Source organism: Chryseobacterium jejuense, assembly GCF_017877355.1.
Classification (GTDB): Bacteria; Bacteroidota; Bacteroidia; order Flavobacteriales; family Weeksellaceae; genus Chryseobacterium; species Chryseobacterium jejuense_A.
Genome location: NZ_JAGIPR010000009.1, coordinates 1 through 57671, shown reverse-complemented (window position 1 = coordinate 57671; position 57671 = coordinate 1). Strand labels below are relative to the sequence as shown.

Annotated in this window: 43 protein-coding genes and 2 riboswitches (1 of these 45 running past the window's edge); of the genes, 12 read left to right on the top strand and 31 right to left on the bottom strand. The window is 35.5% G+C overall.

Features of this window, described 5'->3' with window-relative positions:
* From J2772_RS17485 to J2772_RS17395, 19 genes are all read right to left on the bottom strand, one after another.
* Positions 1 to 955: the 5' portion of a cell surface protein gene (locus J2772_RS17485; RefSeq protein ID WP_209919003.1), read on the bottom strand. It extends 266 nt beyond the left edge of the window; 955 of the gene's 1221 nt are visible here — the first part of the coding sequence; its start codon is at positions 953 to 955; its stop codon lies off the left edge, out of view.
* A gap of 15 nt (positions 956 to 970) precedes the next feature.
* Positions 971 to 2107, bottom strand: a complete 1137-nt coding sequence (locus tag J2772_RS17480) for a YncE family protein (protein ID WP_209919002.1) — start codon at positions 2105 to 2107, stop codon at positions 971 to 973.
* Positions 2104 to 4227, bottom strand: coding sequence for a TonB-dependent receptor plug domain-containing protein (locus tag J2772_RS17475; RefSeq protein ID WP_317194516.1), 2124 nt, complete (start codon positions 4225 to 4227; stop codon positions 2104 to 2106). The genes J2772_RS17480 and J2772_RS17475 overlap by 4 nt, the downstream gene beginning before the upstream one ends.
* A 32-nt stretch (positions 4228 to 4259) precedes the next feature.
* Positions 4260 to 4447: riboswitch (cobalamin riboswitch) on the bottom strand.
* Positions 4448 to 4575: 128 nt separating this feature from the next.
* A complete protein-coding gene (locus J2772_RS17470; RefSeq protein ID WP_209919001.1) occupies positions 4576 to 5595 on the bottom strand; it encodes a cytochrome-c peroxidase in 1020 nt (339 codons plus the stop codon).
* Between the two features lie 16 nt (positions 5596 to 5611).
* Complete coding sequence (locus J2772_RS17465; protein WP_209919000.1) at positions 5612 to 6478, bottom strand: MbnP family protein; 867 nt, start codon at positions 6476 to 6478, stop codon at positions 5612 to 5614.
* A gap of 41 nt (positions 6479 to 6519) precedes the next feature.
* Positions 6520 to 8499 carry a TonB-dependent receptor plug domain-containing protein gene (locus J2772_RS17460; RefSeq protein ID WP_209918999.1) on the bottom strand — a complete coding sequence of 660 codons (1980 nt, stop codon included), beginning with the start codon at positions 8497 to 8499 and terminating at the stop codon, positions 6520 to 6522.
* 4 nt (positions 8500 to 8503) lie between these two features.
* Complete coding sequence (locus tag J2772_RS17455) at positions 8504 to 9403, bottom strand: FixH family protein (protein ID WP_245365257.1); 900 nt, start codon at positions 9401 to 9403, stop codon at positions 8504 to 8506.
* Positions 9404 to 9674: 271 nt separating this feature from the next.
* On the bottom strand, positions 9675 to 10046 hold the full coding sequence (locus J2772_RS17450) for a hypothetical protein (RefSeq protein ID WP_209918997.1): 372 nt from the start codon (positions 10044 to 10046) through the stop codon (positions 9675 to 9677).
* A 3-nt stretch (positions 10047 to 10049) separates the two neighbouring features.
* The gene (locus J2772_RS17445) at positions 10050 to 10724 is read right to left on the bottom strand and encodes a superoxide dismutase (RefSeq protein ID WP_209918995.1); all 675 of its coding nucleotides are present in this window, start codon (positions 10722 to 10724) and stop codon (positions 10050 to 10052) included.
* 176 nt (positions 10725 to 10900) lie between these two features.
* Entirely contained in the window at positions 10901 to 11578 is a 678-nt protein-coding gene (locus J2772_RS17440; RefSeq protein ID WP_209918993.1) for an SCO family protein, read from the bottom strand.
* Positions 11565 to 11837, bottom strand: a complete 273-nt coding sequence (locus J2772_RS17435; protein WP_209918991.1) for a YHS domain-containing protein — start codon at positions 11835 to 11837, stop codon at positions 11565 to 11567. Before J2772_RS17435 ends, J2772_RS17440 begins: the two co-directional genes overlap by 14 nt.
* Positions 11838 to 12020: 183 nt before the next feature.
* Positions 12021 to 12383, bottom strand: coding sequence for a hypothetical protein (locus J2772_RS17430; protein WP_209918990.1), 363 nt, complete (start codon positions 12381 to 12383; stop codon positions 12021 to 12023).
* A 529-nt stretch (positions 12384 to 12912) separates the two neighbouring features.
* Entirely contained in the window at positions 12913 to 14562 is a 1650-nt protein-coding gene (locus J2772_RS17425; RefSeq protein ID WP_410494437.1) for a heavy metal translocating P-type ATPase, read from the bottom strand.
* A 374-nt stretch (positions 14563 to 14936) separates the two neighbouring features.
* A complete protein-coding gene (locus J2772_RS17420) occupies positions 14937 to 15356 on the bottom strand; it encodes a Fur family transcriptional regulator (protein WP_209918986.1) in 420 nt (139 codons plus the stop codon).
* Positions 15357 to 15374: 18 nt separating this feature from the next.
* On the bottom strand, positions 15375 to 16277 hold the full coding sequence (locus tag J2772_RS17415; RefSeq protein ID WP_209918984.1) for a cation diffusion facilitator family transporter: 903 nt from the start codon (positions 16275 to 16277) through the stop codon (positions 15375 to 15377).
* A gap of 14 nt (positions 16278 to 16291) precedes the next feature.
* Entirely contained in the window at positions 16292 to 17170 is an 879-nt protein-coding gene (locus tag J2772_RS17410; protein WP_209918983.1) for a bestrophin family protein, read from the bottom strand.
* A gap of 136 nt (positions 17171 to 17306) precedes the next feature.
* Complete coding sequence (locus tag J2772_RS17405; protein ID WP_209918981.1) at positions 17307 to 18527, bottom strand: efflux RND transporter periplasmic adaptor subunit; 1221 nt, start codon at positions 18525 to 18527, stop codon at positions 17307 to 17309.
* 46 nt (positions 18528 to 18573) lie between these two features.
* Positions 18574 to 22935, bottom strand: coding sequence for a CusA/CzcA family heavy metal efflux RND transporter (locus tag J2772_RS17400; protein ID WP_209918979.1), 4362 nt, complete (start codon positions 22933 to 22935; stop codon positions 18574 to 18576).
* A 137-nt stretch (positions 22936 to 23072) separates the two neighbouring features.
* Entirely contained in the window at positions 23073 to 23396 is a 324-nt protein-coding gene (locus J2772_RS17395; RefSeq protein WP_209918977.1) for a DUF6660 family protein, read from the bottom strand.
* Positions 23397 to 23746: 350 nt separating this feature from the next.
* Between J2772_RS17395 and J2772_RS17390 the strand changes: the two genes are divergently transcribed.
* The 5 genes from J2772_RS17390 (at position 23747) to J2772_RS17370 (ending at position 32967) form a co-directional block, all read left to right on the top strand.
* Positions 23747 to 24709, top strand: coding sequence for a cell wall anchor protein (locus J2772_RS17390; protein ID WP_209918975.1), 963 nt, complete (start codon positions 23747 to 23749; stop codon positions 24707 to 24709).
* 6 nt (positions 24710 to 24715) lie between these two features.
* Positions 24716 to 25192, top strand: coding sequence for a hypothetical protein (locus J2772_RS17385; RefSeq protein WP_209918974.1), 477 nt, complete (start codon positions 24716 to 24718; stop codon positions 25190 to 25192).
* 38 nt (positions 25193 to 25230) lie between these two features.
* Complete coding sequence (locus J2772_RS17380; RefSeq protein ID WP_209918972.1) at positions 25231 to 31737, top strand: RHS repeat-associated core domain-containing protein; 6507 nt, start codon at positions 25231 to 25233, stop codon at positions 31735 to 31737.
* A complete protein-coding gene (locus tag J2772_RS17375) occupies positions 31734 to 32171 on the top strand; it encodes a hypothetical protein (protein ID WP_209918971.1) in 438 nt (145 codons plus the stop codon). Before J2772_RS17380 ends, J2772_RS17375 begins: the two co-directional genes overlap by 4 nt.
* Positions 32172 to 32373: 202 nt before the next feature.
* Entirely contained in the window at positions 32374 to 32967 is a 594-nt protein-coding gene (locus tag J2772_RS17370) for a hypothetical protein (protein ID WP_209918969.1), read from the top strand.
* A 246-nt stretch (positions 32968 to 33213) separates the two neighbouring features.
* Here the strand turns inward: J2772_RS17370 and J2772_RS24205 are convergent, their stop codons facing one another.
* Positions 33214 to 33474 carry a hypothetical protein gene (locus tag J2772_RS24205; protein ID WP_245365256.1) on the bottom strand — a complete coding sequence of 87 codons (261 nt, stop codon included), beginning with the start codon at positions 33472 to 33474 and terminating at the stop codon, positions 33214 to 33216.
* A gap of 45 nt (positions 33475 to 33519) precedes the next feature.
* Between J2772_RS24205 and J2772_RS17365 the strand changes: the two genes are divergently transcribed.
* The 3 genes from J2772_RS17365 to J2772_RS17355 are packed head-to-tail and all read left to right on the top strand — an operon-like array spanning position 33520 to position 35566.
* Complete coding sequence (locus J2772_RS17365) at positions 33520 to 34545, top strand: RHS repeat domain-containing protein (RefSeq protein WP_245365255.1); 1026 nt, start codon at positions 33520 to 33522, stop codon at positions 34543 to 34545.
* Complete coding sequence (locus tag J2772_RS17360; RefSeq protein ID WP_209918966.1) at positions 34542 to 34940, top strand: hypothetical protein; 399 nt, start codon at positions 34542 to 34544, stop codon at positions 34938 to 34940. The genes J2772_RS17365 and J2772_RS17360 overlap by 4 nt, the downstream gene beginning before the upstream one ends.
* 17 nt (positions 34941 to 34957) lie before the next feature.
* Positions 34958 to 35566 carry a hypothetical protein gene (locus tag J2772_RS17355; protein WP_209918964.1) on the top strand — a complete coding sequence of 203 codons (609 nt, stop codon included), beginning with the start codon at positions 34958 to 34960 and terminating at the stop codon, positions 35564 to 35566.
* Between the two features lie 885 nt (positions 35567 to 36451).
* Here the strand turns inward: J2772_RS17355 and J2772_RS17350 are convergent.
* A complete protein-coding gene (locus J2772_RS17350; RefSeq protein ID WP_209918963.1) occupies positions 36452 to 36652 on the bottom strand; it encodes a hypothetical protein in 201 nt (66 codons plus the stop codon).
* A 140-nt stretch (positions 36653 to 36792) separates the two neighbouring features.
* Between J2772_RS17350 and J2772_RS17345 the strand changes: the two genes are divergently transcribed.
* The 3 genes from J2772_RS17345 to J2772_RS17335 all read left to right on the top strand — a co-directional run bounded on the left by J2772_RS17345 (position 36793) and on the right by J2772_RS17335 (position 37938).
* On the top strand, positions 36793 to 37176 hold the full coding sequence (locus tag J2772_RS17345; RefSeq protein WP_209918961.1) for a hypothetical protein: 384 nt from the start codon (positions 36793 to 36795) through the stop codon (positions 37174 to 37176).
* Between the two features lie 236 nt (positions 37177 to 37412).
* Positions 37413 to 37616, top strand: a complete 204-nt coding sequence (locus tag J2772_RS17340) for a hypothetical protein (protein WP_209918959.1) — start codon at positions 37413 to 37415, stop codon at positions 37614 to 37616.
* Positions 37606 to 37938 carry a hypothetical protein gene (locus J2772_RS17335; protein WP_209918957.1) on the top strand — a complete coding sequence of 111 codons (333 nt, stop codon included), beginning with the start codon at positions 37606 to 37608 and terminating at the stop codon, positions 37936 to 37938. Before J2772_RS17340 ends, J2772_RS17335 begins: the two co-directional genes overlap by 11 nt.
* A gap of 112 nt (positions 37939 to 38050) precedes the next feature.
* Here J2772_RS17335 and J2772_RS17330 read toward each other — a convergent pair whose 3' ends face one another.
* Together J2772_RS17330 and J2772_RS17325 are read right to left on the bottom strand one after the other, a co-directional pair.
* On the bottom strand, positions 38051 to 39544 hold the full coding sequence (locus tag J2772_RS17330) for a RagB/SusD family nutrient uptake outer membrane protein (protein WP_209918955.1): 1494 nt from the start codon (positions 39542 to 39544) through the stop codon (positions 38051 to 38053).
* 17 nt (positions 39545 to 39561) lie between these two features.
* Entirely contained in the window at positions 39562 to 42498 is a 2937-nt protein-coding gene (locus tag J2772_RS17325; protein WP_209918953.1) for a SusC/RagA family TonB-linked outer membrane protein, read from the bottom strand.
* Between the two features lie 83 nt (positions 42499 to 42581).
* Positions 42582 to 42678: riboswitch (SAM riboswitch) on the bottom strand.
* A 244-nt stretch (positions 42679 to 42922) separates the two neighbouring features.
* On the opposite strand from J2772_RS17325, the gene J2772_RS17320 reads away from it, so the two are divergent.
* Complete coding sequence (locus tag J2772_RS17320) at positions 42923 to 43330, top strand: type II 3-dehydroquinate dehydratase (RefSeq protein WP_209918951.1); 408 nt, start codon at positions 42923 to 42925, stop codon at positions 43328 to 43330.
* Positions 43331 to 43521: 191 nt separating this feature from the next.
* Here J2772_RS17320 and pckA read toward each other — a convergent pair whose 3' ends face one another.
* The 8 genes from pckA to J2772_RS17280 form a co-directional block, all read right to left on the bottom strand.
* Positions 43522 to 45138: a phosphoenolpyruvate carboxykinase (ATP) gene (gene pckA, locus J2772_RS17315; protein WP_209918950.1), complete on the bottom strand. Its 1617-nt coding sequence runs from the start codon at positions 45136 to 45138 to the stop codon at positions 43522 to 43524.
* Between the two features lie 127 nt (positions 45139 to 45265).
* Positions 45266 to 46171: a GYDIA family GHMP kinase gene (locus J2772_RS17310; RefSeq protein ID WP_209918949.1), complete on the bottom strand. Its 906-nt coding sequence runs from the start codon at positions 46169 to 46171 to the stop codon at positions 45266 to 45268.
* A 12-nt stretch (positions 46172 to 46183) separates the two neighbouring features.
* Complete coding sequence (fabD, locus tag J2772_RS17305; RefSeq protein WP_209918948.1) at positions 46184 to 47059, bottom strand: ACP S-malonyltransferase; 876 nt, start codon at positions 47057 to 47059, stop codon at positions 46184 to 46186.
* 70 nt (positions 47060 to 47129) lie between these two features.
* Positions 47130 to 49073 (bottom strand): LysM peptidoglycan-binding domain-containing protein, encoded by a 1944-nt coding sequence (locus J2772_RS17300; RefSeq protein WP_245365254.1) that lies wholly within the window; start codon positions 49071 to 49073, stop codon positions 47130 to 47132.
* Positions 49074 to 49111: 38 nt separating this feature from the next.
* Positions 49112 to 50698 (bottom strand): bacillithiol biosynthesis cysteine-adding enzyme BshC, encoded by a 1587-nt coding sequence (gene bshC, locus J2772_RS17295; protein WP_209918947.1) that lies wholly within the window; start codon positions 50696 to 50698, stop codon positions 49112 to 49114.
* A gap of 12 nt (positions 50699 to 50710) precedes the next feature.
* Positions 50711 to 52648 carry a putative porin gene (locus J2772_RS17290; protein ID WP_209918946.1) on the bottom strand — a complete coding sequence of 646 codons (1938 nt, stop codon included), beginning with the start codon at positions 52646 to 52648 and terminating at the stop codon, positions 50711 to 50713.
* Between the two features lie 91 nt (positions 52649 to 52739).
* Positions 52740 to 54176: a RagB/SusD family nutrient uptake outer membrane protein gene (locus J2772_RS17285; protein ID WP_209918945.1), complete on the bottom strand. Its 1437-nt coding sequence runs from the start codon at positions 54174 to 54176 to the stop codon at positions 52740 to 52742.
* 12 nt (positions 54177 to 54188) lie between these two features.
* Positions 54189 to 57044 carry a SusC/RagA family TonB-linked outer membrane protein gene (locus J2772_RS17280; protein ID WP_209918936.1) on the bottom strand — a complete coding sequence of 952 codons (2856 nt, stop codon included), beginning with the start codon at positions 57042 to 57044 and terminating at the stop codon, positions 54189 to 54191.
* Positions 57045 to 57671: the final 627 nt, after the last annotated feature.

The window sequence follows — 57671 nt, the reverse complement described above, 5'->3', positions numbered from 1 at the left end:
GTCTGGTTCCTGTAAAACCATAGGAAGCATCTGACAGCCATAATGGATAATAGCTTTGTGCATGGAAGGCCATTTTTGTTTTAAATCCTGTATTTCCGATATTATCCTGCCATTTGATATATTCCACATCAGTTTGCCAGCTATCGTTTCCAGGAACAGGAGTTTTATTTTCATCAGGTTTGAAATAAGTAATACCGTAATTTTTCAGGGTTTCATTTTTAAAGTATTCACTACCTGCAATTTCATACCACTCATTATCATCCGGTTTGCCATTTTTGTTTTTGTCATAAGCTACCATTATAATTCCCGGCTCACAGTTTCCTGAACGGGGATCATTGGCAGAATTTCCAAAGAATGCATTTCCCAAGACCTTAAAGTCTCTTCCTTCCATATTCGGAATCGTATGGTCAAAACCAAATACAACATAACCTCCGTAACCTCCCAGACTAACCATTGATGGGTTAGAACCTACAAGATATCCATTGACTCTCTTAAGCATATCAGCCTCAGTATTGCCCAATTCATATTCAGGAATCTCATTCGTGAACTGGCCAACTGCCGGACGAAAATCAAATACTTTGGATATATATTTGCTCAGGGTTCCTGCTTCCTTGGTTACAACAATTTTGGTTTGAAATACTTTATTAGCTCCTACCTTTAATGTCAAAGGATAAGTAGCGGTCTTTGTACTGATGAATTCCAACTCGGAATTTTCTGAAATAATAGAATCTTTAATACTCCAGGTAACTTTTCCGGAAATATCAGTAGGAATACTCAATACTCTGAAACGTTCAATGGTATAAGCTGTATCTAATTTAAATGTAGGCGGTATTACTTCCGGATCGGTAGGAACCGGTGCTGCAACCTCATCATCGTTCTGACAAGAAGCTACGATACCCGCCAAAAGAAGGGATAAAAACCCGGTTGTTAAATACTTAATTGTTTTTTTATTCATGTCTATCAGTTTTGTTTAATTGTATAAAAAAGCGAAGTGGGCAGGGATATTTCCACCTTCGGTTTTCCATTTAAAATGTCCGTTTTTATCAAAGCAGTACACAAATCCCATCGACACATAGTTTCGGGCATCTGTAATATAAATATCTTCTGTAATGGGATTTACGGCAATTCCGTACGGAGTTTTAATGATGTCTTCATATTCCTTATCAATAATTCTGTTGGAAATAATCTGCTCAGTCTTTACATCTATGATTCCATATGTTTTTACGTAGGAATGAGTATTGTAATTGAATTCGTTTCCGTAGTAATACAGCTTATCATTCACGATGGTCATTTCGCTGACAGCAATATGAAAATCTTTTTTTATCGTTCCTGTTGTTGCATCTACCAGATATAAATTGGAAGGAACGCTATAATAATCTCCTCTTGAAGTTACATAGAGATCTCCGTAATTGTCCTTTTTAAGACGGTGAAGGTTGACGGCTACATCAATTTTTTTATTTTCTGTAAAAGTATTCAGATCAATTACTGAAACCGTTTTGTCGTAATTCGGAACCATGTATCCTCCAGAATTAGCTACAAATAACTGATTCCCTACGATTTCCATTTCTTCAGGCTGATACCCTACGGTTACGTTTCTTTTGATAGACAGAGATAATGTGTCTATTTCCACTACTTTTCCTTTGGGAGCTGATGGATTGATATCTACCGGACCGGCATAGCTGCTGGCATACGCATTTCCATCCTTGAATGTTAAATATCTACAGTTCTGTAAATAGATAGACTTGATATGCTTGGCTGTTTTAGCTTCCAAAACTTCGATGGTATTGGAAACATTGACCACAATGTACATCTTGCTGCCATAGATTTTAATATCATTTCCTACATCACCCAGCTCTTTTAAAACGTTCGGGTTGATTTCGGAATAAATATTCCTGAAATAGGTTCCTTTGGTATAATCAAAGAAGTCAAGGGTACATTTATTACTTCCCATGTTCCCTTCATTCAATACATAGAATCCTTTTATGGTTGTTTTCTCAACGGGATTAAGCCCTTCCACTACTTCCATGGGAATGATCGTATCATCTGTACGGCAGGAAGTAAGAAAAATGAATACAAAAAATAAAAAACACAGGTTTAGCTTTTTCATAGGGTAAAGTTTAAAGTGAGTCTGAAATTTCTTCCCGGCATGGGATAATTCAGTACGACATCATAATATTGGTTAAAGACGTTGTTCATTTCAAGGTTTATTTTAAAAGGATGCCCCGCAAGGCTCAATTTTTTCTGAACAGAAAGGTCGTGAGTATACCAAGGCTGAATATAGTTATACCGGATATTATCCAGCTGTCCGTCATATCTTTCACCAACATAGATCGTACTATAATTGAAACTCCAGTCTTTATAATCTGCCATTAGCGTAAAGGATCCGCTATGCCTTGGTGTATAAGGGATTTGCTCACCATAATAGGTTTCTTTAAACCCATTAGTGATTGTCTTATCTTTAGCACTCTGGTAAGTATAAGCCAATAATGGTTTAACTTTCACATTCCCAAATAGTAATTCCGTCTGAACATTCACATCTGCTCCCATAATTTCAACTTTTCCAAGATTGAGCATCATCCAACGAAACATGTTGGTTGTAGGGATGGCCACAATCTTATCTGTCACCCTGTTATAATAACCATCAACCTTTACATAAAGTCCTTTAAATACACGCTTATCATATTTTTTCTGATAGGTAAAGCCAGCATCATATTGATGGGTAAACTCTGGGCGTAGAAAAGTATTTCCAACACTGGTATAATACAGATCATTAAATGTTGGTAGTCTAAAGATATTTTTATAGAAAGCCCTAAGAGTAAGTTCCGGTATTGAAGCCGGCTGATAGCTCATGAAGAAAGCAGGTGTCCATTCTCTTCTGTCATCAGGTTTGATATTCATTTTGACCTTTTCCGAAGTAAATGTGCCTAAAAGGCTTCCTAAAAACTTAAATCTGTTCCACTGGTAGGTTGTGGCTAATGCAACTAAGGTTGTATACCGAGTAGGAAAAGAAAAATTTATTAAATCAGCATCCATATTATTGTACTGAAAATCTCCATTCAAACTGATATCCCAATTAGAATTTACAGAATATATATTGGAAGATGAAAGATAAACTTCCCTCTGGATATAAGTGTTTTTTGCAGGATAATGTGCCTGAGATAATACCGTATCATTAAAATAAGTATAGTCGTAAGCAAATTTTGCCTTCAGCTGTGTTTCAAGCTTAGGAAACAGTTTTTTCCTGAAATTGGCCTGAACAAAATAATTTTCATCCAGCATTCTTGCTCCTCTTGCTTTAAAGCGATTTTTCACAATAGGGGCAGGAATACCTCGGTTTGAAATATATCCGTAGCCACGGAGGTTCCAACTTCCATTATTCAAAGTTCCATTCACAGATGTTTCAAAACGTTTTGCTTTAATATCTGAATCATATCTTTTAGAAATGGTATCAGAAGCAGTTGTACCATTGGGATATTTCCTTCCATAACGAAATTTGTAAAGACCATCGCTCTGAAGAAATTCTGCACTAAAGCTCGTTGCTATCCGTTTTGAAATCTTTTGCTCCAATCGGAAAGAGGGATTAAATAAATCTATAGAAGCACTTTTGGCTCTTATAGTAAGATTGGTTTTTCTGTTTCCCGTAAATACAGGTGTCTTGGGCTGTAAATAAATTGATCCTGATGATCCGAAGTCTTTTGCCGGTTGAAAAATCTCGCTTTTCTGCCCGTTATACAAAGAAATTTCTTCCAGATCGTCCAGAGAATATCTTCCCAGGTCTACCAATCCGTTTTGGGCATTCCCCAATTGAATTCCATCATAGAATACCCCTACATGCTGGCTGCCCATACTTCGGATATTGACAGTCTTCAAACCACCCATTCCTCCGTAATCTTTAATCTGGAGTCCTGAAAAGTACCTCAACGCATCAGCTACCGAGTGGCTGTTTAGCCTTTCAAGCTCTTCCCCCTGTAAAGTCTGGGCCGGAAGGATTTCTTTAAAGTTCTTTTTGTAAATATTGACCGCCTTTATGGCTTCTTCTTTAATGCTGTCTTTTTTCTTGGTTTGTGAAAACAAGAATTGTGATGTTAACACACTTATTGTGAAAACAATTTTATGAAGTTGAGATGTAGTCAGTTTTGCCACCATTAGCTCATTCAGGGATAATGATGACGCTAATGGATATAAGAAAAGCAATGACAAAGCACAGCTGTTACTGCACAGAATCATTGTAGTCCTAAGCTTTATTCCACGAAAGCGTCAAACGTTTAATTTATTCTGGCAGGTCTTCTGACTTACTCCATTTTTGAAATCCTTCCCATTCCTAAAAACAGTGGATATATTCTTCAAAAACTTTGGTTTGGAGCTTACAGCAGCGGGTCTGTTCCGGATTTTCACCGGATTCCCTTTTAAGAGCCTGTTACGGCTCACCAAATTTCGGCAAAGATATAAAATTCCCGCCAGATACAATGTCATGCAGAATAAAATGATTATCAATGCGTAAACATGAAAAATGCCGTTAGGTTGTAACGGCATTTAAACAATCAATTTCTATTGAATTTTCTATTTTATCAATGATTATTTTTTCACAAATTCACGGTCGCTTAAAGTTTTCATAAATAAGATAAGATTATTCTTTTCCTGTTCTGTGAGAAGAATTCTGTTTCCATTGTTTTTAAAGACAGGATCAAGATTATCAGCATCCAAAACACCTTTATCAAAATAATCAAGAACAGCTCTTAAAGTTGAAAATTGCCCGAAGCTTCCATAGGGAGCCGTATATTCTACATTTCTTAATGAAGGAACTCTAAAGCTCATATAATCCCTCCGGACACCTGTAACTCTTCCACGCCCGGCTTCATTACTATCAGGGTTTAGAGGAAAACCAATATTTCTGAAGCTCTGATCGGTAAAAAGCTCTGTACTATGGCAGCTTACACATTTTTGCTGAAAAGTAAGGTAACCCTCTTTTTCGTTTTCTGTAAAAATTTCTCCTTCATTGCGTTTTACTCTATCGTATTTACTATTAGCAGAAATCAGTGTATACTCATATTGCGCAATACTTTTATAAATTCTTTCCGCAGTAACGGTTTCATCTCCAAATGCCTTTCTGAATAGATCTTTATACAAAAGATCATCTTTTATTTTCCCAATCACCTCCAAAATAGAAGAACCCATTTCTTCATGAGTGATAATAGGTACCAGCGGTTGGTTTTCCAGTTGAAGAATATTCCCGTCCCAATTATAAAACTTCATGAACATCATGTTCTGAATAGCCGGTACATTCCGTAAGCCTACTCTATTCTGAATACCTATCGCCTGAGCATTATTATCAGCAAAAGCATATCCCTGAATATGACAGCTGGAGCAGGAAATGGTATTATCAGCACTCAATCTTCTATCCTGAAATAATCTTTCTCCCAACTCTGCTCCATATTTTGTAGGCCTATTGGAATTCACCGAATTATTGAGTTCCGGAAAACCAAAAGGAATATTGAGTGATAATTGTGGATTATCAAGCGAAACTGGCTCATAATGATCGTTATTACAAGATACTATCAATATGAAAATCGCTAAAATGCTTAGTCCTTTTTTCATTGCAGCTGAGATGAAACTAATTTTCAACACTACTTACAGAAAACATTCCAGAAATATCACTGGAACTGTTTCCGCCCAGGTTATCCACAAATTTTATCATTTGGTTCGCTGTATGAATATTCGGAGTGGCATTACCATCTGATCCTGTTCCTGTAACCAATACAATGGTGTTGATTTTACCCGTCAATAATTTATCGAAATCTGCTTTAACAGTAATTTTAGGTGCTTTGTTATCTACTATTGCATTTTTAGGCAGATCTAAGGTAACGTCTCTGTATGCATCTACTCCCTGAGTGAAATTCCCTTCAGATCCTTTTATAGTACTTCCTGTATGGATAGACATCTGCTTGCTATCCGCTCCGTAGAAACCTTCAATTTTTGTAAAACGATAACCGGCTCCCCATTCCCACATCATTTGTGTATCATTAGCTCCTGCGGTTGCATAGAACTTTGGAAATCTCACCTGATCCAGTACATTCAGTTCTCTTTTTACTCCCAATCCGAATTTGATCCTTTTATACTCTCCGGCTGGTATATTACTTAAGATATAGCGAAGGGTCTCCGGTTTTGATTGATCTATTACTGTAGCGCCCTGATCCAGATTATTAATGTTATAAGGGACTTCATTACCATCTGCCTTTATCAGACGAATGTTACTGATTACATATTTAAGTTCTGAAAAATGATGAACCTGTCCTTCTGCAGAAGTATTTGTGGTCGCAGTGGCAGAAGTGGATCCTCCAAGAACAATGATAGTATTTTTAAACGTATTATTGAATTCAAGGGTTACATTATTAGCTACAGGATTATCATCGCTATTCTGGCAGGAAATTATACCCAGTGAAAAAGCTGATAATAGCAAATATTTTTTTAAGTTTTGCATTGTAAAAATTTTAGTGGTTGTTTTAATTAAAGTTGTTGTCCTTAAAAATTAAATTGTAAAGAGGTGTAGATATTACGGCCCATTCTTGGGATATTTCCCCAATCTGCATAGGTGCTGTAATATTTATTCAACAGGTTTTCTGCGCCTAGCTGAAAAACGGTTTTCAATTTTTGGATATTGAAAGTATAGTTCACGGAGAAATTCCAGACAGCATAAACCGGGGTCTTATCTTCTCCATATTCCGGACTGTAATTACGTTGGATGAAATCTCCATTTACAGAAGTCTGAACTCCCAAATTATGGTGGGTAAAATGTAAGGATGTCAGATAGCTTAAAGGTCGGATGAAGGGTAGATTCTTTCCATTATCATCTCTTCCACGGGCATAAGTTAAAGTTCCCTTCCAATGGAGTTCCGGTAAAATGCTATAACTGGCATTCAGAGCCATATTAAAAAGTGTTGCATGATCCAGTGAAGTATATGCCTTCACTCCTACCGATTGATAATTCATAGGACTTCCCAGACTTACAATTTTTCCAATGATATAATTCTGAATATAGAAGTAGTTTACTTTGGCTTCAATACTCATTTTTTCATTTTTAAAACCTGCGCTGGCATTGGTTTCATAAGAAATTTCATTTTTTAAATCAGGATTTCCGATATAATCATACCTGTCAAAACTATTGTAGATATAATATCCATAGCCTTCTGAAACGGAAGGTGCTCTATGTCCGTAGCCGGTTCCTACAGAAAAGCTAAAATGATTCTCTGTCAACTGATACCCTGCATGTAAACTTGGAAGAACTCTTGTTTTTTGCTGAGGTGCTCCCGGATGAAAAATCCAGTTGAATTCTACATATTTTGACTCATTCTCATTCAGTCCTAAAGATCCTCCAAAGCTCAATCTGCTTTTATCTGATATTTCCCAGTTGTTATTCATCGAAAGCCCCGCAAAACGGGTAGTTACCCAGGGCCAGCTATAAGCAAACATCGTCCTGTTCTTCCTATCCTGTGGGTACATTCGCATTTCTGCAATGGATGTATTATTGTACATATTGAGTTCTATAGCTGAGGTATACCTTTCTTTTTTCAAATTGATTGAAGAAACTAATCCATACGTGGTACTCCATCCCGGCATATCCATGTGTACAAGATTTTCAGGACGTCTGGTATCATCCATATAATGTTCTATGGTATTATAATAAATTTTGGTATCCCAGGATTTAACCCAACCTTCTTTAAACAATTGCCTGTAGGAAGCTGATGTAATCATTGCCCTGGAAAGCCACAAATCCATTGTTAATGCAGGAAACCCTACATTTTTCGCCATATCGAAAATTGCATCTACTCTTACTGAAGATAAAGGACTCGTTTTATAGGTTATTCCAATTCCGGTATTGAATTTATTATATTGTGAATGGTTGACCTCAACGTCATTTCCGTCATAATAATTTTCTGCTCTTCTGAAGGAAATACTTCCATCCACAACAAGTTTATTCCCGGAATAGGAAATATTACCAAGATTGAAAAACTGTTTATTATTGAACTCAAAGCCTGTCTGATAAGTTCCATTCCATTTCTTTTCAAGACCAAAAGGGGTACTTTTTCTTTTCAGATCAATGCTTCCGGCTACTGTTGCACCATGCAGACTCCCTTCCTGACCTGACTTTATATCTATCCCTGAAAGATTATTGCTTTCCAGATATGAAGTCACCGGGTCCATTTTATCGGTACATGCTCCAAAAATCCGCATTCCATCAATGGTAACAACAGAACGTTCCGTACTCATGTTATTGAGTAGAGGTTCCCAGGCATATGCTCCCCGTTTTATAAAACTTATTTTGTCTGAAGATGCCAGAAATTCGTCCACTGAAACTGACATTTTCATATCGGTCTCCATTTTCTTTTTGTTTCCTTTCACTTCTACCTTATCTAAAAGCGTAATACTGTCTTTTCGTGCTTTTCTGTTTTGAGCATGTATTATAACTCCCAAAAACATCAATATTATTCCTAACTGCTTCATGAAACTAGAATAAGGTGTCAATAAAAAGTTCACTTTTAGCTCCCGGAACCCCTGGCGTAAAATCAGTAGAAACCTTAGTTCCCTTAATGATTTTTCCATTTTGATTAAGCATGATAAAATTTAAGGTCCAGTTTCCCGTCATAGTATAATTAACAACTCCATGATACAAACCATCATTTCCCTGGATCAAATCCTGATTATTCGGAGAAGAATGATTACCCATGGATGGTTCCGGCATTCTTGGATCTAATTGCAATGTATAGTCCTTTACCTTTGAATAGGAGAACTGTGAAGGATCAGGAAAGCTTCCTGCAGAAGCAGTAGGTTTATTGTATTTATAAATCCCTGCTACCAGTTTATTTTCTGCCACATTAGGTTTTTGAGGAGAAATAAGTGCTATATAATACTGTTCACCATCATTCCCTGTAAACGAAGTCATATTAAGATTTTTATTACTCTGCTCATTCACAGCAACATCTTTGTTGACCGTATACATTTTTTGATTCACCGTGAAACTCAGATAAAGTTTCCATTTCGCTGTGGTATTGCTTATATCAGTAAATACAGAATATCCTGAATAATATTTACCATCCGGTTTGTAATCCAGAGTGTATTGGTAAGGACATGAAGTTTTATTCCCATCAGCTTTTGTTATGATAGGTAAAAAAGTTACATCTGAAACATTGATATTTTCGTTCGTCTGAGTATCAAGAATTTTTAATCTGATTTCATTATACCCTTGATAAAATGTTCCGTTTAAAGTCTCGATGCTTATTGTATAACCACCTGTATTTACAGTGGTGGCTTCTTTAAATTCGTAATGTTCCGGAACAGCTGTATTGATTTCGCTTTCATAATCAGTTTTGTCGAGAGTGCATGAGACCACTATCAACAGTAAACTCATTATGAAAATTTGATACATTTTCATTGTTGATTTTTTAGTTGAGTGAATACAATAGAAATACTTTGAATGCTGAAACATTCAGTTTTTTTTCCACAAAAGATTTTAGAATACTTAAGGTATTTTAAAGTTATCCACAGATTGTGGATAAGTACAAGTAAGCCTTCTGAAAATCAAAAAAATTCAAACTTTGTGAACTTTCTACGCATAAGTTTTCAAGTTTATCTAAGTGCTCTTAAATAAACTTTTGTGGTTAATTTTCTATAGGAAAATGCTAAAACACCGGTGGTTTGAAAATGGGTTTCAGAAACAGAAAAGAATAGGCTGTTTCGTCAATGAAATTAGTATTGGAAACGATTATTTTTCCAGTGTAAGTGATCTTTGTAATTTCAGGCAGGGTATACATATCAAGAATTTTCTGTCCTGAATTTTTCACTTTATTGAAAGGAGTAGATTCTGTATCAGTATTGGTTTTTGCCAGCTCCTTACTCAGATAACATTTTCCGTTACAATGAAGCTCCGGTTGGCTTTTGTTGACACAGAGTGTATTAACGATATAATTATAATTTACAGCATACTCAGCCAGTGGTACCAGAGGTCTGAACACCATATAGCCAATAAAGAGTATGCTGTAAATTAGTTTCATAAATTATTTCTTGCTTAAAGCTTCATCATATCTTTTACTCACTTCTTTCCAGTTCAGCACATTCCAGATGGCTGAAAGATAATCTGCTCTTTTGTTCTGATATTTCAAATAATAAGCATGCTCCCAAACGTCAATTCCAAGGATTGGAGTTCCTTTTTCTTCAACGATATCCATCAATGGGTTATCCTGATTGGGAGTAGAAGAAACAAAAAGTTTTCCGTTTTTATCTACAGAAAGCCAAGCCCATCCTGATCCGAAACGGTCTGCACCGGCTTTACTCATCTTTTCTTTGAAAGCCTCCATACTTCCGAAAGTTTCGGTAATAGCCTTTGCCAGTTTTGCAGAAGGCTGGGTATTCTTCTCCGGAGTAAGGATAGTCCAGAAAAGTTCGTGGTTATAATGCCCACCAGCATTATTTCTTACTGCAGGACTTAATTTTGAAGTCTCAGAAAGAATCTTAATTAAAGTTTCTTTTTCCTGTGGAGTTCCTGCAATCGCTTTATTCAGGTTGCTTGCATACGCTGCTCCATGCTTTGAATAATGGATCTCCATGGTTTGCGCATCTATTGATCCTTCCAATGCATTATAAGCATAAGGTAAAGGCGTTTGTTTAAATTGTGCCAGTGTAAACTGAGCCGCGAATACTGCTCCTAAAGCAGCTATTTTCATAATCTTCATAATGTTTTGTTATATGGTTTAACATTTTTTTTATTAAAAGATGGAAGTTAGAGGCTGGAAGCTGGAGGTAATGTAAGCTATAATTGTAAAGGTTATCTTTTTTATACTTCTTACTTTATCTACTATTAGAAGACGAACATGAGTACAGTAAACTCTCAGTGCTTCCCTCTTCCCTCCTAGTTTAATAACTTCTTAATATCCTCAATCAGGATCTCTCTGTCCGGATGATATTTTCCGTTCAGTCTTGGTACTTTTCCTTCCGGATCTTCGTAATTCAATCCAGAGTAATAAAGGATAGGCATATTTTCTTTATTGTATCTGCAACGAATGTTACCTTTCTCATCTACAAGGGCAATCATTCCGCTGTGATTAAGACTTTCGGCCTCATCTTCTTTATCCCCTACATAGATATTGAACTGATCTGCAAGTTTGCCTATATAGGTTCTGTCACCCGTCAGGAAATGCCAATTAGGAGATTTTGCACCTATTCTTTGAGCATGTTCCTTTAAAGCTTGTGGAGTATCATTTTCAGGATCAATACTGATGGAGACAATCCCAAAATCAGGGTTGTTGATCTGGTTTTGAACTGCTTTCATATTCGTATTCATCACCGGGCAGATCGTAGGACATTTACTGAAGAAAAATTCTACCAGATACACTTTTCCCAGCATATCTTTATTGGTGATTTTTTTACCGTTCTGATCTGTCAGTTCAAAATCAGGAACCTTCATCACCGTATAAAGGCTCTTTTTAAAATAACTCATTCCAACTCCTATCCCTAAGAACAGTAAAGCAAAAACTGCAATCGGAGTAATGATCTTGCTTTTGTTATTCTTCTGATTATTTCTGGACATAACTTTCAGGATTTTTCTTGAATTCATCTTTACAATACGAACTGCAGAAGCCATACACCTTAGCTTTATATACCGCAGTATCTTTTAGGGAACCTGCCATTTTCATGTGACAGATAGGATCTTCTTCATTCACCACCTGAACATTTTTTATATTTTCTCCGGAAGAATCCATATTGCTTTTATGTTTTACCTGGGGTTCTTTTGCACAGGAAAACAGGGTTATTGACAGCAGAGCCGTCAAAATAATTGGAGATTTCATTTAATAATAAATTGAAATTAATACTATTGAATACAATTATGGGGCTAAACAGTACATCACAATAACTATATGATTACCTGAAATCATATAAAACCCTATTAACAAAGTTTTTTAGGTTAATCTGTAACGAATTGTTTACCTGTTTTTTAGATCAAAACTAAAATATTAGTTCAATGTAAAATATTAAACTAAAGGTGGATGGAATATCCTTGAAAAATAATCTGAAGAATGGGAATCAAAGTAATATGAATCTTGAGTTTCATCTTTTAATTCAGTATCTTTTTTATCTGAAAAAGAAAGGATCTCATGAGAAAGGAAGACATCCAGTCCGGCAATCTTTATAGTCTGTGAACTACTAGATTGCTTTTCTGTTTTTGCCAGTTCTTTTTTTACATAACATTTTCCTTTACAGGTAGACTGAGGGACTTCCTTCTTTTCACAAAGGTTTTTCACTATATAATCATAATTTACCGCATAGTTTATCAATGGCAGAACAGGACGTACTGCAACTGTAAAAATGATAAATATGGAAATTAATAACCTCAATTCTTCAGTTCTGTGTTACAAATATACTACTTCAAAATTGTTTTCTGTTCTATTTATGATGAATGTCATTGATGGTTTTGATTGGCCTCTTATGTTTTGTTGGAATACGCAAAGACGAAGATAATTTTTAGGATTATGTTTTTAAGGCGCAGAAACTTTAATAAGATTTCTTTTATATTTAACTACAAATGATTGTGGATAACAATCTGCGTAATCAGCAAAATCTACGAAAAATTTTAACTATCCTCAATAATCTGTTACCTATGGATTTAACAAAACTGTATCTGTTATCATCCTAATATTATGACGAACTTTGATAATAAGATTTCCTAATTTAGGAAAAAAGAATTATGACTTCGTTTCCTTATCAAAACAAAAAAATTAGTTCTTTATAAAAGTTTAATCTTGTTAAGTTCTGCTGTTTTATCGGCAGAGCTTTTTATTTGTAATTGTGTTGGAAGACATAAAGACTCCACTGTAAACAGCAGAGCCTTCATTAATATAATATAGTTGTATGTTTCTTTGGGGGTTAAAATTTCATTCTCTGAATTCTCACTGCATTTAAAATTGCCAGTAAAGCAACTCCCACATCTGCAAATACGGCTTCCCACATTGTTGCCAAACCTCCGGCACCAAGTACAAGAACCACAGCTTTTACAGCAAAGGCAAGAATAATATTCTGCCAAACGATCTTTTTCGTTTGTTTCCCGATATTAATGGCCATTGGAATTTTACTTGGCTTATCATCCTGAATCACAACATCTGCCGTTTCAATGGTAGCATCACTTCCTAATCCTCCCATCGCGATTCCTACATCACTTAAAGCAACTACCGGAGCATCATTTACTCCATCTCCTACAAAGGCTACAGTTTGATTTTTTGCTTTGATCTCTTTTACTTTATTCACTTTATCTTCCGGTAAAAGATCTCCGAATGCGTTATCAATACCAAGCTGATCTGCAACGTATTTTACTACAGTTCCTTTATCTCCACTTAACATGGTAGCTTTTACCCCCATTTTATGAAGATTATCAACGGTTTCTTTGGCATCTGCTTTAATACTGTCTGCAATCGTGATATAACCTGCAAACTTTTTATCATACGCTATTGCGATTAGAGTGTATACAATATTAGCATGGTTGATATCATATCTGATACTGAATTTATCCATCAACTTAAAGTTCCCCACCAGAAGTTCTTTTCCATTGACTGTTGCTTTCAATCCATGTCCGGCAATTTCTTCTACATTTTCCATTGGAATGGAATAATTGATATCTCCAACATAGTTATGAATAGCTGTAGCTACAGGATGAGTACTTTTACTTTCCAGCAGATTAACCAGCTGCATGATTTCGTCTTTATTAAACTCAGAACTAATGCTTACTTCCTGAACTTTGAAGACTCCTTCTGTCATGGTTCCGGTTTTATCCATCACTACATTCTGAATCTCTGCAATACTATCCAGAAAGTTACTTCCTTTAAATAAAATACCATTTCGGCTGGCTGCTCCAATTCCTCCGAAGTACCCTAATGGAATAGAGATCACCAAAGCACAAGGACATGAGATTACAAGGAAGATCAATGCTCTGTATAACCAATCTCTGAACTGATAATCACCTACAAAGAAGTAAGGTAAAAAAGTAATTCCTATGGCCAAAAATACAACAATCGGAGTATATACTTTTGCAAATTTTCTGATGAATAATTCAGTAGGTGCTTTTTGCGCCGTTGCATTCTGAACTAATTCTAATATTTTACTTAATTTACTGTCTTCATAAGCAGTAGTTACCTTCACAAGAGCAATACTGTTCATATTAATCATCCCTGCCAAAACCACTTCGCCTTTATTCTTGGTGTCCGGTTTACTTTCACCGGTTAAGGCAGCAGTATTGAATGATGCTGAATCTGAAATCAGTTCTCCATCTAATGCCAGCTTTTCACCAGGTTTCAACTGAATGACATCACCTACTTTGGTTTCTTTTGCTTTAATCGTTTTAGGTTGATTATTGTTCATAATCGTAACCTCATCAGGTCTCTGATCCAGTAAAGCTTTGATATTTCCTTTGGCTCGGGTTACTGCCATCGACTGGAAAACCTCTCCTACTGCATAAAAAAGCATTACCGCAACACCTTCAGGATATTCTCCAATAGCAAAGGCTCCAATGGTAGCAATACTCATCAGAAAGAATTCTGAAAATACATCTCCTTTGATAATACTTTTATAAGCATCTTTCAGAACTGGAAATCCTACAGGAATATAAGCTGCCAAAAACCAGACTAAGCGTACCCATCCTGTAAACCAGACAGGTTTTATATAATTGTCAAAAGCAATTCCTAATAATAAGATCACAAAAGATATAATCGCTGGGAGAAACATCTGAAAAATAGTCTGATCTCCTGAGTCATGAGAATGATCGTGTTCGTCATGGTCATGCCCATCTCCTACTGAATGATTATGTTGATGTCCTTTTGTTTCTTTTTCCGGGGTTGTACTGCAGCATTTTTCCATAACTGTTATTTTTATACAAATTTAGAGGTGAGACTGATGCAATGCTATTGCAAACTTTCGAGACAATTTTCACAGATTCCTTTGGCAAAAAGCCTTATTTCATCAATCCGGAAATTGGTCTGTATATTTTCCGGAAAGGAAATATCTTCTTTACAGGTGGTCTGCTTGCATATTTTGCAATAGAAGTGAAGATGCCAGTCTTTATGGGTTTTCTCATCACAGTCATCATCACACAACTTGTATTTTGTAGTGGTATTCTCCTGTATGCTGTGAACAATTCCTTTTTCTTCAAAGGTTTTTAAGGTTCTGTAAATGGTAATCCTATCTGCATTCTCAAAGTGATTTTCTATTTCAGACAGAGACATTGCAGCATCTTGTGAGCTTAGAAAATCATACACAAGAATCCTCATGCTTGTAGGTTTGGTATTTTTATCGATGAGTTTGTTTTCTATATCATTTTTCATTGTTAATCTTTTAAAATATTACAGATGTACTTCATTTTCCTCATATCCTTCTTCTTCAATCTGAAAAGTGGTATGACTTATTTTAAAATTCTCAATCGTTGTATCTGTCAATGTTTTTAATAGTTGATTCTGGGAAGCTCCACTCTCCTTAACAACATGAGCACTCATTGCATTCACACTGGAGGTCAGCGACCACACATGCAGATCATGAATATTTTTTACTCCCGGAGTTTGCTCCAGAGATTTACGAAGTTCGTTGATATCTACATCAGCTGGGGTTCCTTCCAGTAATATATTAATGGCCTCTTTCAACAGTCTCCACGTTCTTGGAAATATTAATAACCCAATGGCAGCAGAAATCAACGGATCGGCGTAATACCAACCTGTTGTCAGCATAATCACTCCGGCAATCATCACTCCAACAGAAGTTAACATATCAGAAAGTACTTCAAAATAAGCACCTTTCATATTCAGGCTTCCTTCTGAATCTTTTCTGAGGATCATCATTCCGACAACATTAACTAATAATCCGATTCCGGCTACAATCAGCATTGATTTGCTCTGTACTTCAGGTGGATTCTGAAATCTTTGATACGCTTCAAATAATACATATATTGAAATTCCTAACAGGACAACGGCATTGATAACTGCTGCTAGTATTTCGGTACGATAATATCCGTAGGTTCTTGAAGGATCTGCTTTTTTCTCCCCTATTTTAATGGCTATAAATGCCAGCAATAAGCCTACAACATCCGTCAGCATGTGTGCTGCATCGGCTAATAACGCAAGACTATTGGTTACAATCCCGCCTATTACCTCAGCAATAAGATAAGTCCCGCTCAGGCATAGTACAATCAGCAAGTTTTTTTTATGTCTGCTTGCTGCTGAGGGAGTCTGTATTTGTATTTGGGTGTTTTCCATAGCTCATGAATTAATTACATTTCATAATAGGATGTATTTTCTTTTTTAGGTGGAACATTTTGCTCCCCAATCATTTGCCTGATATTGATCTCTATGGTTTGTGCCAAAGAGGTTACCGGAGTATCTACAGGTCTGTTTTCGAATGGGTCCTGCATCATGATAGAGGTCTTTTCGATGGTGATAAACACGATCGGAATCAGGAAAGTAATGAGAATCTCTATAGCCAACTGGGAATCATCCAATCCAAACGGAAGTATGATAGCAAATACATAGATCAGCGTATGAACCAGAATACTGTAAGACCTTGGAAAAACTGTATTCTTCAGTCTTTCACATTTTCCCATGCTGTCACAAAGTCTGGTAACCATGTCATTGAGTTGCATCTGTTGAAAATCTGTCAATTTTGAAGTTCCAGTTTCTTTAAGCTGTCTGGAATGAGCATCCAAAAGAGCATTCGGAACGTTGGCAGCCTGAATCTGATTTTCTTTCAAATAGTTCTGAACTTTATCTGAAAAAGGCAATTTTCTCAACGATTCTCCTAAAGCATAGGTCCAGATAATCTGTCTCTCTGCAAATTCCTTAACCGTTTTATGATCTTCAGCAGGTAAAAACTGAATAACCAGCCTTACGAAACTTCGGGAATCATTCACAATGGCTCCCCAAACGGTTCTTGCTTCCCACCATCTTTCATAAGACTGAGAGGTTCTGAATGCCAGCAGCAATGATACTGCTGTTCCCAGAAGCGCAGGAATATTAAGGGGTAATGAAATTTTTTGGAACCATGGTAACATATCCAAAAGTCCTATAGCTACGGCAAATATCCCGATGAACAGAATCTGAGACTTTATTTCACGGATAAAATACCAGACTGATATTTTTTTGTTTAATAACATAATGAGTCATGTATTAAATATTGTAAGATACTCTTTACTTTCCCTCAGCCGGTTTTCATACTTCAATATAATAAGCCCGTAAACAGCTCTAATTTACGTATAAAAATCAACATTTCGCTGATTCTGATCTCCTTCATTAATGTTCGTGTTCTCCTGAATTCACTAATTTGGCATTCACAAAAAAGGCAGATTTTACAACGATTTTAGCATTATCCGGAATATTCCCGACAGGAGTAATGGCTGTATATCCCATGTCTGAAGTTCCTTTCACCACTTCTACTTTTTCAAAATTTAAAGTTTTAGGATGAGGTTTTCCTTTTTCATCGTGTTCTTCTTCTACTTTTTTATCAGTTTGAATAAATACGTAGAACTTTCCGTCTGCTTCTACAATAGCTTCGGTAGGAACAGCAGGAGTAACACTTTTATCAAGGCTTACGATCCCGGTGATATTCATCCCGTCAATCAGTCCTGCTTTATTTCCGATCACCTCGCAGTGCATGGAAATGGTTTTGCTCTCATTTTCAAAGGAAGAACCAATACTGTAAATCTTCGCATCATATTCGGTTTCCGGATTATTGGTTAACTTGAAATGAACAACCTGCCCTACTCTCATCTTTGGAAGATCTTTTTCAAATACCTGCAGATCCAGATGAATAGAACCATTATCAATTACTGTAGCCACAGGAGACGAAATATCTACATAGCTTCCTATCTGAGCGGTAATACTGCTGATGGTTCCACTAATCGGAGCTGTAATAACCAAACCGGATCTCATATTCCCGTTGTTTACATTTCCGGGATTGATTCCCATCATCTGAAGTTGTTTTAAAAGAGATGCTCTCTTGGTTCTTAATGTTTTCAGCTCTGCATCGGCACTTTGAAGATTCTTCTTGGCTCCGGCATCGTTATCAAAAAGCTCTCGTTGTCTTCTGAATTCCTGTTCTGCATAGGTAATTCTGCTGTTGGTAGTTAAATAATCTTCCTGCAGCTGGATGTATTCCGGATTGGCAATGGTGGCAATCACCTGACCCTTTTTCACAATACTTCCTACCTGGATGTTTATCGTTTTGATGATTCCGCCATACAAAGAAGTAATGGTTGCTTTATTGCTGTTCGGTACACTTAAAAGGCCATTGGCTTTGATGGTAGAAGTCAGCTCTTTCATTTCTACTGTTCCTAAAACAACACCAACCGATTTCATTTGCTCTTCCGTTAAAGAGGCGATGGTTTGTGGTTCTTCTTCATGTGCCTGTTCTGTCTTTTCAGGAGCTTTTTCTTCTGCCGCAGCTTTCTTTCCGCAGCTTATAGCAAACAGAGAGATGAATACAAGGGCTATGATATTATATTTGAATTTCATATTTGAATTTTTATGGATGCTAAGGTCTTTTACAATCGACTTCATATTATTTATTAATGATTGAATTAATGGTTACTACAGCTTGATTCACTTGTTGGATAGATTCCAGATATTTTAACTGAATATTGGTAGCTGTCTGCAGGGCAAAAAGATATTCCACATAGGAAATTTCTCCCGTTTTATAACCTAACTGGGCTGCTTTTACAATTTTTTCAGCATTGGGTAACGCCTGATTGGTATAATAATCATACTGCTGTATATCCTGCTGGTATTGATTAAAAGCATTTTCCAACTGAGCGGTAAGTTGCTTTTTCTGCATCCTTGCATTGGTTTCGGCTACCTGCTTATCATATTCCAGCGCCTGCATTCTTGCTTTAGTAGCTCCAAAAGTCAATGGAATAGATACACCAACAGTTGCCGACTGAAAACGTTTTCCTGAATCATAAAAATTCTCTTGCCCGTTGATGGTATGAAAACCTATTAATGACTGATTGGTATATCCTAAGCTAAAATCCGGTAACCCTGTAGCTTTTTCAACTTTTTTATTCTTCTCCGCAATTTCCATTTCGTTATAAAATGCTTTTACAGTAGGGTTATTGGCTACCACGGCACTATCCAATACATTTTCTGCTTTTAAAGGTTCATAGTTTGTATTGAATGGAACTTCCAGATTCTCGGAGGTATTTAAAAGTGTTTTTAAATTTTTATAGGCATTATTCAAATACACTTCATTCTGTCTTAAAAGCAGTTCTATTTCTCCTTTTTGGGTTTCCGCAGTATTAATCTCAATCTTCTTGATATCCCCAGCTTTAAATCTTACGGTTGCAATTCTGATAAATTCTTCATAAAAACCAGCCAGATTGGTCAGCTTTTCTTTATTGTACTGAAGATATTCAATCTGATAATAATAGGTACGAACATCTTTCACCAGTTCATTGGCTGTGATCTCTTTATCAATCTGCTTACTTTTAATCGTCTCATTGATGAGTTCCTTTCTCGCTTTAAATAAGGTTGGAAAGGGAATACTTTGTGAGATGGCAAATGACTGGTCAAATTTCGGGCTGTTGTATTGCCCCAGCTGAGCATCAAAACTTAATTTGGGAAGCTCCTTGGCGGTAGGCCTCAAAGCTTCTGCTGATTTAATGCTTAAATTCTTCGACTGCAAGGTTAAATTATTATCCATCGCCATTTGTACAGCCTCCTCAACGGATATTGGTCTGGATTGAGCCTTAAAAGTTTGTCCCAACATCATTAATCCAAAAATAAGAACTAGGGTCAATGACTGCATATTTTTATTCTTTCTTTTCAAAATCTTTGTGTTAAAAATGATATACAACATTGGCAGCACAAATAATGTAAGGAATGTTGCGGTTACCAAACCTCCTATTACTACAGTGGCCAAAGGCTTTTGTACCTCTGCCCCAGCTCCTGTAGAAATGGCCATTGGTAAAAATCCTAAGGAAGCTACTGTTGCGGTCATCAGAACGGGTCTTAATCTGGTTTTGGTTCCTTCAAAAACTCGTTTTAAAATGTCTTTTTCTCCTTCTTTTTCCAACTGGTTAAAAGTTCCGATCAATACGATTCCGTTAAGTACCGCGACTCCAAATAATGCAATAAATCCTATTCCTGCACTGATACTGAATGGCATATCTCTTACCACCAGAGCAAAAACACCCCCGATAGCACTCATTGGAATGGCTGTAAAGATCAAAGCGGCCTGCTTGAATGATTTAAATGTGAAATACAGCAGCATGAAAATAAGCAATAATGATACTGGAACTGCTATCATCAGACGTTTACTGGCTTCCTGAAGATTTTCAAACTGTCCGCCATAGGTAAAATAGTATCCGGATGGCAATTTTACTTTATTCAATTTGGCTTGAATATCTTTTACCACACTTTCCACATCCCGTCCTTTAACGTTAAATCCTATTACAATTCTACGTTTTCCCTGTTCACGGCTAATCTGAGCCGGCCCCAGTTTATAACTTACATTCGCAACTTGCGACAATGGGATCTGAGCTCCGGTGGCTGAGGTGATCATCAGGTTATTTACATCTGAAATATCTGTTCTGTGAAGGCTATCCAGGCGGACCACCAGATCAAAACGTCTTTCATTTTCAAAAACCTGCCCAGCAGCTTTTCCTGCAAAGGCAGTACTTACCGCATTGTTGACATCTTCTATATTGAGTCCGTAATTGGCAATTCTTGTTCTGTCATACTGAACATTGATCTGAGGAAGCCCGCTTACTCTTTCAATCTGAGGAGCAGTAGCCCCATCAACGGTTTGAATAATCTTCCCCACTTTATCGGCATATACCGCCAATGAATCCAGGTTTTCACCAAAGATCTTCACGGCAACATCCTGTCTGATCCCTGTCATCAATTCATTGAAACGCATCTGAATAGGCTGGTTTTTCTCAAAGAATACTCCTGGAATGGTTTCCAGCTTTTCACTGATCTCATCAGCCAGTTCGTTGTAGGATTTTTTTGTTTTCCATTCGCTTTGTGGCTTTAATACCACAATCATATCAGTAGCTTCAGGTGGCATTGGGTCTGTAGGAACTTCGGCTGATCCGGTTTTCCCGACTACCATTTTCACTTCATCAAACTGTTTGATAATTCTGGAAGCCTGCATAGAAGTTTCGATACTCTGGCTGAGCGAACTTCCCTGCGGTAATATACAGTGGAAAGCGAAATCTCCTTCCTGCAATTGAGGAATAAACTCACCACCCATATTTTTAAAGACGAAAGCTGCAATCACAAAAACGGCTACTGTTGCTGAAACAATAATATATTTTACTTTAATGGCTTTCTGTAATAATGGCTGATAAATCTTTTGCAGAAAATTCATCATTTTATCTGAAAAAGTTTCTTTGTGTGATACTTTTTTAGACAAGAATAGAGCACTCATCATCGGAATGTAAGTCAATGAAAGGATCAATGCTCCAAGAATGGCGAATCCAACTGTTTTAGCCATTGGTGTAAACATTTTTCCTTCTACACCTGCTAAGGTAAGAATCGGGATATATACAATCAGGATGATAATTTCCCCAAAAGCAGCACTGCTTCTGATCTTTGATGCGGAAAGGAATACTTCTTCATCCATTTCAGACTGCGTTAACGTCCGCATTGATTTCCTTACACCTAAATGATGCAAGGTGGCTTCTACAATGATAACAGCTCCATCCACAATTAACCCGAAGTCTATGGCTCCTAAGCTCATCAGATTGGCACTTACTCCAAACACATTCATCATTCCCAGCGCAAATAATAAGGAAAGCGGAATAGCTGAAGCTACAATAAGACCGGCTCTAAGATTTCCAAGGAAAACCACAAGAACGAAAATAACGATTAAAGCTCCTTCAATCAGATTCTTTTCAACAGTACTGATGGCTCTTCCCACTAAGTCTGTTCTGTCCAGAAATGGCTCTATCACCACATCATCCGGAAGTGATTTCTGAATGGTAGGAATTTTTGCTTTGATATTATTCACCACTTCATTACTGTTCGCTCCTTTAAGCATCATTACTACTCCACCTACGGCATCTACTTTTCCGTCATAGGTTAATGCTCCATAACGCACCGCACTTCCTAAACGAACGTCAGCAACATCTTTAATGAAGATGGGAACACTTCCCGTTTCATTTTTAACGGCAATATTTTTAATATCTTCCAGTGAAGTTACCAACCCGATTCCACGGATGAAATAAGCGTTGGGCTTTTTATCAATATAGGCTCCTCCTGTATTTTGGTTGTTTTTTTCAAGAGCTGTAAAGATTTCGGTAATGCTGGTTCCCATGGCTTTTAGCCTGTTAGGATCAATGGCTACTTCGTATTGTTTTAACTCGCCTCCAAAACTGTTGATCTCAGCTACTCCCGGAGTTCCGTTGAGCTGCCTGCGAACAATCCAGTCCTGCATGGTTCTTAGCTCCTTAGCATCATATTTTTTCTCACTGCCTTTTTTAGGGTGAAGAATATATTGGTACACTTCTCCAAGTCCTGTACTTACAGGAGCTAATTCAGGAATCCCTACTCCTTTGGGGATTTCCTCCATTGCATTTTTTAACTGCTCATTAATAAGCTGTCTGGCAAAGTAAATATCAACATTTTCTTTGAAGACTACTGTAATTACAGAGAGTCCGAATCTTGAAATACTTCTTGTTTCCTGAATATCCGGAACATTGGCAATACTTTGCTCAATAGGAAAGGTTACCAGTTGTTCTACTTCCTGCCCTGCTAGTGTAGGACAAGCGGTAATGATTTGAACCTGATTGTTGGTAATATCCGGTACGGCATCTATAGGTAATTTGGAGGCACTCCAGGTTCCCCAGATGACCAATATGAGTGTCATAATACCAATAACAGCCTTGTTCTTGATACTGAATTTTATGATTTTATCTAACACGATTTTTATTTAATTTTATTGAAAATATAAGCGTACAGCATAGAATACTGCAGCAAAAATATCCTGAAAACCTCTGCAATGGTATTGCAAAGTTTCAAGTAGGCTTAGAAAGCATAACTTTCTAACAATCAATACAATTAAATTTTAGGGGGCTGCCAGATAGGATCGTATACCTGATAGGCAAAGTCGTTTTTATGAAATAAGATCTTCTTTGAAAAATAAGCAGGAATCTGCTCAGGGAGTTCCAGTAACGGATCCATTTTAAAGGCTGAAACCGTCATCTGACAACAACTACAAGCACACAACGGTGAACAGATATCTCCTTTTTCAGTAGAATGAGTCTCAGAAATACTTAAAGAAATTCTTTTATTTCCTGAATTTAATGGATGAGACACGTCTTCACATGGCATCAATGATAACGCCATGAAATAAATTGCCAGTATCCATCTTAACAAGTTCATTGCTACAAAGGTAAAGTTTTTTTCTAAAATGGGTGAATCTTCAAAGTTTTAAACATGACAAAAATCATTTTTTTTTCATCCTTACAGGTTTTTCAAAAATTACATTTATCACTCAACTGTTATATATTTTTAAGAAAATGCCATATTTATTAATTATATCAATCAAAATAATTAATAATTCAAAAAAAACATATAAAACCCAGAATAATAGAACATTAAATATGATTTTAAATAAATAGCTATTACCTTTGCAAAAAATAAATAACCATTATAAAAGTGATAAAACAATTCACAACTTCTCGGAAATATTTCCATTTTTCAAGTTCAAAAATAACTTTATTTACTAATATATGAAACGAACATTATTGGTTGCCGGAATGGTAGCTTCAAGTCTTATCTATGCACAAAATGCAGCAGGTTTAACTGTTCATGACACCAGAAACATCAATGATTTGCCTTCTGCCTACAGTCAGGAATTTAAAGCTGAATTTAAATCCAGAGATATAGTAGGTGTTCCAGGAACAGGAACCTATTCCGGGATGTTAACAATTGCCCCTTGGCATGACAATACCGGAGATAAACGCTATCAACTTAATTTTAATGACGGAGGTATCTATTATCGAAACGCCTTACCAACAGATTCTCAGTGGGGAAGCTGGAGTAAATTGATAACACAATCCAATGATGGAAAAGTGAAAATTGGCAATAATGATCCCAGTACAAACACTGCAGCTATGTTAAGAGTTTATGATAAGAATGATGTTCTAATGGAAGTAGCCAACTCATTCGGAGTCTTCCAGATTGCTAAAGCAGGATGTGATGGTTGCTATGGAGGGATGACCGGTGATACTGTTTTAAGAAATATGGGAAAGACCCATAATATTATCATAGCTCAGCCTAATAATGGTAATGATGGAAGCTCCTACGTTGGATTTCAGGATGCTTACCGTGGAACATGGATTAAATTCCTCAATAACGGGATTGCTAAGTTTGATGGAAAGATTCATGCTAAAGAAGTTGAAGTAAAAGCTAATGTTTGGGCGGATTATGTCTTTAAAAAAGATTATCAATTAAAATCTTTAGATGAGGTAGAAAAACACATTGCAGAGAATGGACATCTTCCTAATATTCCATCTGCTGATGAAGTTCTTAAAAATGGGATTAATGTAGCAGAAATGAATGTGAAACTTTTGGAAAAAATAGAGGAATTAACACTTTATTCTATTGAACAAAACAAGCAGCTGAAATCTCAATCTGACAAAATTGAAAAATTGGAACAGCAGGTTCAAAGCCTTTTATCAACCAAAAAATAACTATTTATGAAAAGAAAATTATTTTCTGCGTTTTCTCTATTGATTGGTTTTCTAGGGTATTCCCAAACCGAAGTCTATTTTAAATATGATGAAGCCGGAAACCAACGATACAGAGGAACAAATGCTGCCGCTAAAAAAGCACCTGAAGAGCCCGCAAAAAAAGAAATTGAGGCCGCAAAAACTGCTATTGCAAAACAAGAGCCTCAAATGGATGAAAAAACATTTCTGAAAAACATCAGATTATATCCGATTCCTGTCAACGATTTTCTTACTATAGACTGGACTGAAGAAGTAGATAGTCTTATCGAATCTGTTTCATTGTATCAGCATAGTACTACTCACTGGAAGTTTCAACAACAGAATATTCCGGGCCTAAACCGTCAGGTAAAAATCAATATGACTGGATATGACTGGGGAGTATACATCCTTAGGTTTACTTTAAAAGACGGAAGGGTCTTTGGCAGAAATGTAACCAAAAGATAAAAGAATCAATTATTATTTAAAAAACAACTAATACAACAATGAAATTATTTTCATCATTGATATTATCCTTGTGTTCGGTGTTGGTTCTTTCACAGACCATACTATATCAGCCAGAAACTGCATCCCGTACTGTTCAGGATCCGCAGTCTGTAGTTATGGCACAGGGATTTCACGCTACATCAAATGTTTCAAATCCATTTATAGCAAAAATAGGTCCTGCCACAGGAAGTTCAGGCGGTGGTCCAGTAGATTCAGGAGCAGGAGGTAATAATCCCTCTGGAGCCACAACATCAAAAGGACAACCTTTTCATGATACCAAGGGTAATATAGACGTTTCAGGATCTGGACAACTACAATTTACACTCCCTATTGCTCTGCCACCGGGAGTAAAAAACATTGCTCCACAAACCAATCTTGTATACACTAGTGGCACAGGAAATGGCAGTGCCGGATATGGATGGAACATATCAGGAATCTCCTCTATTTCAAGGGTAGGAAAAAACGTTGAAAGCGATGCAGAAACAAAAGGAATTAAACTAGATTATTCAGACCGTTATAGCTTTAATGGACAAAGATTAATCTTAAAAAATGGAGAATATGGAAAAGATGGATCTGAATATGTAACAGAAAAATATTCTAATGTAAAGATTAGATCTATAGGATCTATTAATCCAGCACAGGGATGGCAAGGTCCAGAATATTGGGAAGTCACTTTTGAAGATGGTTCACAAGCCTGGTTTGGTCGTAATTCGAGTGCAAGAACCCCAACGGAATATAATATAAGCGAATGGAAAGACGCGCAAGGAAATTATATTTCTTACGAGTATATATTAGAAAACAATATTGCGGCCATAGATAATATAAAATGGGGTGGAAATAAAACATTAAATACCCCTCATTTTAATAACATTCAGTTTAACTATTCTACACCAAGGACCTTAAATGAGCAATCTTATATAAATGGTATAAGATATACTCAAACTATGCTCTTATCGGAAATTAAAGTAACTTCAAACGGTAATCCGTTTAAGAGATACAGTATAGAGTATACAAATAATGGAACAAGTTACCAATTTGCCAATAAGATTACAGAATACAATGCAGATGGAGTACCTTCAGATCCTGTCATTCTAAAATACCCCGGCATGGTAAATTCTTATGCTGCGGCATATGATACTGAGCCAGATCCTTTTAATAATGTAAAATTTGTAGGAGACTTTAATGGTGACTCTTATCTGGACTTCTTAATGAACAATGGTACCGTAAAGCTAGGTGCCCTTAATGAAACTTTCACTTCCATTGCTACAGGTAAGACTTTTGCAAATAATGCAAAAGTAGTTAATACATTATTAGACGAAGATGGACAGATATATCATGGTAACGGAGTAGTTGAATATAGTGACAATAAAGTTTCAGGTTATATTTTAAAAAATAATGCATTTATAAAAGTATTTGAAAAACCAATTACGCCAACAGCATGTACAAACTGTGCCGTTATTCTCAATGAAGGTGATATTGATGGTGACGGAATTTCTGATATCTTCCTTACTTTGCAAAATGCAGGTTCAGGATTTGGCTTTGTAGACAGACTTATCATAGATCTGAAAAATCCCAATAATCCACTTTTAAAACATTCAATAGACTGGGGACTTGATGAAAATCTATATACAGATCAAAAACACATTGATGTAGATGGTGACGGAAAAATAGATATTATTAATGTATCAAATACTACATATACAGTATTTGAATTTGTAAAAACATCTTCTGATCGATATACTAAAAAAATCAAATTTTCAGGATCCTTACTGGAAAATAAAGATCCTGAATTTCCAGTCTTATATGGAGATTTCAATGGAGACGGAAAACTTGACTTTGCTATTCCTATTACAGATTACGCTATTCAGAAACCTGACGATTGGAGGTTTTATATGGGAACAGAAAAAGGATTTACCCCTTACTTAAAGAAAGAATTTTTCACCTATAGGAAATTCCAGAAAGAAGTAAATGGGAATTATGCAAAATTTGCTAAACAATATTTCTTCTCTGTTACTGATATGAACAAAGATGGAAAGTCTGATGTGGTTCAGGTTTTCTCATACAATCAGATTAACATGATGAACGCAAATGGCTCCAGAGATTTTGGGTATGTTGTAAGCGCCAAGATTGCTAATGGTTCTGACATTGACGGAACTCCTAACTTCACTCCCAACTGGTCATTCCAGAGTCCTAAGTTTCAAGTCCCAGATCTTCTTGATCTGACCCTGTTTGCCCCTATGACTAATCCTGTCAAATCTGGTAATAATTATTACAATGTTTTTATATACTGGAAAGATATTCTACACAAAATCCAAGGGCCAACTCCAATTGCTCAACTGGCAAGAATAAGTTCAATTAAACAAGGAGGAATCACTACTAGGATAAAATACTTAGAAATGGTTCCGGATAACATCAATAATCCTGATTTTTATAAGAAGGATAAAAAAGTAGTATATCCATATTATTCTTTAAGCAGAGCCGATCAAATGTATGCCGTCTCACAGCTTGAGCAAGACGGCAGAAAACAAGATTTCAGATATAGAGGCGTTACAGGAAACATGCCAGGGAAAAGAATGGTTGGATATCATCAGACTGCAAATTCCTCATGGTATGCCAACGGATTTGAAAAAACAAAAATTTGGTCAGGAATAGAGATTGATCCCTTAAAAGATGGTGCTCCTGTAAAATTATGGTCAATCAGAACTAATGACGAATCTAAAATTTTCCCTGCGGATCTTTCTGAAAACAATACTCAACTATTAACCTTCAAATCTACATCCTATCAATCTACACAACTTGTCAATGGACAAGCAGTATCTGTAGTATCTGATGATGAAAAACCGAAAGTTGTAAAAGTAGTACTCCCTTTAAGAAGCAGAGAAAAAGACTTTTTAACAGGTACCATTACTTCAAATGGTACTAGCTATGGAGATTATTATCTTCCAACCAGTACTACATCTATTGTAAATGATGACTTAGCAACTACTCGATCTTCATTTGAGTATATCCACAATCCAACAGGAACAGGAGCTGATTATTATATTGGCCGTCCAAAGTCTAAAACTGATATTATTTATGCTTATGGTGATAATAAATCTGTTAAACAGGAGTACACGTATGAAAATAATTTATTAAAAAATCAAAAAAATTGGAACAGAGATAATACAGGATACCTTCAGGAAACTTACAGCTATGATGGATTTGGAAATATTATTCAAAAGGATGTAGCAAATAGCATAGATAATCAAACCCAAACCAGCAGAACAGAATATGATCCAAAAGGAAGATTTGTGATCAAAAAGATTGACAATCTAGGATTAGAAACTAATATCGTTTATAATGATTGGGGACAGATTGAAAAGCAGACAGATCCACTGGGAAATACCCTTATCAATAAGTATGACCGTTGGGGAATGCTTCTTACCTCAAAAACTAATTTAGAAGGTACAACCAGTTATCAGTATTATAGGGATGACGACTCCAATATTACCATAACTCAATATGACCCTGACAATGATATATCTAAAAAGTATATCAATAAAATTGGCCAAACATATAAAGTATCCAATAAAACATTTAGACAGGGACGGTTTATTGCTAGAGATACGTATTATGACCTTCTTGGAAGAATTGTAAAAGAGTCCGAACCTTATTATGAACAAAGCCTAGACCCTTCTAGCTGGAATACAATGGAATATGATGATTCTGTATTTCCTGCTAAAGTTAAAGCTAAGTCTTTTAATGGGAAAGAAACAGAAACTTTTGTTACCGGTTTGACCACTACTGTACATGAAGTCAACGGATATGGAAGGACAAACTCTCAAACAACAGACGCTCTAGGAAATGTAATTTCTACTACAGATAAAGGAGGAACAATTGTTTTTTCTTACAATGCTGCCGGAGAGCAAATTAAAGCTCAATATGCAGAAAATATAGTGGTCACAAAATATGATCCTTGGGGAAGAAGATCTGAATTTAATGATCCTTCCAATGGATTATATAAATATGAGTACGATGGCTTTGGTCAGCCCACTAAGATTATTAGCCCAAAGGGAACTAAAGAATATACTTATAACGCTTTAGGACAGTTAATCACACAAAAAGAATTTTCTACAACAGACGGTGGAGCTGCTACTGATAAGATTATTTCTTTCACCTATGATAATAAGGGTAGACTCATTTCAAAGGCTGGAACATCTAAAGGAAAGTCGTTTAGTTCAAATGCTTCTTATGATCCTCAAGGAAGGCTTTTATCATCATCTGAAAGCAGCAATGGTAAATATTTTATGCAGAAAGGAATTACCTATGATGATAAAGCGAGAGTAGTTTCTTACGAGAAGCACTTATATTCTTCTGGTGTACTTACCAAAGTACAGATAGAGAATGTATACCATCCATGGAATGGAGATCTATATCTGGTAAAAGATAAGGAAACAGGTAAAAATCTATGGGAGCTAAAAGAAACAGATGCTAAAGGAAGAGTATGGAGAGCTAAACTGGGTACTTCTGAGCTCAATAGTTTCTATGATGATAATGGCTTCTTAACAAGAGTCAATCATTCTTCCTCTGTAAAAAGTGGAATCCTTCAGCTTTCATATTCATTTGACGCTCTTAAGAATGAACTCACAAGCCGTACAACCGGAGGAGATTTCAACATTACAGAATCTTTTAGTTATGATGATAACAACCGACTGACCAATTGGGCCAATCCGATAACAGGGATTAAAGACCCTCTCGCTATACTTAATGTTTACGATACTAAAGGAAGAATTCTTGAAAATGACCAGATAGGAAAAATTAAATTTGAAAACTCTGCTAAAATCTATCAGCCAACAGGAATGACCCTTAATGCAGCAGGAATGGAGAATTACAATAATGATCTGATCCAAAGCATTATTTACAATGAAAATAATGATCCTGTATTTATTGATGGAGAAAAAGGAGATGTTGCATTCCAATATGGATTAACAGCCATGAGGCAGAGAGCTACCTATGGAGGGAACTTTATTGCTGACGGAGAAGGTAAGTTCACAAAATTCTACAGTGAAGACGGAAGCTTTGAAGTGGTAAAAGATAATACTACCGGAAAAGAAAAGCATATTTTATATGTTGAAGGTTCACCTTATGAAAGTAACATAGTCTATTTAAAGAATTATGATGAATCAATAGGCTCGTATAAATTTTTGCATAAGGATTATTTAGGTAGTATCTTAGCAATAAGCGATGAAGCTGGAAATAAACTCGAACAGAGACATTTTGATGCATGGGGGAACCTCACTCACCTGCAGATAGGAAGTGGAGCCATTATAACCGACAAGCAGCAATTAGCAAATACTGATTTGTTAATTAATAGAGGTTATACAGGCCATGAGCATTTTGCTGAAGTAGGACTCATTCACATGAACGGAAGATTATATGATCCGTTATTGCGAAGATTCTTAAGTGCAGATGAAAACATTCAGGCACCATTCAATACTCAAAACTATAATAAGTATGGGTATGTACTGAATAATCCTTTAATGTATGCCGATCCAAGTGGAGAATTTATTTGGATAGCTGTAGGTGCATTAGCTGGAGCTTATTTCACAGGCGTAAAAGCTAATGGCTCATGGAATCCTACCCAATGGAACTGGGGAGCTACTTGGGGCAAAATTGCAATGGGTGGTGCTATTGGTGCATTTACAGGTGGGGTAGGCGCTGCCGTAGGGGCTTCTGCCGCCACTGTTGCCGCTACTTCATGGGGAATATCAGGCGGACTCTTAGGTGGTGCAATAGCTGGTGCAACGGGAGGTGCTGTAGCTGGTGCTATTAACGGGTTTGCAACTGCAGTCATGTTTGGCGAAAACGTATTAAAAGGAACTGCAATGGGTGGTTTATATGGAGCTGCAATAGGTGGAGTTGCAGGAGGAATTTCAGGAGCAGTAAACCAGGTTTTAAAAAATATACAAGCTGCTAAAATAGGTGCCCCCCAAGGAACAATTTTAAAAAATGCACCTATTGCTGAAAATAGAAGTGCTTGGACCTTGAACAATACTGCCAAGGTGCCTCCTAAAACAACCACAGTTGGAAAAGTATTGAAAGTAGAAGTAGGTGAAGTAATAAGACAACCAGATCCTGCACCAGAAATAGCTAAAAAAATTAACATTAATGAGTGTCTAGATTGTCAAAATCCTAGGTTTATTTTTGATTCCAAAGGAAAGGGTTTAGATTTAAAATATTTTAACAGTTTAACTGAAAACTCTAACTCAAATATTATTGCAGGAGGAAAGGGTGGAGCTAATATAGTTAAAATGTCAGGCCCACCTAATTCATATACTAACTTAAACAATGGCCATGTTGTTGTTTATGGTCCACAAGGAAAACCTATTTTTGATATTAGTGCAGTGAGAGTAAAAGGTATATTTTATAATACCACCCCAGATGGGAGAGTAATTCCTAGTTTTGGTAACAGCACTAAATTTGATGGATCTACACCCCAATCATTAAAAGATTTTTTTGGATTATGATAGCACACAAAGGAACTATAGAAGGAAACGATTTAGAGTATGATTTAGCATACATAGGGCACACCTTAACAATCGAACAAATAGTATTTGTTATGAAAGCGATGAGCCCTGATTTTATTGAGATCAATAGCAATATCTACTTGCATTCAAATTTTAATGGCTACGGTGAAGAAGATGGAAATCGATTTGATAATACTCCACAAGGAAAGGAAAAGTATATAAATAATATTTCTATCTCAGATGTGTTTTATTTTTCTGAAGACACAAAATCTCACAAATCGGAAGCTCAAAAGGAATTAGGATTATATATGCTGGAATTTTGGAAGATGCGGCTTTATCATCTATTTCCAGATAAAAAATTTGATTTTATTTTATCAGAAAATGGATTATATGACGAAAATGGTATTTGTATTACCTTTTGTCAAAGTATATAAAAATTAATTACAAACAGAATATCTTTATTGATACAATGATAAATGGCTGCCTTATTTTTGAGGCAGCCATTTTATATGAAAAAAAATACTCCCGCTGCGCATAGTCTCAGACTTTGAGCCAATAAATAAAAGTAATTTTATAAACCTTATCCAAAGTCTGGAGACTTCGGAGAGCAGGATATAAGAAGTTTGAACCCAAAATATGTTAAACGTTGGTGGTAACCTTTTTAATGAAAATATGAAAAAAATAAAATTAGAATATAACTTCTGTGTATTTTTATTTGCTTATTTAAATCAAGCAGACTTATCATTACACAGAGCAGGATGGACAAGTATCAGAGAATTGAAAAATTTTTATTCAAATCAGGTAAATCCTAAAGAAGTAGTGAATTTTTTAATATTAAATGCTGATATAAATGTTAATAAATTAGAATATTATTACGGAATAAAAGAGTATGGTTTTAAAAACATCATACTTTCCCGAATAAATTTTTTACTAGGATTTCCTGCTATCTTTCTTAAGGATGAAATTTATTACATATGCAAAAAATTATTAGATTTTGCAGAGATGCTTGAAAAAGATACTGAGGTTCATCGATTGGAAATGGAAAAATTACGAATTGAAATATCAAAATTCTCTTTAGGAATGCTTAGGTATAAAATATCTCGTAAAGATTATAATAAAGCATTAAAAATTGAACATTACTTGCAACACGATGGGCTACAGGACATTAAAATCAAAGAATTCATAAAAAAGCTTCCTGATTCCCCCGCTGGCAAAGTCTTCAGACTTTGAGCCAATAAATAATAGTAATTTTATAAACGCTTTCCAAAGTCGAGAGACGTCGGAGAGCAGGGTTCTTTGACGAAAGTGATGTTTGTATTACTTCTTGTCAAAATATATAAAGGGTTCAATACAAACAGAATATTTTTATTGATACAATGATAAATGGCTGCCTTATTTTGAGGCAGCCATTTTATATATAAAAACCACCGCAAAAACGGTGGCTAAAAAAATCAAATCTAATTATTGGACTGTAGATTATAAATTGGGATTATTTTCAATCTCTTTCAGAGGAATACTGAATAAATAGTAATTACTGTTTGGTACAAACGGGGGCTTGTTGGGAAGATCAAAAACAAGGAAGTTTACTGTTGCTTTCCAGTATGGATTAACTGTCATGAGACAACAAGTGACGGTGGAAATTCCGGAAGTGATCAGGAAGGCCAGTTCACCAAATTTTATTGTGAAGATGGTAGTTTTGAGATTGTCAAAGGCAACACCACAGGAAAAGAAAAGCATATTCTTTATATTGGAGGAACTCCTTATGAAAGTAATATTGTATTTTTGAAAAACTATGCGGAAAATACCGGATCTTATAAATTCCTGCATAAGGATTATATCGGAAGTATCCTGGCGATCAGTGATGAAGCTGGAAATAAATTAGAGCAAAGGCATTTTGATGCTTGGGGGAATTTTACACATTTACAAATAGGAAACGGAGCTATTATCACAGATAAAAATATAATTGATACTACTTCGTTATTATTAGAAAGAGGTTATACAAGCCACGAGCATTTTGCAGAGGTGGGAATCATTCATATGAATGGAAGGTTGTATGATCCGCTACTTAGAAGGTTCTTAAATGCTGATGAGAATATACAAGATGTATTTAACACGCAGAACTACAACAAGTATGGGTATGTAATGAACAATCCCCTGATGTTTAATGACCCAAGTGGCGAATTTATTTGGTTCTTAGGAGCAGCATGGGCAGCATCTCACATGTTTTTAGCAGGAGTAATCACAGCTGCAATTATTGGTACAGCTGTTGGCTTGGCAGCATATTCTCTAGGAGTCGCTATAAGTGGTGGTAAATGGCAGTTAGGAGGAGCGCTGAAATCTATGTTCTGGGGAGGTGTAAGCGGAGCGGTCACCTTTGGTATAGGAAGCGTATTTACTCCGGCAGCAGGAACGGTACTTACTTTAACAGATAAAGTGGCAAGTGCTATGGCACAAGGCCTGGTACATGGTTTTGCACAAGGTACTTTATCTTTAATGCAGGGAGCTAATTTTACTCATGGTTTTGCGAGTGGAGCTTCAGGAAGCTGGGGAGCTTCTTTATTTGGTGGTCTTGCAGGTAGTTTTGCAAACAGTACTACTGGGACAATATTATCTGGTGCTATGTTGGGTGGTGTTGCTTCTGAACTGACAGGTGGAAACTTCTGGGAAGGAGTAGTGATTGGAGGAATGGTTGCAGGACTGAATCATGGACTGCATCAAATGGATGGTGGCCCTAAACCTAAAAATAAAAAAGCAAATGTAAGTATCGTAAAAAAACCAAAAGATATATTGGCTATTATACAAATTTGATTGGTGATGATATTGCTCTTCAAACTTCAGAATCTACGTCAACAGGTAGTGCAAATACGGTACTTACCTATGAAAACAAATCAACAGCACCTAAAATTACATTTAAAATGCCATTATCCTTATTCGGAGGTATGGTTTCCATAGGGCTTACATACGAGAATGGCAGCTTTACAGGATTTGCTGGTGGATTAGATACTCCTTGGATTTCAACTAATGGAGGATTTTCAAAAAATTATTGGTTTCAAGAATTTTCGTATAAATCAGGGATACAGTCAAATTCGATAGGCTTAGAATATCATGTAAATCCGAAGCCGGCACCTCAATTAAAACCATTACCATTACCTTTACCATTTCCTGCTCCAGTTAGAAGTTGGGGATTTGGATTCGGATTATAAGTTAAAATATTAAAATAATGAAAAGAAAAAATATATTTTTAATAGTAGTAGTTATGCTAGCGGGTTTATTTATATTATTTAGACCAGATATTTTTATAAAAGAAATCTTTGCATCCAAGATGACTATGGAAATACCTAAAAGATATTCTAATAGTATACCTAAAACCTTTATTTCTAGTCATGTTTATACTTTAGATTATTCGGATAGTCCATCAGTAAGTTTTTATAGAAATGAAAAAGCTGACTTTATTACTGCCCAATATAAAGGTTCTTTCAATACTAAGATTATATATTCTAATAATGCTTTTGAAAGTTTAACCAATAAATTCTCTAGTGCATTTGAATTTCAAAATTCGCTTGTTAGATATTTTAATAAAAATATTACAAATGAAAAAGTAAGAGTTGTTAATTTAAACGGAAATTACACAATAAAAAATACTGTTGATAAAAATATGACTTGTATATTTTTTACAGGTGATTTTGAAGTCTTTATGAATAACAAAAGGGTCATTTATTATAAATCATCAGATAAAAGTTCCGTAATTATTAAGAAATATGAATCATTTATACAATTATATATTATAAATGACGATAATGATGAAATCATTAACAAGTTTTTGTTGTAAAATAGTATGATGACTTATTAGCATTATTCAAATTAAATTGATAAATCCAAACCACTGCAGGGTTGCAGTGGTTTTTTATTTATAAGTAAGAGAAATAAAGAATTATTGAAAAAAATTGTAAACTCTAATACCTCGGATAATTTTATTTTAAAGCAATATAAAGAAACTGAACTATAGCTAGATTCATATTTTTGAAAATACGATCAAGTACCTTTATTATTTTTAACTAAAAAAAGCCACCGCAAAAAAACGATAGCTTCCCTTTTTAAGAATTTAAAAAACTAATACTATAAATTCGGATTATTCCCCTCGCTGGAGCGAGCTTCTAGCTCGTGTCAAGAATAAAAATAAAACCCTCATCATTGCAAGGGTTTCGTTTTTACATTACAACTATTTTCTCTATTTTTAAAATATGAGCAGAAAATCAAGAGGTGTTAGAAATAAATGTTAATTTGTGATTGAGGGCACGATCGAGATGCTCGCGCCAGCATGGGGAAAATAGATTTGATAATACCCCACAAGGAAAAGAGAAATACATGAATAATATTTCTATATCTGATGTCTTCTATTTTTTTGAAGATATAAAACCTCACGAGCCGGAAACTCAAAAGGAATTAGGATTATATATTCTGGAATTTTGGAAGATGCGACTTTATCATTTATTTCCAGACAAAAAATTTGATTTTATTTTATCAGAAAATGGAATCCTTGATGAAAGTGATATTTGTATTACCTCTTGTCAAAGTATATAAAAATTCAATACAAACAGAATATTTTTTGTAACACAATGATAAATGGCTGCCTTATTTTGAGGCAGCCATTTTATATATAATAACCACCGCAAAAGCGGTGGTTAAAAAAATCAAATCTAATATGGACTGTAGATTATAAATTGGGGTTATTTTCAATTTCTTTCAGTGGAATACTGAATAAATAATAAGGACTGTTAGAAACAAACGGAGTCTTGTTTGGAAGATCAAATACTGTATAACCTTTCCCATCCACCGTTTTTACTGTTCCATTAGGGCTTGTTATCTGAACTTTGATTGGCTTTCCTTCTGCATCTACGAATGGTTTTCTTTCCACGGTCCCCTGCGTTCTGATAATATCGGAAAGCGAGAACCGCTATTGTCGTTGGCGCTATTGTAGAAGCTTCAGTTTATATATTAAATTCATTGATTACAGGGCAGAGCATTAACTTGTTGAGAATTTTCAAATCCACTATATTGAGAGCTGTATCGGGGGCTGTAACCATTGGAATAGGCAGCATATTCTCCAGTGCTGGAGGATGTATTACCGCTGCAGCACAGTTGATGAAAGAAACTGTTGGACAAATAGGATTTGTCATGATACAGATAGGAACTCACGCTATTCCACAAAAAATATTAAGTGCCGTACAAGGACAATCTTTTGTAACTGCTGCTATTTCAGATTTCTTAGGTAACTTAGGAGCATCAGCTTTTGGAGCAATCGCTCAAGGAGCTGCCAATAGTGCTGAAGGAACTGTACTTCTTGGAGCGATTTCTGGAGGTAATTTCTGGGAAGGTGTAGTGATTGGAGGATTAAACCACGCAATGCATCCCACAGAAATGCAAACTGAATCCATATAGCGAAGGAGATTGAGACTGTCCTACTTGCCCTAAAAATGCAAAAATGGGGATATATACGTAGAAAAACCTTTTCCAATTTTTGATAAAAATACTTGGCGTAATTTTGGAGAAAGCAAAAATTACATCTATTATGGAGGAAAGTGGAGCGAGATGAAATATATAAGAGGTGGCATGCCTATTGGACCAGCTAGTACAGGAAAAGGTTTAAAATTATTACACTCAAAAGATGCAATAAAATGTATAAAAATTTAATTATTGAACATCAATCAAAATTAACAAAGTATATAATAAATCCTCAAAAATATTATAATGTGGGGCTCTTAAAAAAAGCACCTAATGATTTAATAAAAAATAAAATCATTCAATCTCGTGTTCATCATTTAGGATATGAAATAAAAACGTTTCATAAGAATTTAAATAACTTACTCAATGGAAAATAAAAAAGTAGAATTAAAAAAAGCAGATTTTAAGAAACTTATTGAGGCTTTAGTCAGTGAGTTGGAAAAATTAAATGATTCAGACTCTTTTGCTTTTGACAATGACTTGTATTGGAATATTATCGATGAAGAATTATACGACCCATATAAGGATCCTACAGAATTGACAATGGGAAGCTTAGTTGAGGATTGGGAATTTTTGCAAAAAGTTTTAGATGGAAAGCGAGAGATGATAGACTATGATTTATATAAACTTGCATCTCTTTTAAGATTTTTGGGGAAAAGTATGATTATTACAAAAGCTCAGAATATAAGTAACTCATAATCTATAAAAAATAATTTTAAAACAGACACCGTTGCTTATAAGGAACGGTGTCTTATCAAAAAACCACCGCAAAAGCGGTGGCTAAAAAATCAAATCTAATATGGACTGTAGATTATAAATTGGGATTATTTTCAATCTCCTTCAGTGGAATACTGAATAAATAATAAGGACTGTTCAGTACAAACGGAGTCTTGTTTGGAAGATCAAAAACGGTGTGCCCTTTCCCATCAACTGTTTTTACTGTTCCGCTAGGTGTTGTTATCTGAACTTTGATTGGCTTTCCTTCTGCATCTACGAATGGTTTTCTTTCCACGGTCCCCTGCGTTCTGATAATATCGGAAAGCGAGAATCCTTCTCCAAATAATTCTTTTCTTCTTTCAATCAAGATTTCATTTACCACATCATTTTGTGCTAATGATCCTGTATAAGCATTAGCATTTCTTGCGAACCTCAACTGATTTAAAACGGTTACTGCCTGAGTTACATTTCCGTTTCTAGCCTCTGATTCTGCTTCAATCAGGTACATTTCAGCCGCTCTCATATAGACAATATCTGCAATAAGAGTAGACTTAAATTTGAATTTAGCATATCTCAGCAGTCCTTCTCTTCCCGGAAGACCATCCCATGAGAATAATTGAGATCTGATATCATTGGAATCAAACAGTTTTTTAAAATAAGGATCTGCCATAAAACTGTAGTAATAACTTCCTGATGAAGATACATCCAGGTAATGGAAAGCATAACTTGCATCTGACATCTCCTGAGTCTGTGCATGTCCCCAGATCCATTCTCCGTTATTAATGTCATTGAATCCTTCTTTATACTTTTCTGGAGTCATCAACGCAAAACCTTCTCTTGCTGTTTTAGCAGCTGCTGCAGCTTTACTCCACTCCCCTGTATTCAGATATACTCTTGCTAAAATACCGTTCACTACGTTACGGTTGATTTTATCTTTGTTATTTCTGGTATAGTTCTTTAACAAATTATCCGCATCTGTAAGGTCACTTTTAATCAAAGTATAAACATCTTCCAGGCTGGATCTTTTCTTAGCAGCACTACTTGTTGTGGAAGGTTCCGTATAAATTGGAGCCACCAATGCAGACTTGTCTTTAAGGTAACTGAATTGATAAAAGCTCGCAATATTCAGATAACAGAAAGCACGCAATGCTTTTGCCTGACCTTTTACCTGGTCTTTTTTTGCCTGACTTCCCTCCGAAGCATCAATTTTAGCAATAACATTATTCATATTATTGATGGTAGAATATAACATCGTCCAGATAAACAAAGGACGGCCAACTGTATTATTCACCATTTCCGTGAAATCATAAGTAGACGAGAAACCATATTTATTGGTTAATACAGCTACATCACTGCCCATTGCATCACTTGCTCTTAAAACAGTTGAGTATCCGATATTGGCAAAGGTAGTTCCGTCATTATTGAATTTTGCCCAGGTTCCGTTGATAACTGTTTCCGCACTTTCAGCTGTTTTGAAAACTTCCACACTGTTGGCTTGATCTGTAGGAGCAGTATCCATCTCACTTTCACAACTTGAGAGCGACCATAATCCGATTAAAGCAAAAGATAAATATTTTAGATTTTTCATTGTTCAAATTTTAAAAGTTAGAATGTTGCCTGAAGACCAAAAGTAATTGTTCTCATCGCCGGATACCTGTAATACGTTGTTCCATCCAGCGCCTGTTCAGGATCCATTCCTTTATGTTTATAGAAGGTCAGAAGATTCTCCGCCTGAACATAAATTCTGAATTTCTTCAATCCGATGGTTTCAAAATAATCTGATGGCAATGTATATCCTAAACTTACATTTTTAAGTCTCGCATACGTACCTGAATAAAGGAATCTTGTAGACTGTGAGGTCCAGTTATTCGTTTTTGTGCTTAAAGCAGGAACATCTGTGTAAGGATTTTCCGGAGTCCATCTGTTCAGCATTTCTGTACCCCAAGCACGTCCACCTAAGTTTCCGCTATGTAGGATGGAAGCATAATCTGTATCCAGAATCTTTCCGCCAATCTTGAAGGTCAATAAAGCTGAGAAGTCAAAATCCTTATACGTAATACTTGTACTCACTCCCCCTGTTAATTTAGGCAAAGCAGAACCCTGTAAAATCTTCGTAGCCTTAGCATATTCTGAAGTTGTTCCTTCTACCAGATTTCCGTTAGCATCCTTCGTAATGGTTTTCCACAATGGTTTTCCGTTACTTGGATCTACCCCAGCCCATTCCTGAAGGTAAAAATCATATACAGAACCCCCTAAGTTTAACTGTTTAGTTGTTCCTACAACAAGCGGTCCCCCAGGTAATTTTGTAATTTTATTATTTAAAGTACTCAGGTTAATGTCGACATTCCATTGGAAGTCGCTGGTTTTAATGGGTGTTGTAAACAATGAAAATTCAAAACCTGTATTCTTTATCGTTCCAACGTTAGCCGGATAGTCACTAATCCCTAAAGACGGTGCTACCGGTACATTAAACAGGAGATCTTTACTTTTTCTTTCAAAATACTCCACGTTACCCTTAATTCTGTTATTAAGGATCGCAAACTCCAACCCTACATTCAGGTTAAGATTCGTTTCCCATTTCAGATTAGGAGTTCCTACTTTTTCCAATGTTTTTCCAGGCTCACCGGCAAGAGGTGAATCTCTATATAATTCCTGATAAGCATAATACAGTGATGAGCCGTTTGGTTTCAGTAATTTATCATTCCCTTGTCCTCCATAGCTTGCACGCAATGTCAATACATTGAAGAAGTTCAGATTTCTGATGAACTCTTCGTTTGAAAGTTTCCAGGATCCTCCCACAGACCAGAATGTCCCCCATCTGTTATCTTTTGCAAATCTTGAAGAACTGTCTGCTCTTGTTGATGCTGAAAAGAAATATTTATTGTCAAAATCATACTCAACCTTTCCAAGGAAACTTAGTAAACTCAGTTTATCACTATTTCCACCGAAATTAACTAATAAAGAAGCTGCATCAGGCTCATAATAGTTAGGCAGTGAAAAACCTTGTCTGCTTCCGGAAATGATCTGGTAATCATATTTATAAAATTCATGACCTCCCAATACATTAATATGGTGTTTTCCAAATCTCTTATCGTAAGTTAAAATATTACTGGTGGTATAAGAAAGGGTTCTGCTATTGGATTTTGACACAGACCCTCCAGTCTCTTTTCCTTGTCCAAGAAGTGGATTTGTATAATAATGTTCATTATAGCTAACCACATCAACAGAAAAGCTTGATCTAAACTTCAGCTCAGGAAGGAATGTCAATTCCATAAATCCTTTTCCTGAAAAGTTATCAATCTTATTTTCATTTTTATCCAGTGGTAAGCTTGCTGCCTGGTTTTGATTCTGAAGGGCCGCAGTAGGTCTGTATTTTCCAAAATCATACACCTTGTTTCCTTCAGCATCCAATACATAAGAACCGTCAGGGTTTCTTTCATAATAAGGATAGAAAGACGGAATGGCTCTCGCAGCCTGAATAATATTACTGGCTTTGGAATCTGAAGAACTTGGAGCCTGCTGAATGCTGTTTGTATAACTTAAATTAACCCCAACATTCAGCCAGCTTTTAACCTCAGAATTGATCTTTAATCTGGTATTATATCTTTTAAATCCGGACTCAATCGCCATTCCTTTATCATCAAGATATCCTAATGAAAAGAAATAGTTACTTTTTTCACTTCCTCCGCTGATATCCAGATCTACCTGATTTCTGGAAGCCACTCTCTGTAGAATATCTCTCCAGTCATCATTCCATAAAGCTCTTGCTCCCGGCAATAGTTTTCCGTCTGTTCCTACAGGTTTTGGATAATTAGCACCATAAGGATTAATCCCCAAATTAGAAATAATATTATCCGTCGCCATCTGAGCTGCCTGCTGAGCATTGATCAGACCGGATTGATAACCATTTCTCATAGCTTCCCAGTACAGTTGAAAATATTGGTCTGTATTTACCTGTTCATAATCTTTTACCGCTCTGCCTGAGAATCCCTGACTGATATTTAAATTTACTCTGGCTTCCCCTTTTTTACCTGACTTTGTGGTAATGATAATAATCCCGTTAGCTCCTCTTGAACCATATAAAGCACTTGCTGTAGCATCTTTCAGAACACTGATAGATTCTATATCGTTAGGGCTGATGGCATTGATATTTCCGTCAAAAGGAATTCCATCCACAACATATAAAGGCTCACTTGAAGCACTTACCGACCCCACTCCTCTAATTCGAATGGTAGAAGTTGCTCCAGGCTGTCCTGAAGCACCGGTAACCTGAATTCCGGGCACTTGCCCCTCCAATGCTTTCGTTACATTGGTTACAGGTCTGTTATTGATTTTATCACTGGAAATGGTTGCTACTGAACCGGTGTAGCTGTTTCTTTTTGCCTTTCCATAGGCTACCACCACTACTTCATCAATTTCCTTTTCTTTAAGTGTATCTTTTTTCGGTTTGGAATTCTGTGCACTTACACTTACAATTCCCAGGAAAAATACAGCAACTGGCGGAATCCAAACTTTAGAGTTAAATATATTTTTATTAATCATAATCAATTTTGTTTACCATATATTAAAATTTTACCCTTTACTGAAAAGTCAGCAAAGGGCATCGATAAATACGATAAACCAAATGCTTATTTTTCCTTTAAAGGCTGAATTTAACACCTTACACAATGCAGGTTGTCAAGATATCATTGGGTCAGTTCCCTCCATCTTTCTTTATAAGCCGATCGAAATATGTTTGCAAAGCTATAAACTTTTAGTCTATAAAACAAGTAGACTTATTGTTTTTTCATAATAATTTTTCAAAAATTAACATAAGTTTTTATTAAAAGTCATTGCAAAAAGGAATTGCAGCGATTATCATTTTATCAAACATGACAAATATCATTATTAATAATTCAATGAAGAAAAGCACTGAATTCACAGAAGTTTTTGATTTTTAATTAAAAAAACTTTTTAATTTTATAGAATGAAAGTTTTGATTATAAATGGGCCTAACCTGAATCTTTTAGGTACCCGGGAACCTGAAATCTATGGAAATGTTTCCATGGAAACTTATATGGATAACTTAAAATCTGAGTTTCAGACTCATGAATTGAGCTACTACCAGTCTAATATCGAAGGAGAGCTTATCAACAGGCTTCAGCAGGATGATTTTGATGCAGTAGTAATTAATCCGGGAGCTTTCACCCATTATTCTTATGCTATCGCTGACTGTCTGAAGAATATCCGAAAGCCTAAAGTGGAAGTTCACATCAGCAATATTTACAAAAGAGAAGAATTCAGACAAAAGTCTGTTACAGCAGCTAATACTGATGCGGTTTTATCCGGATTTGGAATGGATGGGTACAGATTGGCTATACTGAGTTTAAAGTAAAGCAATAATGAATCGCCCTGATTTATACAGAATACAATATTTTGCACGCAGATTTAACAGATTAAGCAGATCTTAACATTAAGAGTTGGTAGATTTATAGTGCAAACATCTGCAAAATCAACTTGATCCGCGAGAGATAAAAAAAAAGCCTCATCAATGATGAGGCTTTTCTATTTGTATTATATCTATGATTAGATAGTTTGTTCCTGTAATTGAGGTCCTGAAGCAATTAATCTCTTACCTTCTTCAGTATCACAATACTGCTCAAAGTTTTTGATATATCTTGAAGCAAGATCTTTTGCTTTTTCTTCCCATTCTGAAGCATTAGCATATGTATCTCTAGGATCAAGGATACCTGTAGAAACGTTTGGAAGTTCAGTAGGAATCTCAAGGTTCATGATTGGAACCTGAGTTTTAGGAGCATTATCGATAGATCCGTCAATGATTGCATCAATGATTGCTCTTGTATCTTTTAGAGAAATTCTCTTTCCAGTACCATTCCAACCTGTGTTTACCAAATACGCTTTAGCACCGTGCTCTTTCATTTTTCCGATCAATGTTTTAGAGTACATTGTTGGGTGTAATGTAAGGAACGCTTCACCAAATGCCGGAGAGAAAGATGGCTGAGGTTCAGTAATTCCTCTTTCAGTTCCTGCTAATTTAGAGGTATAACCGCAAAGGAAGTGGTATTGAGCCTGATCTTCATTCAGGATAGAAACCGGAGGAAGTACTCCGAATGCATCTGCTGAAAGATAAACAATCTTTTTAGCATGTCCTGCTTTAGAAGGCAATACAATCTTGTTAATATGATAGATTGGGTAAGAAACTCTTGTATTTTCAGTGATAGATCCGTCTGTATAATCTGCTACTCCATTGTTAACAACAACGTTTTCAAGAAGTGCATCTCTCTTAATTGCAGCGAAGATATCTGGTTCTTTTTCTTCTGATAAGTCGATAACTTTAGCATAGCATCCTCCTTCATAGTTGAATACTCCGTTGTTATCCCAACCGTGCTCATCGTCACCGATAAGGTATCTTTTCGGATCTGCAGACAACGTAGTTTTTCCTGTTCCTGAAAGACCAAAGAATAAAGCTACATCACCTTTCTCTCCTACGTTAGCAGAACAGTGCATTGAAGCCATCCCTTTTAATGGAAGGTAATAGTTCATCATCGCAAACATCCCTTTTTTCATTTCACCTCCGTACCAAGTACCACCAATAATCTGTAGTTTTTCAGTAAGGTTGAACATGATAAAGTTTTCAGAATTCAATCCCTGAGCTTCCCAGTTAGGGTTTGTTGTTTTGGAACCGTTGATTACTGTGAAATCTGGTTCTCCAAAGTTTTCAAGCTCATAGTGAGAAGGACGAATGAACATATTAGTAACAAAATGCGCCTGCCATGCTACTTCAACGATAAATCTTACTTTAAGTCTCGTATCTGCATTCGTTCCGCAGAATGTATCTACTACATAAATCTTTTTAGATTCAGCAAGCTGGTTCAGCACTAGTTCTTTACAAGACCCGAAAATTTCTGCTGTAGTAGGTAAGTTTACTTTACCATCCCAGAAAATTGTATCTCTTGTAACATCATCCTGAACAATATATCTGTCTTTAGGTGAACGACCTGTGAAAATTCCTGTTTTTACTGATACCGCGCCCGATTCCGTAAGTTCCGCTTTCTCAAACCCCTGATTTTCAGGAGAAACTTCAGCCTGGTATAATTCTTCATAAGATGGATTATACACTACTTCATAGTTTCCTTTAATCCCTAATTTCTCTAAATCCTGGATGATTTTAGTGTTTTTCATTTTACTTATATTTTCTATTTCTTTATTGACTTCAACAAAAATAATATTAATTATTTGTTAAAGGTGGTTTAAATATACTGATATAAGTCAGAATGACAAATAAAAAAAAGGACGTGTAAAACACTGATTATAAATTAATTAAATCAGGCCATTCAAAAACAGTAGTAAAACCTTTCTCCCAAAAATAGTCTTTAAAGCCCCCAAATTTGGCACTCATCACGAAATCTCCGCCCCAGGCCCCCAAACTTTTGACAAATACAGGGCAGTCTGAGAATATTTTTTCTTTAACTGTAGGAATTTCAATAAAATCGGAAATTTTACGCTCATGAATCATCATTAACTCAGAAAATTTTTCCAATTCATTGCATAATAAAATTTTCTTTGTGATATCTGAAAATTCATTCACTAATTCCTGAGACTTCTTTTTTGATTTATAAAGGTTGATTCCTTCCCGGCTATCCTGTTTCTGATTTAGATGAATAAAAATCAGTTCATTTTTAAAGGATGGATTAAAATCTACTTTCTCATATCTGATCTCCGGTTTGCTCTGAAAAAGAACTGCAGACTTTTCTTTAGCAACCGCAATATCATAACCACTGCCTCCTAAACTGATTGTATTTAAGTAAAATGGATCAATATCCGCCCATTCTGCAAGGTTGTTCATTAATGTAGAACTGCTTCCAAGGCCAAAATCAGCAGGAAATTGAAGGTTGGTTTTTAGATGGTAAGTAAAATCGTTTTTGAATTTTGTAGCAGAAAGCTTCTGAACGTTCTTTAATGTCTTTACAATAAATTCAGCGCTTGATGGAATATTGGTTTCCAGAATCTGCCATGTCTTATAATCAATAACAGCTTTCAACCAAGGTTTGTTCTGATGAAGAGCTTCCCAAAGAATTAAAGACTGATAATCATCTTTTTCTTCAAAGAAAAACTCTTGTCCTAGCTTGGTGGGTACCGCTAAGACAAGAGCTCCATCAATTGCGAAATATTCTGAAGTAAGCATAAGCTTTCCCGGTGAAAATATCGCGCTCATATTTTTTATGAATTAGATTGCAGAAGCAGAGTCTACAGATCCGTCAATTTTTTTGATTAATCCCTGAAGGGTTTTTCCTGGTCCAACTTCCACGAAGTTAGATGCACCGTCTTTAATCATATTCTGTACAGACTGAGTCCATTTTACAGGACCTGTAAGCTGATCGATAAGATTTTGTTTAATCTCATCAGGATTCGTTACTGCTGTAGTGGTGATATTCTGATATACAGGGATAGTTGCCTTTCTGAATTTTGTATTCTCGATAGCAGCTGCTAATCTTTCCTGAGCCGGCTGCATCAATGGTGAATGGAAAGCTCCGTTTACCGGTAATAGTAAAGCTCTTTTTGCTCCAGCTTCTTTTAATTTCACACAAGCCTCCTCTACGGCGGAAGTTTCTCCTGAAATTACCAATTGCCCCGGACAGTTATAGTTTGCCGGAACCACAATTCCATTGATCTGTGCACAGATTTCTTCAACTTTAGCATCTTCAAGACCTAAAATAGCTGCCATAGAACTTGGATTAGCATCACAAGCTTCCTGCATTGCCTTTGCTCTTTCAGAAACCAGTTTCAAACCGTCATCAAAAGATAAAACGCCATTAGCTACCAATGCTGAGAACTCTCCTAAAGAATGTCCTGCTACCATTTCAGCTCCAAGACCGTTTACTGCTTTTAATGCTGCTACTGAATGTATAAAAATTGAAGGCTGGGTAACCTCTGTTTTCTTAAGATCCGCATCCGTTCCGTGAAACATAATGGAAAGAATGTCGAAACCTAAAATTTCATTGGCAGATTCCATCAGATCTTTAATATCTTTTCTAGAATCATACAATTCTTTTCCCATTCCTACGAACTGAGAACCCTGCCCTGGAAATACAAGTGCTTTCATGTATTGAATTAAATATTATGCAAATATAACTATAATGTTAACAATATCCTTTTAAACAAAGATAAATCATCTAAGGTACCAATCGGATTACTCTGTACCCTGTGTTTACATAAGCTCCGTTTGCTTTAGATTTTACAAACTCGAATTTTGTTGCAAGCTGAGTCTGCACCTTATTCATCTGTTTGAAAATTTCTCCTTTTTTATTTTCTCTTGTCAACATATCATTAACAACATCAAAACCTACGATAGCATATTTTGGAGGAGTCTTGCAGTATTTACTTTTATAAGCTGCCAGAATCTCTTTTTCAAAGTTACCGTCTGTATTGATCTTTCTGTCCATCAGATATACCAGACTTGCCTGGCTCAAATCATCCACTTTCTTTTCAAAAACCGGAGAATAGAACATACTGAATGCTTTTACTCCCTGTACTTCTTTAGAAAGAGCAATCACTTTATTAGCAAAAACTTCTCCCATATCCTCATTGGCTAAAACAGCAATTACCGGAGCTGACTGCCCTGTCATCATGTTTTGATCCAGCTGAATATCTGCCGGAGAGTTTACAATAACGATATTAGGATTCTTTACTGCTTTTTCAAGCCCTGATTTAATGTAGTTTGCATTTTCTTTTTTAGCGTCTGCCACTACATATATTTTTTGATCTGAATATACTGCTTTAACTTCTTCTACAAGTTTATCTGCATAGGTTTGATTATTTGTTTCAACGATAATCAAATTGTTATAGTTGTATAACTCCGGTGTATTGGCAAATGGTGCTACTACAGGAATTTTTTGATTTTTAGTAAAATCTAATACGTCAATTACATTGGACTTAAAGAATGGACCAATAATAAGATCTGTATTTTCAGGATTGATCTGTGTAAGAGAGTTTTTGAAAGAAGCTTCATTTCCGGAATCTACAATTTTGACATCCAGTTTCTGACCTCCTCTTGCATTTCTTTCAATAGCAAGTTTAGCACCTGTTAAGAAATCAAGAGCCATGCTTCTGTATTGAGTTTCGTTAGTACTGTATCCAAAAGGAAGCATCAATACTACACTTAATGCATCTCCGTTTTTCTTACTATATACCGGATCCTGCTTTTTGATTTTCAAAACCATTCCGGCTTTCAATCCTTTTGAAAGATCTGGGTTAAGAGCGATTAATTCATCAATACTTACTCCAAACTTATTCACAATAGAGAACACTGTATCTCCCTGCTGAACGGTATAGGTAACGTAGTCATCACCAACTACAACATTATTGGAAACCGTTGAAGAATTCTCATTCCCTGCATCCATTTTTGCTTTTGAATTGGTTGTTTCAACTACAGTTTCTGTATTTGATCTTTTTATTTTGATAGTCTCACCAGGTTTTAATCCTTTTTCTTCCAAACCTGGGTTTAAAGCATAAAGGTCCTGTTGGCTGATTCCAAACTGTTTTGTAATTCTGTAATAATTATCTTTGGCCTGAATCACGTAAGTTTCTCCTTCTACAGCAGGCGTAGGTGTAGCTGTTACTGTTTTTTCAACAGGAGTTTCTACAGGTTTTGTTACCGTTGTTGTTACGGTAGGCTGATCTCCTCCATATTTTTTGATGCTGGTAAGAGGTAATGTGATCTCATCCCCGATCTTCATGTGAGAATCCAGTTCAGGATTCAGTTTTCTCAGATCTGTTTCAGAAATTCTGTATTGTTTTGTAATCCCATAGATGGTCTGCTTAGGCTGTAAAATAATTTTACCCACCGGAGTTCCCGCAATTGTTCCTACTTTTTCAGGTGCAGCAGTTTTAGGAGCAGCCGGAGCTGCAGCTTTTTCTGTTTTTACGGTTAAAACATCTCCGATAGCTAGCTTACCATCTTTATGTTTAGGGTTTAGTTTCAGCAATTCATCTACAGTTATTCCATATTTTTTTGCAATGTTGTAAGGGTTATCACCTTGCACAACGGTATGCGACTTTTGGGCTGAAACCCCCAAAACCATACATAAACTGGATAGAATAAAAAACCTCTTTATCATATTCGATAATTATAATTTACAAAAATACTTCTTTAAAATTAAATGGCAACAATTATTAATTTGGAATCTTGAACCACCATCTCTTCCAAACAATTTTCAAGCCATGGATAGCCTTCGTCCGAAAAGAATACACTAAAGTTATAAACTCTTTCCTGCCATATTTTGGAAGGATGTACATCTAAAAACAGATTTTCAAGCCTTTCCAGTAATTCACCCTGCTTTATTTTTTCTGCATGAAGAAGACGTTTCTTCATTCTTTTAAATGATTTCAGCTGTCTCACTTCTTCTGCTTTCACCATATTTCCAAAGGATTTTTCAGTGGTTTCCGCAGATACTTTTAATTCAGCAAAGCTGTTGGTCAAAATTTCTTCTTTTTTATCCAGTAATTCTAAAATAGAATTATCTTTTAAAATCTTGCGATTGGTAATCACTGTAAAATTCTGGAAGAAATCTTCTATTTTAAGATCAAGTTTTTCAATTTTTCCCAGTGTTTTCTCTTTCAGGAAAAGCATGGAATTTCTTGGAATCAGGATGGGGAACGGAATATGTAATTTTGAGAAATAATCTTTCAGTTCCAGCCAATACATAATTTCGGCATTTCCTCCGATATAGGCAAGATTCGGCAATACTTTTTCCTGATATACCGGGCGCATTAAAGCATTCGGACTGAATTTTTCCGGATGATTTTCAAGCTCAGTGATGATTTCTTGTTCTGTAAACTGAATATCTGTATCTACAACAAAATATTTCTGTCCATTAAAATCGATTCTGTCTCTCGTTTCGGAAAGATAAAAAAGATTAATTTCACGAGGATTCACCTGAACTTTTCCATATTTATCAGTCAGGAAATCTACTTTCTCTTTTGAAGTTTTCTGTAAACTGAAATTTAGTAGCTCATCTTTAAAAACTTCTTTAATCTGTTCTTTAAGGCCCTTTGAATCTCCATCCAGAATCAATAATCCAAATTCGGAAAAAAGGCGATTCACCAAAATCTGAATTGCTTGTGTCAAAGTATTTCCAACCTTATAGGCCTCTTTCAACATTAAGATCAATTCTGTACCGAAAACAGAATCTTTAAATTCTTTTTCAAATTCAGAGATAAAGTAAGTATCACTAATCTTAATTCTACCTACAGGTCCACCGGATTTCTCATTAATTTCATAATAATTATTCTCCGTTTTAAAGTGGTTAATCTCTGCAAAATCATGATCTTCAGAAGCCATCCAATATACCGGAACGAAATTAAAGTCAGGAAAATGCTCCTTAAGAAAGGTACAGGTTTTTATGGTCTGTAAAATTTTGTAGACAAAGAAAACCGGCCCCGAGAATAGATTCAACTGATGTCCGGTTGTAATGGTAAAAGTGTTTGGTAACTTCAGATTTTCAAGATTCTCTTTTTGTTTCGAAGAAAGATTAAGATCTGATAACTGTTTCTCAAAAACATCAAATAATATATTCCTCTGCTCTGATGAAAAAGAATCTTTTTTTAAATGAATCTGCTGGCTAAAATGCTCTACAGAAAATGTTTTATTTTCAAAACCCTCAATATTCTGATTCAAAAAATCTTTTACTAATTGAGGTATGCTTTCTATATCATTAAATGATATTTTATTAATTGTTTTCAACCTGTATCGTTTTTAGTTGAACAAATACCACACGATTCCGATATTCAGTCTGAAATCATACACCGGATAATGTGGAAATGCATAAGCTTTATTATTAGAAATAACGGTTCCTATCTGTTGACCTTCTATAAAAAAGAACATTTTCTTCACCTTCATATTAATGTATAGATCCGCAATAGGCTGCCCTCCAATAGAGAATGAACTGGTACCAGGAAGAACATACTCATTAAGAACCGGGAAATATTCTCTGGAATTAAATTTAGAGAAGTAATATACTTTAAGTCCTACCTGTATTTCTGCCGCCTTTTTAAATGCCAGAGTCTGATAAAAGAAGTTAGCTCTTCCTACAAAACTTGGCATTGGAAGCAGATTTTTATTGGTTAATGCATTTTGGAAATGCAATCTTGTGTTCAAATGGAATTTCCCGTAACTAAAAGTAGCATCTCCTCCAATTTGGGAAATGTTCAGTGAGTTCTCACTTTGTTTTGGAGCGTAGTTACTGTCAAAATAAGTATAATTGTCAATTCTGAAGTAGTTGGCAAAAAGTTCAGTTTTAAACCATTTCAAATTAATGCTTCCTCCAAGCTCCATTACTGATTGGTTCTTGGCATTTTCAAGATAATAATTGAAGTTATTATAAACAGAAGTATTTAATAAATAATTGAATGAAGGGTAAGCACTCTGGAAGTTTACTTTTGCATTCACAAAATAATCTTTTATCGGCTCAAACTTCAGATTATTTGCTGTTCTTAGATAACTTTTAAACTGACTTCCGTTTGAAAACTCAAGAAATGAGTTCAACTGAACTTTATCCCAAAGTTTTACCTGCATGTTCCCTACCGCCCCAATTCTGTTTTCTTTAAGTTCATTAGGAAAAGGTACCCCATTAAGTGCTACAATATCATTGATTCCAAATTTAATCATCTGATAACGAACTCCTGCATCTAACTTGAATTTTTCATTATTAAAAACCAAACTCAAGGTATTACTCAGGTTGCTGGAATATTTTTTTGTTGTCAAAGGGAATCCACTCACTAACTCCGCAGCGGTATCATACCAATAATCTTCCAACCCTCCCTGATTGTAATAATATTTATTGCCCTGATGAAAAATTGTATGTCTAATACTGAATGGAAACTTCGCAGCATTGAAAGGAGTAAACTGATGGCTCAGATAATATCTTCTGTAAGCAAATTGTGAACTCGTTGAAGCCAGGTTAACCTGAGCATTCTGTCTGTTTTTATAATTGCTGTCTCCACTTTGAAACAGATTATCTTCAGTAATTCCCCCACTCTCCTGATTGTTAACATTCTGATGAAGATAATGGGCAAACAATTCATAGTTTCCGCTTTTCGAAACATAGTGTCCTGAAAATAGGGTATTGTTGTTCGCAGCCAGGGAATTTCTGTAAAGTCCTTGTGAACGAAGTCCCATATATTCAATGGCAAAATTGAATCTTTTTCCAATATTTTGAGTATAGGTAGATCTTAGTGCAGCCCCATTTCTCATTGCATTATGATAAATAAATGTTGCTGTAGGTGTTTTCACATCGTAGTACTTCACATCATTTGCTCCCAGAATCATATAAGATTTATTGGAAGGTAATAAGGATAAATTCTGTTCTGCATTCACTTCAAATACAAGAGGATTAAATCCTGATCCGATATTGGCAGGCTGCACTCTTCCGAAGTTATCATTATTGTTGTATTGTGAAAAAATATAAGTTTTATCAAAAGTCATTACTGTATCAAAAACTTTCTTTTCTGAAAATTGAGTCTGATATTGGTAATCATTGATAGTAGGTTTGAAAATTTTCAAGGAATCTTTCTTCCCGGAGTCTATGACCAGAGTATCTTCCGGCTGCTTGGTTTTTTTGGCATCTTCTGTTTTAACAACCTGTGCACTGGCCGCAAAGCCAAAGAAAGTGATTATGAAAAGGATATACTTCATTATTCATTATTGTTCAGCAAAAATAAGAAATAATAGTAAATAAAAAACCCCTGCTTAGAAGCAGGGGCTTTTATAATATAATTATTGTAAATTAATATTCAGGGAATTGCTTCATACTAGGATTAGTTTGAATTTCTCCCAGAGGTATTGGTAAAGCCTTCATCTGCTTATTAGCAGGTGTCATATTAGTCCCCGTTTGTGGATTAACAATATTTCTACCATTTCTCTTTAAATCAAGATATCTAAACCCTTCTAAGAACAATTCTATATCTTTTTGAGATAAAATTTCATCTAACAATGCTGTTCCTGTTAGTGTAAAATTATAACCAGCATCCCTATTAGTCTTAACCCAAGTATTAAGCTCAGTAAGAGCAAGAGTAGGGTTAGTATAATAAAGTGCTTCTAATTTATTAAATACAGCTTCAGTTCTTCTGAAAACCATTACATCTTTATCTACTGCCGTATATTTCAGCACATCCACAGGCTTAGGGTTATCAGAAAAACCAGCTAATGGCCCTTTGTACCAATTATCTTTTCTAATATCACCAGCTCCTAGCTTATTAAGGAATGCTAATGTTGCAAAATTTTGCTTATATCTACCTCCAGAATACCAAGTAGCAGTAATACCATCATTAGCAGCAGGTATATCTGTTCCGTTATATTCAACTTGGAAAATAGCTTCCCCTCCAGTATCCGTTGCATCATTTTTAAAGAAATTCGCTACACCACTCTTGTCAAGAATACTTCCTGCACTTAAAACTGATTCGGAATATGTCAAAGCTTTATTATAATCCTTAGTAGCAAGATAATACCTTGATAATAATATATTTACCGCATCTTTGTTTAATTTAGCCACTCCATTTCCAGTGCCAATAGAAGCTTCAGCCGATTTAAGGTCACTTAATATTTGAGCATAAACTTCTGCAACAGAAGCCCTTGCACTTTTAACATTTGGATCATATTTTAACACTAAAGGAACACCATATTCTTGATTTCCTGCTCCATAGTTTTCAGAAAAGAAACTAACTAGTGTTAGATATGACATTGCTCTAACAGTTCGAGCTTGTGCATATAAATTAGCTGTATTTCCTCCACCCACTTTAGGTTCATGTTCTAAAATAAAGTTAGCATTTGATATCAATCTATATAGAGAATTCCACAAAGAGCCAAAGTCACCATTGTTGACATTATAACCTGATAAGTCAGATAATCTTGTCCATGCAAAACGGTTAGAATTATTAGCTATAACAAAGGCATTGTCTCCCATTAGTTCAGTTATGGTTGGGATTAAAGCCGAATAATTATTCTGCACTATACTAATCCCATTTATTGACACATTGTTAGTTTGCATGTAGTTATATAAACCATCAACTGCAATATTTAGTGTTTTCTCGTTGGTAATAGCTTCTGTTAGTGGTGGATTTGCTTCTGGATTTTCAACTAGAAAATCATTACTACAACTTGAAACTATACCTGCACCTGCAGACATTAATAATAATGATACTGCAAAAATTTTTATATTCTTCATTTTACTTACTAATTAAAAATTCACAACTACTCCCATTACATACTGCCTAAGATTCGGCTGCGTTTGGTCATAAATACCCATATTTGACGCAGTGTATCTGTTGGCATTAGTATTAGCTTCTGGATCAAAATATAAATCTTTATCGAAAGCATATGTCCATAGATTCACTCCTCTAAAATATACATATACACTATTAAGTCCATCAATATTTAAAAGATTTTTAGTGAAAGTATATCCTAGCTCAATATTTCTAAGTCTGATGTGATCTCCATCAAACAGATAACGTGTTGAAGCTGTAGTTGAATTTTTATTCCCTTCATATCTAAATTTAGGTCTTGAAGCTCCAGGATTCTCAGGAGTCCAAGAATCAGTTAATGCAGACTTGAAATAGTTAATGTTAATATACTGTCCATCCCCATTATATAACCATCCCCATTCGTCATATACTGAATATCCACCTTGGTAAGTAAACATAAAAGATAGTTTGAAGTTTTTATATTCAACATCATTTATTAAACTAGCAATGTGTTTTGGCATTGCACTTTTGCCTGTAAAGGATTGTTTAGCTTTGTTAATGTCATTAGTTGTAGCTGATCTTGTATCATCAGTATACCATAATGGGTCTCCATTCTTAGGATCAACACCAGCCCATAATCTCATATAGTATTCAGTTGGATTATGTCCAGTAAAGAAAGCTTTTCTACCCGCAATAACCGTAGGTAACTGATCTCCAGCAAGTTTCGTAATTTCAGCTTTATTATATGAATAACTTCCTTTAATATCCCATCTTAAACTCTCATTAGAAACTCTAAATCCTAATGTAGCTTCAATACCTTTATTATATGAATCTGCTAAGTTTTTAATAACTGTACCAATACCTGTACTTGCTGGGTTTGGAACCTCAAAGATTTGGTTTACATTTTTATTATTATAAAGATCTAACGTTCCATATACTGATCCTTTTTTACCAATTTCAAAGTCTAGACCAATATTCGTCTTTTTAGACGTTTCCCAATTTAGACCATCTCTAGTCGCTCCTGAGGAAGTAATATAACCAGCATTTGTATTTAAGTAATTTCCTCCATAGTTATATAAAGCTAATTTATCATAAGAAGAAAGGGCCTGGTTTCCATTCTCACCATAACTTGCTCTAATTTTAAGGGATTTGAAAATATTATTCAATCCATTTATTTTTCTACCTAAGTCTACACTAGCACCAACTCCGAAGAAAGTCCCCCAGTAGTCTGTAAATCCAGAATAACCATCTCTTCTTACTGAAGCTGAAATAGAAACAAATTTATCATAGGTATAGGCACCTCTTAGTACATATCCTATCAAACTTCTTTGATCACTATCGGAAGAAGCTCCTACAGGGTTAGCTGCTACAATCGCCTGCTTGATTCTTGTTCCTGCAGGGAAACCTTGGGCAGAGAAACTATTGAAGTTAATTTTACTTTGTGTAGCCTCCATACCCGCGGAAGCACTTACATCATGTTTTTCAGCAAATGTTTTACTATAGTGAATAAAGTTATACCAGTTCCATGTCTGTCTGTTCCCTAAACTTTTTTGTAAAAGTCCATTACCATTTTTATCTCCATCAAACGTACCGTCACCAAAATCAGGATTCCAATAAATATATCCATCTTCATTTGTATAATCTAAACCAAAGTTAGTTGCATATGTAAAATTTGGAAGAAACTTATAATCTGCGGAAACAGTAGTTAACACCTTATTAAAAGTAGCTTTTGTACTATTCTCATTCTGAAGACCAATAGGGTTAAATTCAGGATTTAAGAAATATAAATCTGTGTTATAACTACCATCAGCGTTGTATGGTTTTTGTGTAGGAGATAAAAGTTTACCTGCAAACACCGGGTTTCCAAACGAAGAAGCATCTGTTGGACCAGACTGAACTGTTCTTGATAGCATTGTACTAAAAGTCATGCTTAACTTTTCACTAGCTTTCCAGTTAGCTTTTAAGTTGGCATTATATCTGTCAAATTTAGCAGATCTATCAAGACCTTCTTGTTGTAAATACCCTAAAGAGGCATAAATTGTAAAATTCTCTTTTCCCCCTGAGAAGTTAAAGTTATATTTACTAAATGCTGGATTATTTCTTTGAACTAATTTTCTCCAGTTTGTATCTGTTTTACCATCCCACTGATATTCATCAATTGCAATCTCTTTTCCTTCAGCTAAAGATGAAGCAACTCCTCTATTGTAAAGCCCTAATCCTAAAAGAGACATGTGCTCATCAGCATTGGCAAATACCATCTTATCAAATGCGACATCTGAACCACCAATTTCAGTATGGAACTGTAAATTAGCTTTTCCTTTTTTACCAGATTTTGTCGTAATAACAATTACACCTGCTGCACCTCTAGATCCATAAAGAGCTGTTGCAACGCCATCTTTTAAAACCTGAACATCTTCAATATCAGAAGGGTTGATTAAAGATAAAGCATTAGAAGTTGTTAACACCCCTGAAATATCTCCAGATGGGATTGGAACTCCATCAATTACATACAAAGGATCATTTCCTCTCGTTAATGACGTTAATCCTCTAATTAATGTAATAGTGGCTGCTCCAGGTTGTCCTGAACTCGCTGTAGTGGTCAATCCCGTAACTCTCCCCTGTAAAGCATTATCTATAGATAAGGCAGCTGGCTTTGTTAATGCATCTCCAGAAACTTTAGAAAATGATCCAACAGCCTGCTCAGGTGTTACTTTAATACCATAAGAGCCAGTAATAACAACTTCATCAATTGCTTTCTCTGTTATAGTATCTTTCTTTGCTTTTTGTGCAAAAGCTGCTTGCCCCAAAAAGAACAATGCTCCAGCACTTAATACACGTAGTTTAACATTCATATTAACAAATTTTAATATATTTTAGAGGCAAATATGTTAATAAATATTAACACTAGCAAATTTTATATGCACAGATTAGTGATTTCCATTCACAATGCAACACAAATACCCCCTCCAAAACAGAAAGATTCATAATATTTACCCATATTTACTATTGAAAATAAAAAATAAGTGTTTTAAAAAGGGATTTAACAATTAATAATTCGACATAAAAAAAATTATTTATAATGAATCTAAATTATAATAGCGCTAATTTTCAACTAAATAGATGTTTAAAATAAAAAAAATCAATCAATTTTAACAATATACAAAGTTTTATATACCACATGACCGTTTTCCATTTTTCACCTAAAAACCCTATTAAGCAACTCATTAACTATCCTACAATATTATTGCCAGCAAAAAATATTTTAACATATTCTCATTTTAGAAATAGATTAGAAATCCAACAAATGTGCATTGAAAACAAAAATTTCTTATTAAAGAGTTTCGATCTATTTTAAGAAAAGAAGCTTCAATAAAATGAATATAATGACTAGTCCTGAAAAAGGTTGACTAGTTTAATATTTCAAATATACTTAAATCAGAGTAGGAATTTTCCTATTCTGATTTTGTTTTTTATAGGTT

Bases quoted from the DNA above. Each gene is read 5' to 3' on its own strand.
- J2772_RS17340 (WP_209918959.1), top strand. From the start codon at position 37,413: ATGTATAAAAATTTAATTATTGAACATCAATCAAAATTAACAAAGTAT.
- J2772_RS17410 (WP_209918983.1), bottom strand. From the start codon at position 17,170: ATGTTATTAAACAAAAAAATATCAGTCTGGTATTTTATCCGTGAAATA.
- J2772_RS17380 (WP_209918972.1), top strand. From the start codon at position 25,231: ATGAAATTATTTTCATCATTGATATTATCCTTGTGTTCGGTGTTGGTT.
- J2772_RS17450 (WP_209918997.1), bottom strand. From the start codon at position 10,046: ATGAAACTAATTTACAGCATACTCTTTATTGGCTATATGGTGTTCAGA.
- J2772_RS17455 (WP_245365257.1), bottom strand. From the start codon at position 9,403: ATGAGTTTACTGTTGATAGTGGTCTCATGCACTCTCGACAAAACTGAT.
- J2772_RS17280 (WP_209918936.1), bottom strand. From the start codon at position 57,044: ATGAATGTTAAACTACGTGTATTAAGTGCTGGAGCATTGTTCTTTTTG.
- J2772_RS17435 (WP_209918991.1), bottom strand. From the start codon at position 11,837: ATGAAATCTCCAATTATTTTGACGGCTCTGCTGTCAATAACCCTGTTT.
- J2772_RS17395 (WP_209918977.1), bottom strand. From the start codon at position 23,396: ATGAACTTGTTAAGATGGATACTGGCAATTTATTTCATGGCGTTATCA.
- J2772_RS17445 (WP_209918995.1), bottom strand. From the start codon at position 10,724: ATGAAGATTATGAAAATAGCTGCTTTAGGAGCAGTATTCGCGGCTCAG.
- J2772_RS17415 (WP_209918984.1), bottom strand. From the start codon at position 16,277: ATGGAAAACACCCAAATACAAATACAGACTCCCTCAGCAGCAAGCAGA.
- J2772_RS17375 (WP_209918971.1), top strand. From the start codon at position 31,734: ATGATAGCACACAAAGGAACTATAGAAGGAAACGATTTAGAGTATGAT.
- J2772_RS17425 (WP_410494437.1), bottom strand. From the start codon at position 14,562: ATGAGTATTGCTACCATTGGAGCCTTTGCTATTGGAGAATATCCTGAA.
- J2772_RS24205 (WP_245365256.1), bottom strand. From the start codon at position 33,474: ATGCTTTTCTTTTCCTGTGGTGTTGCCTTTGACAATCTCAAAACTACC.
- J2772_RS17335 (WP_209918957.1), top strand. From the start codon at position 37,606: ATGGAAAATAAAAAAGTAGAATTAAAAAAAGCAGATTTTAAGAAACTT.
- fabD (WP_209918948.1), bottom strand. From the start codon at position 47,059: ATGAAAGCACTTGTATTTCCAGGGCAGGGTTCTCAGTTCGTAGGAATG.
- J2772_RS17470 (WP_209919001.1), bottom strand. From the start codon at position 5,595: ATGAAAAAAGGACTAAGCATTTTAGCGATTTTCATATTGATAGTATCT.
- pckA (WP_209918950.1), bottom strand. From the start codon at position 45,138: ATGAAAAACACTAAAATCATCCAGGATTTAGAGAAATTAGGGATTAAA.
- J2772_RS17300 (WP_245365254.1), bottom strand. From the start codon at position 49,073: ATGATAAAGAGGTTTTTTATTCTATCCAGTTTATGTATGGTTTTGGGG.
- J2772_RS17440 (WP_209918993.1), bottom strand. From the start codon at position 11,578: ATGTCCAGAAATAATCAGAAGAATAACAAAAGCAAGATCATTACTCCG.
- J2772_RS17370 (WP_209918969.1), top strand. From the start codon at position 32,374: ATGTTAAACGTTGGTGGTAACCTTTTTAATGAAAATATGAAAAAAATA.
- J2772_RS17325 (WP_209918953.1), bottom strand. From the start codon at position 42,498: ATGATTAATAAAAATATATTTAACTCTAAAGTTTGGATTCCGCCAGTT.
- J2772_RS17480 (WP_209919002.1), bottom strand. From the start codon at position 2,107: ATGAAAAAGCTAAACCTGTGTTTTTTATTTTTTGTATTCATTTTTCTT.
- J2772_RS17355 (WP_209918964.1), top strand. From the start codon at position 34,958: ATGAAAAGAAAAAATATATTTTTAATAGTAGTAGTTATGCTAGCGGGT.
- J2772_RS17390 (WP_209918975.1), top strand. From the start codon at position 23,747: ATGAAACGAACATTATTGGTTGCCGGAATGGTAGCTTCAAGTCTTATC.
- J2772_RS17420 (WP_209918986.1), bottom strand. From the start codon at position 15,356: ATGAAAAATGATATAGAAAACAAACTCATCGATAAAAATACCAAACCT.
- J2772_RS17385 (WP_209918974.1), top strand. From the start codon at position 24,716: ATGAAAAGAAAATTATTTTCTGCGTTTTCTCTATTGATTGGTTTTCTA.
- J2772_RS17320 (WP_209918951.1), top strand. From the start codon at position 42,923: ATGAAAGTTTTGATTATAAATGGGCCTAACCTGAATCTTTTAGGTACC.
- J2772_RS17330 (WP_209918955.1), bottom strand. From the start codon at position 39,544: ATGAAAAATCTAAAATATTTATCTTTTGCTTTAATCGGATTATGGTCG.
- J2772_RS17475 (WP_317194516.1), bottom strand. From the start codon at position 4,227: ATGATTCTGTGCAGTAACAGCTGTGCTTTGTCATTGCTTTTCTTATAT.
- J2772_RS17285 (WP_209918945.1), bottom strand. From the start codon at position 54,176: ATGAAGAATATAAAAATTTTTGCAGTATCATTATTATTAATGTCTGCA.
- J2772_RS17460 (WP_209918999.1), bottom strand. From the start codon at position 8,499: ATGAAGCAGTTAGGAATAATATTGATGTTTTTGGGAGTTATAATACAT.
- J2772_RS17405 (WP_209918981.1), bottom strand. From the start codon at position 18,527: ATGAAATTCAAATATAATATCATAGCCCTTGTATTCATCTCTCTGTTT.
- J2772_RS17310 (WP_209918949.1), bottom strand. From the start codon at position 46,171: ATGAGCGCGATATTTTCACCGGGAAAGCTTATGCTTACTTCAGAATAT.
- J2772_RS17465 (WP_209919000.1), bottom strand. From the start codon at position 6,478: ATGCAAAACTTAAAAAAATATTTGCTATTATCAGCTTTTTCACTGGGT.
- J2772_RS17290 (WP_209918946.1), bottom strand. From the start codon at position 52,648: ATGAAGTATATCCTTTTCATAATCACTTTCTTTGGCTTTGCGGCCAGT.